Source organism: Thioalkalivibrio versutus (assembly GCF_001020955.1).
GTDB classification, from domain to species: domain Bacteria; phylum Pseudomonadota; class Gammaproteobacteria; order Ectothiorhodospirales; family Ectothiorhodospiraceae; genus Thioalkalivibrio; species Thioalkalivibrio versutus.
In genome coordinates this window covers 173,015-229,510 of record NZ_CP011367.1, presented here as the reverse complement: position 1 = coordinate 229,510, position 56,496 = coordinate 173,015, and the positions used below count along the sequence as shown (strand labels likewise).

Annotated in this window: 54 protein-coding genes and 1 pseudogene (2 of these 55 only partly in view); 26 read left to right on the top strand and 29 right to left on the bottom strand. The window is 67.2% G+C overall.

Features of this window, described 5'->3' with window-relative positions; translation table 11 throughout:
• The 7 genes and pseudogenes from TVD_RS01055 to TVD_RS01025 all read left to right on the top strand — a co-directional run.
• A protein-coding gene (locus TVD_RS01055; RefSeq protein ID WP_047250578.1) for a DUF302 domain-containing protein crosses the window boundary here: on the top strand, positions 1-381 show its 3' portion. It extends 72 nt beyond the left edge of the window; only the last 381 of its 453 coding nucleotides appear in the window; the start codon falls outside the window, past its left edge; the stop codon is at positions 379-381.
• Between the two features lie 45 nt (positions 382-426).
• Positions 427-1,041 (top strand): hypothetical protein, encoded by a 615-nt coding sequence (locus TVD_RS01050; RefSeq protein ID WP_047250577.1) that lies wholly within the window; start codon positions 427-429, stop codon positions 1,039-1,041.
• The gene (locus TVD_RS01045; protein WP_019572074.1) at positions 1,041-1,562 is read left to right on the top strand and encodes a TlpA family protein disulfide reductase; all 522 of its coding nucleotides are present in this window, start codon (positions 1,041-1,043) and stop codon (positions 1,560-1,562) included. Before TVD_RS01050 ends, TVD_RS01045 begins: the two co-directional genes overlap by 1 nt.
• Before the next feature lie 126 nt (positions 1,563-1,688).
• The gene (locus TVD_RS01040; protein ID WP_047250576.1) at positions 1,689-2,087 is read left to right on the top strand and encodes a hypothetical protein; all 399 of its coding nucleotides are present in this window, start codon (positions 1,689-1,691) and stop codon (positions 2,085-2,087) included.
• Positions 2,088-2,132: 45 nt separating this feature from the next.
• Positions 2,133-2,306 (top strand): annotated as a pseudogene (locus TVD_RS15020) (UDP-2,3-diacylglucosamine diphosphatase); the annotation flags it as partial.
• Positions 2,307-2,355: 49 nt separating this feature from the next.
• Positions 2,356-2,757, top strand: coding sequence for a hypothetical protein (locus TVD_RS01030; RefSeq protein WP_019563347.1), 402 nt, complete (start codon positions 2,356-2,358; stop codon positions 2,755-2,757).
• Between the two features lie 217 nt (positions 2,758-2,974).
• Positions 2,975-4,660: an alpha/beta hydrolase gene (locus tag TVD_RS01025; protein WP_019563386.1), complete on the top strand. Its 1,686-nt coding sequence runs from the start codon at positions 2,975-2,977 to the stop codon at positions 4,658-4,660.
• 12 nt (positions 4,661-4,672) lie between these two features.
• On the opposite strand, the gene TVD_RS01020 is transcribed toward TVD_RS01025, so the two are convergent.
• On the bottom strand, positions 4,673-5,089 hold the full coding sequence (locus TVD_RS01020) for an ABZJ_00895 family protein (protein WP_047250575.1): 417 nt from the start codon (positions 5,087-5,089) through the stop codon (positions 4,673-4,675).
• A 94-nt stretch (positions 5,090-5,183) separates the two neighbouring features.
• Positions 5,184-5,546, bottom strand: a complete 363-nt coding sequence (locus tag TVD_RS01015) for a hypothetical protein (protein WP_018938283.1) — start codon at positions 5,544-5,546, stop codon at positions 5,184-5,186.
• A gap of 252 nt (positions 5,547-5,798) precedes the next feature.
• Here TVD_RS01015 and TVD_RS01010 point away from each other — a divergent pair, with 252 nt between their 5' ends.
• Complete coding sequence (locus TVD_RS01010) at positions 5,799-6,446, top strand: outer membrane protein (protein ID WP_047250574.1); 648 nt, start codon at positions 5,799-5,801, stop codon at positions 6,444-6,446.
• Positions 6,447-6,489: 43 nt separating this feature from the next.
• Here TVD_RS01010 and TVD_RS01005 read toward each other — a convergent pair whose 3' ends face one another.
• The 3 genes from TVD_RS01005 to TVD_RS00995 form a co-directional block, all read right to left on the bottom strand.
• Positions 6,490-9,669 carry an efflux RND transporter permease subunit gene (locus TVD_RS01005; protein WP_047250573.1) on the bottom strand — a complete coding sequence of 1,060 codons (3,180 nt, stop codon included), beginning with the start codon at positions 9,667-9,669 and terminating at the stop codon, positions 6,490-6,492.
• A gap of 3 nt (positions 9,670-9,672) precedes the next feature.
• Positions 9,673-10,728: an efflux RND transporter periplasmic adaptor subunit gene (locus TVD_RS01000; RefSeq protein WP_047250572.1), complete on the bottom strand. Its 1,056-nt coding sequence runs from the start codon at positions 10,726-10,728 to the stop codon at positions 9,673-9,675.
• Positions 10,729-10,888: 160 nt separating this feature from the next.
• Positions 10,889-11,944 carry a penta-EF hand family protein gene (locus TVD_RS00995; protein ID WP_019563391.1) on the bottom strand — a complete coding sequence of 352 codons (1,056 nt, stop codon included), beginning with the start codon at positions 11,942-11,944 and terminating at the stop codon, positions 10,889-10,891.
• 124 nt (positions 11,945-12,068) lie between these two features.
• Here TVD_RS00995 and TVD_RS00990 point away from each other — a divergent pair, with 124 nt between their 5' ends.
• Positions 12,069-12,905 carry a M90 family metallopeptidase gene (locus tag TVD_RS00990; RefSeq protein WP_047250571.1) on the top strand — a complete coding sequence of 279 codons (837 nt, stop codon included), beginning with the start codon at positions 12,069-12,071 and terminating at the stop codon, positions 12,903-12,905.
• Complete coding sequence (locus tag TVD_RS00985) at positions 12,902-13,309, top strand: flagellar basal body-associated FliL family protein (protein ID WP_018938289.1); 408 nt, start codon at positions 12,902-12,904, stop codon at positions 13,307-13,309. Before TVD_RS00990 ends, TVD_RS00985 begins: the two co-directional genes overlap by 4 nt.
• 148 nt (positions 13,310-13,457) lie before the next feature.
• On the opposite strand, the gene TVD_RS00980 is transcribed toward TVD_RS00985, so the two are convergent.
• Both TVD_RS00980 and TVD_RS00975 read right to left on the bottom strand, forming a co-directional pair.
• Positions 13,458-13,754, bottom strand: coding sequence for a hypothetical protein (locus TVD_RS00980; protein WP_018144712.1), 297 nt, complete (start codon positions 13,752-13,754; stop codon positions 13,458-13,460).
• An 86-nt stretch (positions 13,755-13,840) separates the two neighbouring features.
• Positions 13,841-15,754 carry an ABC-F family ATP-binding cassette domain-containing protein gene (locus tag TVD_RS00975; RefSeq protein WP_047250570.1) on the bottom strand — a complete coding sequence of 638 codons (1,914 nt, stop codon included), beginning with the start codon at positions 15,752-15,754 and terminating at the stop codon, positions 13,841-13,843.
• Between the two features lie 265 nt (positions 15,755-16,019).
• Between TVD_RS00975 and TVD_RS00970 the strand changes: the two genes are divergently transcribed.
• Complete coding sequence (locus TVD_RS00970; protein ID WP_019563394.1) at positions 16,020-16,943, top strand: GGDEF domain-containing protein; 924 nt, start codon at positions 16,020-16,022, stop codon at positions 16,941-16,943.
• Between the two features lie 46 nt (positions 16,944-16,989).
• Here TVD_RS00970 and TVD_RS00965 read toward each other — a convergent pair whose 3' ends face one another.
• Complete coding sequence (locus TVD_RS00965; RefSeq protein WP_047250569.1) at positions 16,990-17,928, bottom strand: hydrogen peroxide-inducible genes activator; 939 nt, start codon at positions 17,926-17,928, stop codon at positions 16,990-16,992.
• Entirely contained in the window at positions 17,925-18,281 is a 357-nt protein-coding gene (locus TVD_RS00960) for a DUF3301 domain-containing protein (RefSeq protein ID WP_026289493.1), read from the bottom strand. Before TVD_RS00960 ends, TVD_RS00965 begins: the two co-directional genes overlap by 4 nt.
• A gap of 96 nt (positions 18,282-18,377) precedes the next feature.
• Between TVD_RS00960 and TVD_RS00955 the strand changes: the two genes are divergently transcribed.
• The 4 genes from TVD_RS00955 (at position 18,378) to TVD_RS00940 (ending at position 23,025) form a co-directional block, all read left to right on the top strand.
• Positions 18,378-19,208 (top strand): inositol monophosphatase family protein, encoded by an 831-nt coding sequence (locus tag TVD_RS00955; RefSeq protein ID WP_018176289.1) that lies wholly within the window; start codon positions 18,378-18,380, stop codon positions 19,206-19,208.
• A complete protein-coding gene (locus TVD_RS00950) occupies positions 19,205-20,608 on the top strand; it encodes an adenylate/guanylate cyclase domain-containing protein (protein WP_019568459.1) in 1,404 nt (467 codons plus the stop codon). Before TVD_RS00955 ends, TVD_RS00950 begins: the two co-directional genes overlap by 4 nt.
• Positions 20,605-21,726 (top strand): tetratricopeptide repeat protein, encoded by a 1,122-nt coding sequence (locus tag TVD_RS00945; protein WP_047250568.1) that lies wholly within the window; start codon positions 20,605-20,607, stop codon positions 21,724-21,726. Before TVD_RS00950 ends, TVD_RS00945 begins: the two co-directional genes overlap by 4 nt.
• Before the next feature lie 84 nt (positions 21,727-21,810).
• The gene (locus TVD_RS00940; RefSeq protein ID WP_047250567.1) at positions 21,811-23,025 is read left to right on the top strand and encodes a TraB/GumN family protein; all 1,215 of its coding nucleotides are present in this window, start codon (positions 21,811-21,813) and stop codon (positions 23,023-23,025) included.
• A gap of 345 nt (positions 23,026-23,370) precedes the next feature.
• On the opposite strand, the gene TVD_RS00935 is transcribed toward TVD_RS00940, so the two are convergent.
• Genes TVD_RS00935 through TVD_RS00920 form a run of 4 tightly spaced genes read right to left on the bottom strand, consistent with a single transcriptional unit; the run spans position 23,371 to position 26,447 of the window.
• Positions 23,371-24,369, bottom strand: a complete 999-nt coding sequence (locus TVD_RS00935; RefSeq protein ID WP_047250566.1) for a zinc-binding dehydrogenase — start codon at positions 24,367-24,369, stop codon at positions 23,371-23,373.
• A 58-nt stretch (positions 24,370-24,427) separates the two neighbouring features.
• Entirely contained in the window at positions 24,428-24,919 is a 492-nt protein-coding gene (locus TVD_RS00930; RefSeq protein WP_047250565.1) for a Slp family lipoprotein, read from the bottom strand.
• A gap of 2 nt (positions 24,920-24,921) precedes the next feature.
• The gene (locus TVD_RS00925) at positions 24,922-25,506 is read right to left on the bottom strand and encodes a Slp family lipoprotein (protein ID WP_047250564.1); all 585 of its coding nucleotides are present in this window, start codon (positions 25,504-25,506) and stop codon (positions 24,922-24,924) included.
• Positions 25,507-25,550: 44 nt separating this feature from the next.
• Entirely contained in the window at positions 25,551-26,447 is an 897-nt protein-coding gene (locus TVD_RS00920; protein ID WP_047250563.1) for an HDOD domain-containing protein, read from the bottom strand.
• A 194-nt stretch (positions 26,448-26,641) separates the two neighbouring features.
• Here TVD_RS00920 and TVD_RS00915 point away from each other — a divergent pair, with 194 nt between their 5' ends.
• Positions 26,642-27,436 carry a dienelactone hydrolase family protein gene (locus TVD_RS00915; RefSeq protein ID WP_047250562.1) on the top strand — a complete coding sequence of 265 codons (795 nt, stop codon included), beginning with the start codon at positions 26,642-26,644 and terminating at the stop codon, positions 27,434-27,436.
• A gap of 51 nt (positions 27,437-27,487) precedes the next feature.
• On the opposite strand, the gene TVD_RS00910 is transcribed toward TVD_RS00915, so the two are convergent.
• The 5 genes from TVD_RS00910 to metH all read right to left on the bottom strand — a co-directional run bounded on the left by TVD_RS00910 (position 27,488) and on the right by metH (position 35,326).
• Entirely contained in the window at positions 27,488-28,861 is a 1,374-nt protein-coding gene (locus TVD_RS00910) for a response regulator (RefSeq protein WP_047250561.1), read from the bottom strand.
• Positions 28,862-29,074: 213 nt separating this feature from the next.
• Complete coding sequence (locus TVD_RS00905; protein ID WP_018938302.1) at positions 29,075-30,628, bottom strand: bifunctional GNAT family N-acetyltransferase/carbon-nitrogen hydrolase family protein; 1,554 nt, start codon at positions 30,626-30,628, stop codon at positions 29,075-29,077.
• Between the two features lie 57 nt (positions 30,629-30,685).
• Positions 30,686-31,009 (bottom strand): hypothetical protein, encoded by a 324-nt coding sequence (locus TVD_RS00900; RefSeq protein WP_018144728.1) that lies wholly within the window; start codon positions 31,007-31,009, stop codon positions 30,686-30,688.
• The gene (locus TVD_RS00895; RefSeq protein ID WP_018938304.1) at positions 31,006-31,398 is read right to left on the bottom strand and encodes a PH domain-containing protein; all 393 of its coding nucleotides are present in this window, start codon (positions 31,396-31,398) and stop codon (positions 31,006-31,008) included. The genes TVD_RS00900 and TVD_RS00895 overlap by 4 nt, the downstream gene beginning before the upstream one ends.
• A gap of 136 nt (positions 31,399-31,534) precedes the next feature.
• On the bottom strand, positions 31,535-35,326 hold the full coding sequence (gene metH, locus TVD_RS00890) for a methionine synthase (protein ID WP_047250560.1): 3,792 nt from the start codon (positions 35,324-35,326) through the stop codon (positions 31,535-31,537).
• Between the two features lie 155 nt (positions 35,327-35,481).
• Here metH and TVD_RS00885 point away from each other — a divergent pair, with 155 nt between their 5' ends.
• Positions 35,482-36,216 (top strand): arginyltransferase, encoded by a 735-nt coding sequence (locus TVD_RS00885; protein WP_047250559.1) that lies wholly within the window; start codon positions 35,482-35,484, stop codon positions 36,214-36,216.
• 29 nt (positions 36,217-36,245) lie between these two features.
• On the opposite strand, the gene TVD_RS00880 is transcribed toward TVD_RS00885, so the two are convergent.
• Complete coding sequence (locus tag TVD_RS00880) at positions 36,246-37,094, bottom strand: methyltransferase domain-containing protein (protein ID WP_018938307.1); 849 nt, start codon at positions 37,092-37,094, stop codon at positions 36,246-36,248.
• Positions 37,091-37,909, bottom strand: a complete 819-nt coding sequence (locus TVD_RS00875; RefSeq protein ID WP_018169217.1) for a glycine/sarcosine N-methyltransferase — start codon at positions 37,907-37,909, stop codon at positions 37,091-37,093. Before TVD_RS00875 ends, TVD_RS00880 begins: the two co-directional genes overlap by 4 nt.
• 492 nt (positions 37,910-38,401) lie before the next feature.
• Between TVD_RS00875 and purH the strand changes: the two genes are divergently transcribed.
• The 3 genes from purH to TVD_RS00860 are packed head-to-tail and all read left to right on the top strand — an operon-like array spanning position 38,402 to position 43,794.
• On the top strand, positions 38,402-39,967 hold the full coding sequence (purH, locus tag TVD_RS00870; RefSeq protein ID WP_047250558.1) for a bifunctional phosphoribosylaminoimidazolecarboxamide formyltransferase/IMP cyclohydrolase: 1,566 nt from the start codon (positions 38,402-38,404) through the stop codon (positions 39,965-39,967).
• 7 nt (positions 39,968-39,974) lie between these two features.
• Positions 39,975-41,264 carry a phosphoribosylamine--glycine ligase gene (purD, locus tag TVD_RS00865; protein WP_024326872.1) on the top strand — a complete coding sequence of 430 codons (1,290 nt, stop codon included), beginning with the start codon at positions 39,975-39,977 and terminating at the stop codon, positions 41,262-41,264.
• Between the two features lie 43 nt (positions 41,265-41,307).
• Positions 41,308-43,794: a glycogen/starch/alpha-glucan phosphorylase gene (locus TVD_RS00860; protein WP_047250557.1), complete on the top strand. Its 2,487-nt coding sequence runs from the start codon at positions 41,308-41,310 to the stop codon at positions 43,792-43,794.
• Positions 43,795-43,811: 17 nt separating this feature from the next.
• Here the strand turns inward: TVD_RS00860 and cysQ are convergent, their stop codons facing one another.
• The 3 genes from cysQ to TVD_RS00845 are packed head-to-tail and all read right to left on the bottom strand — an operon-like array spanning position 43,812 to position 45,963.
• On the bottom strand, positions 43,812-44,645 hold the full coding sequence (gene cysQ / locus TVD_RS00855) for a 3'(2'),5'-bisphosphate nucleotidase CysQ (protein WP_024326870.1): 834 nt from the start codon (positions 44,643-44,645) through the stop codon (positions 43,812-43,814).
• 51 nt (positions 44,646-44,696) lie between these two features.
• The gene (nudE, locus tag TVD_RS00850) at positions 44,697-45,242 is read right to left on the bottom strand and encodes an ADP compounds hydrolase NudE (protein WP_024326869.1); all 546 of its coding nucleotides are present in this window, start codon (positions 45,240-45,242) and stop codon (positions 44,697-44,699) included.
• 16 nt (positions 45,243-45,258) lie between these two features.
• On the bottom strand, positions 45,259-45,963 hold the full coding sequence (locus TVD_RS00845; RefSeq protein ID WP_024326868.1) for a hypothetical protein: 705 nt from the start codon (positions 45,961-45,963) through the stop codon (positions 45,259-45,261).
• A 41-nt stretch (positions 45,964-46,004) separates the two neighbouring features.
• On the opposite strand from TVD_RS00845, the gene TVD_RS00840 reads away from it, so the two are divergent.
• A complete protein-coding gene (locus tag TVD_RS00840) occupies positions 46,005-46,748 on the top strand; it encodes an HAD family hydrolase (protein WP_047250556.1) in 744 nt (247 codons plus the stop codon).
• On the opposite strand, the gene TVD_RS00835 is transcribed toward TVD_RS00840, so the two are convergent.
• Entirely contained in the window at positions 46,741-46,980 is a 240-nt protein-coding gene (locus TVD_RS00835) for a hypothetical protein (protein WP_024326866.1), read from the bottom strand. The two genes, TVD_RS00840 and TVD_RS00835, sit on opposite strands and share 8 nt — an antisense overlap.
• Positions 46,977-47,618, bottom strand: coding sequence for a 7-cyano-7-deazaguanine synthase (locus TVD_RS00830; RefSeq protein ID WP_024326865.1), 642 nt, complete (start codon positions 47,616-47,618; stop codon positions 46,977-46,979). Before TVD_RS00830 ends, TVD_RS00835 begins: the two co-directional genes overlap by 4 nt.
• Before the next feature lie 52 nt (positions 47,619-47,670).
• On the opposite strand from TVD_RS00830, the gene TVD_RS00825 reads away from it, so the two are divergent.
• Positions 47,671-48,144, top strand: a complete 474-nt coding sequence (locus TVD_RS00825) for a tellurite resistance TerB family protein (protein ID WP_024326864.1) — start codon at positions 47,671-47,673, stop codon at positions 48,142-48,144.
• 26 nt (positions 48,145-48,170) lie between these two features.
• Positions 48,171-48,833: a sulfite exporter TauE/SafE family protein gene (locus TVD_RS00820; RefSeq protein WP_024326863.1), complete on the top strand. Its 663-nt coding sequence runs from the start codon at positions 48,171-48,173 to the stop codon at positions 48,831-48,833.
• A 49-nt stretch (positions 48,834-48,882) separates the two neighbouring features.
• Here the strand turns inward: TVD_RS00820 and TVD_RS00815 are convergent, their stop codons facing one another.
• From TVD_RS00815 to ppsA, 4 genes are all read right to left on the bottom strand, one after another.
• Positions 48,883-49,335 (bottom strand): DUF4426 domain-containing protein, encoded by a 453-nt coding sequence (locus TVD_RS00815; RefSeq protein ID WP_024326862.1) that lies wholly within the window; start codon positions 49,333-49,335, stop codon positions 48,883-48,885.
• A gap of 138 nt (positions 49,336-49,473) precedes the next feature.
• Positions 49,474-50,037, bottom strand: coding sequence for a YggT family protein (locus TVD_RS00810; RefSeq protein WP_024326861.1), 564 nt, complete (start codon positions 50,035-50,037; stop codon positions 49,474-49,476).
• 94 nt (positions 50,038-50,131) lie between these two features.
• Positions 50,132-50,962 carry a pyruvate, water dikinase regulatory protein gene (locus tag TVD_RS00805; protein WP_047250555.1) on the bottom strand — a complete coding sequence of 277 codons (831 nt, stop codon included), beginning with the start codon at positions 50,960-50,962 and terminating at the stop codon, positions 50,132-50,134.
• Complete coding sequence (gene ppsA / locus TVD_RS00800) at positions 50,955-53,327, bottom strand: phosphoenolpyruvate synthase (protein WP_047250554.1); 2,373 nt, start codon at positions 53,325-53,327, stop codon at positions 50,955-50,957. The genes TVD_RS00805 and ppsA overlap by 8 nt, the downstream gene beginning before the upstream one ends.
• Before the next feature lie 117 nt (positions 53,328-53,444).
• Between ppsA and TVD_RS00795 the strand changes: the two genes are divergently transcribed.
• The 3 genes in view from TVD_RS00795 to TVD_RS00785 are tightly spaced (each overlapping or abutting the next) and all read left to right on the top strand, a layout consistent with a single transcriptional unit that may run on beyond the window.
• Positions 53,445-53,993, top strand: coding sequence for an ATP-dependent zinc protease family protein (locus TVD_RS00795; protein WP_042799103.1), 549 nt, complete (start codon positions 53,445-53,447; stop codon positions 53,991-53,993).
• The gene (locus TVD_RS00790) at positions 53,990-55,525 is read left to right on the top strand and encodes an inactive transglutaminase family protein (RefSeq protein WP_047250552.1); all 1,536 of its coding nucleotides are present in this window, start codon (positions 53,990-53,992) and stop codon (positions 55,523-55,525) included. The genes TVD_RS00795 and TVD_RS00790 overlap by 4 nt, the downstream gene beginning before the upstream one ends.
• On the top strand, positions 55,525-56,496 hold the 5' portion of the coding sequence (locus TVD_RS00785; protein WP_047250551.1) for an alpha-L-glutamate ligase-like protein. The gene runs 57 nt beyond the window's last position; 972 of the gene's 1,029 nt are visible here — the first part of the coding sequence; its start codon is at positions 55,525-55,527; its stop codon lies off the right edge, out of view. The genes TVD_RS00790 and TVD_RS00785 overlap by 1 nt, the downstream gene beginning before the upstream one ends.

Below are 56,496 nucleotides of genomic sequence, written 5' to 3'. Positions count from 1 at the left end.
ACCGAGCCAGACGACCACTTCATCATCCGCGACTGCGAACAGTCGCGCGCGGACCTGGCGGGGGCGATTCGCGAATACGCCGAAAACGAGGAGGACTGGATCTTTCTGGCCGAGTTCGACCTGGCGGGCGGTGACATCACCGCGCTCAAGGTCTGCTACCTGCCGCTGGGACCGGACATCCTGGATGCCGGGCTGCATGTCGGGGCGATGATGCCCTGCGGCCACATCGGCCTGTACGAGGAGGACGGGGGCACGAAACTGTCCATGCTCCACCCGAAGTTCATGACGACGCTGCAGCCGCACCCGAGCCTTGAACGTGCCGTGGAAAACGCCGAGCCCGCCTTCGAGGCGCTGCTGGATCATGTCCTCGGTGGGTCGTAGGGACGCCGCGCCAGGCCACCCCGTCGGTTTGCCACGAGGCGCCCAATGCCCGGCCCAGGGTTGACGGTCGTCGCATGGACGCTTCTGGCTCTGGCGGGGCTGGCCCTTCCGGGCGGCACCGGGACGGCGGAGGAGATGCAGGTGCATACCGACCCCGACAGTGGGCTGATGACCTGGCACTGGCAGGGCGAGGGGCTTTCGCTGGACCTCGCACAGCGGCTCCCGGACCAGACCCGCGCGTTCTTCCTGGGCCGCGGGTTCGACACCGAGGATGCGACGTTCATCGCCGGCCACTGCGTGTTTCAGGGCGTCCTGCGCAATACCGACCGCAGCGCATCGGCCACCGTGGACCTCCGCCAATGGCGCAGCCAAACGCCAAACGGGGCCGCGCGACCGCTCCCCAACCGCGACTGGCAGGACGAGTGGGCGAGCCGGGAGGTTCCGGAGGTAGCCCGCATCGCCTTTCGCTGGGCCTTGTTCCCTGGCGAACACCGGTTCCAGCCCGGCGACTGGCTGATGGGCATGATCGTCTTCAAGCATCCGCCCAGCACGACATTTGATCTGACCGTGCACTGGCGGCAGCAGACGACCCCGCGGCAGTCCACCCTGCCCGATCTGCGCTGCGCCGGGGAACCGGAACGGGACGAGGCCGAACCATGATGAACCGGCGCCGCTTCCTGACTGCAATCCCCGGGGGCCTGCTCGGCCTTTCGCTGCGGCCCGTGTGGGCGGAAGCCACGCACCTGACCGCGCTGGAGCCACGCCCCAAGGGCCCGCCCCTGGCACTGGAGGACATCGATGGGCAGCACCATCGACTGGAGGACTATCGCGGACGTGTGGTGGTGGTGAACTTCTGGGCCACCTGGTGCCCACCCTGTCGCGACGAGCTGCCGTCGTTGCAACGACTCTGGGAGCAGTTGCGCGACGCGGGCCTGGTAGTGCTGGGCGTGAACGTGGGCGAAGACGCCGATCGCATCTTCTTCTTTACCGCCGACTACCCGGTCGATTTCCCTCTGCTGCTGGACCAGGATTCCGCCACCATCGACCGCTGGCCGGTTCGCGGCATCCCCACCACGTTCATCATCGATCCCGAGGGCCGCATCGCCTACCGCGCCATCGGCGCCCGCGACTTCGATCATCCACGCCTCCTCGAGCGCCTGCGCGCGCTCGGGCTCGACTGACAGCCCGCTGCAGCGCCCATGGCGCTTTCTGCGGGGCGGCGGCCTTCCCGGATATCGCGGCCGCCCGGTATCCCGATGCCGGCCGATCTTGTAGATTAGCAATCCCTAATAATCAAGGGATGAGACGTGGAGTCGTCCGGAGAACACCGCACCTGGGAGGACCGGGTCGTGGATGCGCTACGCGCGCCCGCGAGCTGGCTGTTCGTGCTGGGGCTCGTGCTCGGTGCCGCCGCCGTGCACTGGGGCGTCGAGCGCCCACCGGCCGAGGGGGCGTTGATGGTCACGGTGCACAATGACAGCGACGTGCTGATCCAGGCGATCCACTTCGACTTCGGCCACGACCTGTCGGAATCGAGCATCCGCGAGGGCCAGCTCCGGCCCGGGGAACACCGGCGGGTGGCGCTGAACCATGTCCCCGCAGCCGGCTTCAACATGGAAATCCGCTACGCCGACGGGCAGGTACAGGAGTTTTGCGCCAACCGCGGCGTGGAAGGCTGGGAACAGGAAGTCCGGGTCTACCGCTAAGGAGACACCTCCCCGGCCAGGTGTTCAGGTGCCGGCCCGCGCCGGGGCGACATCGGCGAATGCAAAGACTGGGTCGAGCACTGCACCGCATTGGTGGAGGACCGCGCCGGCAACCTCAGCCTGCTGCACTGGTCCGATCATGGCACTGTGCAACACGCGAAGACGGGCACCCCCGCGGTCAATACACTCGATCTTGATTCGCTCCTGGCCAAACGATAGGCGGGCACCTGTCACCCGGCTGTCATGGCCCTGTAGTACCGTGGCCACAATGAACGAATCGCGATCGCGTCACTGGGCGGGAGCCGGCGCCGACCTGCTCCTGCTGCTGCAATCCGTCGAGAACCACGAGCAGGCCCGGCGCCTGACGCGTGTGGCCGGCTGGGTGCTGGTGTTCGCCGGGGTTGTGGTGGTGATGCTGGGTGTCCTGGTGCAGCACACGCCCACCATGCTCGAGGGCACGCTGGTCGCCCTGCTGGCACTGGTGGGCGGCTGGCTGCGCAGCCGGGTCGCCGCCACACTGCTGATGCTGCTGATGGCACTGGGGCTCGCCACCGGCCTCGCGGTGGGCGCGGCAACCGGCGGACTCCTGCTGCAAGTCGCGTTGTTCGGTGTCGCCCTGCGCATGGTCGAGGGCAGCTTTCGCTTTCGCAAGTCCGTCACAATCCAATAGGCCGTATTACGAGGCAGCGAAGCACGAGGGGTCGAAGCACGTTAAGAGGCATTGGTGGCGCCGGACAGCGATTGCTTCGTCGCTGCGCTCCTCGCAATGACGGGGACACAACAAAACGCGATATCGGCGGGCCGCCCGCGGGCGCGGAAACTTGAACCCAGCCGGCGGGGCGGACAGGATGAGCGCCTCCATACCCCGCCAAGGAAGCGCGAACGCGATGTCCGTCGTCGGCCGCCTGCAAACCCGCCTGCGAGCCTTCATCTGGCCGGCCTGGGCCACCCGCATCCTCGGGACGCTGTCGATCCCGGGGCTGATCCTGGCCACGCTGTTCTTTGCCGCCTCGCTGACCCCCAGCCTGATCCCGCGTACCGACGACGTCCAGGGCATCCTGTCCGGGGTGTCGCTGGCGGCCGGCTACGGCCTGGGCGTGTTCTTCCACTGGCTGTGGTCGTACCTGGAACTGCCGGAGCTCGGCGAGCGCACCCACAACACCCTGGTCGTGATCGCCGGCGGCGGGGCCGTGCTGATCGTGCTGATCTTCCTGTGGCAAGCCACCGAGTGGCAGAACAGCATCCGCGCGCTCATGGAACAGGAGCCGGTGGACGGTGGATTCCCCATACGCCTGGGGCTGATCGCAGCGGCGGTGTTCATCGCCACGCTTGCGGTGGCACGGCTGTTCCAGTTGCTGGTGCGCTTCCTCGCGCGGCACCTGCGCCGCTTCATCCCGCGCCGGCTGTCCAACGTAATTGGCGTGCTGGTGGCGGCCGGGGTGTTCTGGGCGGTGATCGATGGGGTCATCCTGGAATACAGCCTGCGCGCCGCCGATCGCAGCTTCCAGCAGTTCGACGTACGCGAACACCCCGGGGCGGAGCAACCGGGCGCGACCTTCCGCACCGGCAGCCCTGCCTCGCTGATCAGCTGGGACGAGGGCCTGGGCCGCCAGGGCCAGCGCTTCATCGACCAGGCCCCGGACGCCGCCGCGATTAGCGACTTCACCGGTGACGGAGCGCTGGACCCGATCCGCGTGTATGTGGGGCTGAACGCCGCCGAGACCATCGAGGAACGCGCGCGACTGGCCCTGCAGGAGATGCTGCGGGTCAATGCCTTCGACCGTTCGGTGCTGGTGCTGGCCACGCCCACCGGACGCGGCTGGGTGGACAATCGTGCGATCCAGCCGGTCGAGTACCTGCACGGTGGCGATGTGTCCACCGTGGCCGTGCAGTACTCCTACCTGCCGAGCTGGTTGTCGCTGATGGCGGAATCGCAATACGGTCACGAGACTGCCCAGGCGGTGTTCGCGGAGATCTACGGCTACTGGAAACAGCTACCGCCGGACGCCCGCCCGGACCTGTACCTCTATGGCCTGAGCCTCGGGGCGCTGAACTCCGAGCGGGCGGCAGACCTGTACGACGTAATCGGCGACCCGTTCTCCGGCGCGCTGTGGGCCGGCCCTCCGTTTCGCAGCGAGACCTGGCGCGACATCAAACGCCAGCGCCAGCCGGACTCGCCGGCCTGGCTACCACGGTTTCGCGACAGCTCGGTGGTGCGCTTCACCAATCAGGGAAACCACCTGGATATCCCCGGCGCCGAATGGGGCCCGATGCGCATCGTCTACCTGCAGTACGCCAGCGACCCGGTCACCTTCTTCGAGCCCCAGGCGCTGTACCGCCAGCCAGAATGGATGCAGGCACCGCGCGGCCCGGACGTCTCTCCGGACCTGACCTGGTACCCGGTCATCACCATGCTGCAACTGGCGGTGGACGTAGCGATCGGCGATGCCGCCCCGCGCGGCTACGGCCACGTCTACGCCACCGAGCACTACATCGATGCCTGGCAGGCAGTGACCAACGCAGACCGGTCCGCGGACGAGATCGAGTGGCTCAAACGCCACCTGGCCGACTGACCGACAGGGTGCCTACCCCGCGCTTTCCCCGGCGACCAGGCCTCGCTTGCGCAGGTTGCGGCCCGTGAAGTTAACCATTGCCACCACGGTCCCGGCATACAACAACGCGACGCCCCCCACGATCCCGAGCATCACGGCGTCCAGTGCAATCCCCTCGGCCCACATCACCAGCAGGGTGAGCGGAATCTGTGTACCGAGGAGCACCGCGATCATGGCGGCGATCACGCGCCACTTCTCGGCGCGCGACAGATAGCGCCCATTCCTGCGCCCGAAGGACTCGCAGGGCCACACCACCGCCAGCGCCAGAATGCCCATCCCGATCGCCGTACCGGCTTGATCCAGGTCGAAATAGGCGCCCGCTACCATGGCAGCGATCGACAGCGCGCAATAAAGCAGTACAAACCGAAACAGCAGACCCTTGATGGACATCGTCTCCCCTCCCTGGGATATCTGAAAGCCGCACCACCCTGTGCGGCCTGGATGCATGTCGGAGTGCCCCGACATGCGCAATCATGACATGCGGCTACTGCTCGGTGAACTTGGCACCTTCGAGGATCACCGGATAGCTGTAACCAGCCCCGAAGTCGCGATCCAGGATCAGCGTTCCGGTCACCAAGACGCGGTCGCCCACCTCGGGCAACTCGGTGGAGGTGACGGTGATGTAGTCACCCTCGCTGCCGGTACCGTCGACGAAGTGGATGAAATTGCGCCCCATGATGTCCTCGTTCACCCGGCCCACAATGCCTTCGAGCCGGACCTCTTCCCCATCCAGCTCGGCCGGGGCCTGATTCAGTTCCTCCACCGTATGCATCGGTTCGGCGCTCGCCACGCCCCACCCGAGCAACCCCACCAATAGTCCCGCCAGAATTCCCGCTTGTCCGCGCATTGCTCGACTCCTGTTCTTTTTACTTTCTTGTGTGCGTGCGGGAGGCGCTGATCAGCGCCTCCCTGGGTGAACCGCCCCGGGATCGCAGGAACCCATGCCATAAATGGATGCGTGGGGGACACATGCGCCCGGCGGCTCGATCCGCCCCATTCTGGCACACAAGGACCGGCGCCCTGTCTGACCGCCTGTGCCAGAATGCGCCCGGACGGGGCACCCGTTCACTTCCGCAACCACACCGCAAAGGAAACCACCATGTCCAGCCCGTATCGCCTCGCCACCGCCGTGACCGGCGCCTGCATCCTCCTGGGCTCGGCCGGGGCAGTTCAGGCAAGCCCGTTCCACGGTTCCTACATCGGCGGCCAGCTCGGCTGGGTCGGTTATGACATCGACTACCGCGACCCCACCAGCGATGGTCGCATCTCCGGGCTCAGCGCCTCCGGCTTCACCGGGGGTGTCATGACGGGCTGGGGTACCGTCCTGGACAACGGCCTGTACCTGGGCTTGGAACTGGATGCGCAGAACGAGGACGCCGACCTGACGGTCACCATTGACGAGGAGGAACTGGGGGTGGATAGCAAGTACAGCTACGGCATCACCGGCCGGCTCGGCACCACGGTAAACGACAACGTCCTGTTCTACGGCCTGGCCGGCTACCAGCGCTCGCGCCTGGACTACCGCCTTACCGATACAGAAGAGGACATATCCATTCGCTTCAAGGACAGTATCAACGGTGCCCGGCTCGGTGTAGGCGTCGAATACCAGATGGACAACCGCCTGTTCATGCGTGCCGAGTACTCGTACACGCTCTTCGAAAGCGAGCGCTATCACATCGAGGGCGAAACCCTGCACTTCGATCCCGACGCCTCGCGCTTCATGGTCGGTCTCGGCTACCGCTTCTAGCATCCAGACAAGGCCCGCGAGCCACTCGGTAGCGGGCCTTTGTTCAGGCTGTGCGGGCAGCGGTGTCCCGCATGCCTCCGGTCAGGCGCCGCTTCACCCTCTCCGCGGCCCGGTTCACCACCAGGTACAGGCAGGGCACCACCAGTAGCGTCAGAATCATCCCGGCGATCAGACCACCCACCACCGTCAGCGCCAACGGGCGCATGATCTCCGCCCCCTCGCCGAGGCCGATGGCCAGCGGCAACATGCCCAGCACCGTCGTCAGCGTGGTCATCAGGATCGGGCGCAGGCGCAATGCCCCGGCCTCCACGACCGCCCGCGCCGGGCTCAGGCCACGGAGTCGACGGCCCTGCTCGATGTACTCCACCAGCAGGATCGCGTTGTTCACCACCACCCCGATCAACAGGATCGCCCCGATCATCACCGGGGCGGAGACCGGTGTGCCGGTCGCCCACAGGATCGCGACCACCCCGATCAGCGACAACGGCGCGGCCGCCACGATCACCAGCGGATTCGCCAGGCGCTCGTACTGCACCGCCAGCACCACCAGCACCAGGAAGATCGCGAGCGCCACCACTGTGGCCATCTCGCGCTGGGTCTCCTGGATGGTCTCCCACTCGCCACCGATCAGCAGGCTATAGTGCTCGGGCACATCCACCTCGGCCAGGCGCTGCTCGACCTCGGCCATCACCGAGCCGACATCGTTCACCTCGGTGTTGATGTCGCCGTTCACGCGCACCACCCGGCTCTGGTTCTCGCGCTCGATATGCGCGGGCCCCTCGCCGATCTCGAACTCGGCCACGTCCGCCAGGCGCACGGGATCCCCGTTGTCGCGGAACAGGATCATCCGCCCCAGGGTGGCCGTATCCTGCACATCCTCGCGCGGCAGGCGCACGCGCAGGTCGTACTCGCGATCGTCACGGACGTACTGCGTGGGCACTGATCCCTCCACCGCGTCGCGGATCGCCTGCCCCACCTGGCCCACCTGCAAACCCAGCGCAGCTGCCCGCTCGCGATCCACATGGACGCGCAGAATCGGGCTCTGGTCCTCGCGCCCGACCTCGACGCCCTCCAGGCCCCGGATGCCTTCGAGGCGCCCGGCGATCTCGCGGGCAATGCCGCGCATCTCGGTCAGATCCGCCCCGACCACCGCAATCGAGAGGTCATCCCCGGTGATACTGAACTGCAGCCCCTGGATACTCGGCGGTCGCACGGTAATCCGTGCCCCGGGGAGTTCCAGCGCATCCATTGCCTCCTGCGCCTCGGCCACCCACTGTCCCGCGCTCATCTCGCGCTGTCCGGCCGGGGTCAACTGGACGGTGATATTGGAGGTGCCCGGGCGCTCGTTGACCACGCCGCCACCGAGGTGCCCGCCGACCATCGCGAACACGCTCTCCACATGCGGCAGATCTTCCAGCGCGGCCTCGATATCGCGTGCGGCGGCATCGGTCTCGTGCGGCGGGGTTCCCGGCGGCAGGACCATGCGCACGCTGACCTGACCATCGTCCACCTGCGGCAGGAACTCGTTACCAAGCTCCCCGCCGACCTGCACCGCACCGGCCAGCAACACGACGGCCGCCCCCAGCACCGCCCAGCGCAGGCGCAGCACCTTCGGCAACAGGCGTCGATAGCGCCGGCGCAACCCCTGGACACCACGATCGAACCCGCGCAGCAGCCAGGTCCGGTCCAGCCCGCTCTCCCAGCGGATACGTGTCAGCAGGGCCGCGAGCATCGGCACCAGGGTGATGGCCGCGGCCAGGGTCGCGATGATCGCAAACGAAAGCGTCAGGATCAGCTCGCGGAAGATCAGCGCCCCGATCCCGGTGATCAGCAGGAACGGGAGCACCGCGGCCAGATTGGTCAGGGTACCCGCGATGACCGCCGAGACCACCTCGCCGGCCCCGTCATGGGCCGCCTGCTCCGGCGACTTTCCGAGCTTGTCGCGATGGCGGACGATGTTCTCCAGCATCACGATGGCGTTGTCGAGCAACAGCCCCACCCCCAGTGCAAGCCCGCCGAGGCTGATGATGTTCAGGGTGAGCCCGCCCAGGCCCATCATGGCGAAGGTCGCCATCAACGCGATCGGGATCGACAACCCGATAATGAAGCTCTTGCGCAGGCTGCCGAGAAACAGGAACACCGCCAGCATCGCCAGCACGCCGCCCAGGATCGCGGCGGTACCCACCGAACTGACCGCGCCACGAATGAACGGCGCGGAGTCGCTGACGACCTCCCACTGGATGTCCTCGGGGATGAACCCCGAGCGCTCGAGTCGTTCGAGCGTGGCGCGCACCGAGTCCACCGACTCGACTGTGTTGGCGTCCGGCAGCTTGAACACGGACACGCGCGCGGCCGGCGTGCCGTCCAGGCGGATGAACAGGCGCTGCTCGCGGTGGCCATCGCGCACCTCGGCCAGCTCGCCGAGGCGCACATGCGCGGACTGCGGCCCCGGCAGCGGGATCAGCACATTGCGCACGTCCGCCTCGGAGGTAAACAACCCCTCGGTCTTGGCCATCACGTCAAAGGTATCGGAGGTCACCCAGCCCCCGGCCACCTCGCGGTTCTCGTCCTCCAGCGTCGCGCTGATCGCCGCCAGCGAAAGGCCATAGCCGCGCACCCGCTCCTGGTCGAGGATCACCTCCAGCTCGCGCTCCTGCCCACCGGAGGCCTCCACCGAGGAGATGCCGTGGATCGCGATCAACTGCGGCGCCAGCTGGTGTTCCACCCAGTCGCGCACCGCGGTCTCGGTGCGCACGGTGGAGGAAAACCCCGCCTCCCAGATCGGGTCCTGCGAGGGGTCGTACTTGTACAGGCGCAGGGATTCGAAATCGTCCGGCAGCTGGGTGCGCGCCAGCTCCAGGTGGCGTGCTGCGTCCTGCAACGCCAGATCCAGGTTGGTGCCGTACTCGAACAACAGATTGACGTTGGTACGCCCCTCGGAGGCACGGCTGTAGATGCGGGTGAGGTTCTCGGTGGCCGCGAGGTTGCGTTCCAGCACGCGGGTCACCTGTTCCTCCATCACCTCCGGCGAGGTGCCGGGATGGTTCACGGTCACGCGGATATGCGGATACTCGACGTGCGGCAGCAGGTCCACCGGCAGACGATCGACAAAGAACATGCCGAGCACGATCACCACCGAGGCCAGCGCCATGATCGCCACCGGTCGGCGGATGGAGAAGCTGGTCACCCGCCCGCGCGGACGGTCCTCCGGCTCGGCGGCCATCTTCTAGCCCCGCCAGCCGACGATGCGCACGCGCTGGCCCTCGCGCATGTCGATCGGGTTGGTGGCCAGCACAATCTCGCCTTCCTCCAGGCCGTCCGTGATCTCGGTCCATGGGCCTCGGGTCACGCCGGTCTCGACCGTGCGTCGCTCCAGCTGCTCGTCCACCACCACGTAGACATAGCGTTGGTCGCCGTCCTCGCCGATGGCGGCGGCCGGGACCGCCAGCACATCCGGGCGTTCGTCGACCGTCATGCGGATGCGCCCGAGATTGCCGGGACGCACGCCGTTGTCGGCCGCCTCGGCCGGTAGGGCGATTTCGACCGTCACCTGCTGGGAGTCCGGCGAGGCCGCCGGAAAGATGCGGCGGATCTTCGCGACGTAATCGGCATCCGGAAACGCGTCCAGCTGAATGGGCACATCCTGGCCCACCACCAGATCGCGCACGTCCAGCTCGGACACCCCGGGGCGCAGGACCAGCGTAGTGGTATCGACCAGTTCCAGAAGCGTATCGCGCGCGGCGACCGCCTCGCCGGGCTCGACCATGCGCTCGGTGATCACGCCGTCACGGCTGGCGGCGAGCGTCCCGTAATCGACCCGAGCCTGCCACAACGACCGCTCGCTCTCGGCCGAGCGCAACGCGGCACGTGCCCGTTCGTAGCTGGCTCGGCTGGCAATCCCCTCGTCACGCAACTCGGCACTGCGCGCGTACTCGAGCCGGGCCTCCTCGACATGCGCCTCGGCCCGCGCCAGCTCCGCGCGCTCCTCGGCCACGTCCAGTTCGACCAGGGTCTCGCCCTGCTCCACGCGATCGCCTTCCTCGACATGCACCGCCTCGACCACACCATCGGTGCGCGCCGCCAGGCGTACCCACGCCCGCGGCTCGACCCGCGCAGACACCATCAGCTCGCGCGACAGATCCCGCGGCTGAAGCTCCACCGCCGCGATCGGCGTCGCGGCCTCGGCGGCCGGCTCGTCACCCGCCTGCGAGGGCTCGCCCCCGCAGCCTCCCAGCCCCAGGGCAAGCACCACCAGCAACAGACCACCCAGCCAGCGCGGCAATGGCACAGCTCGCGGGGAGCGCGGCAGAAAAGGCCGGGCCGACCGCCGCCGAAGGAACAGGGTATCGAGTCGCATGCGCCGGATCGCTCGTGGGGAGTGGACGAAAGCACAGGGTAGCCGCTATGTACCCCTCGACGCAGGAATGGCCCTGCGGGTTCCGTCAGGCGCTCAGGTCGATCTGCTGCACACTGCCGCTGCGGCCATCCTCGCCCACCCAGACGCCGGTCGACTGCACCTGCCCCAGAAGGCTGTTGTCGCCGCCGCGACGGAGATCAAAAGGCGTGCTGACATGCCCGAGGTAGATCGCCCCGACGCCCACCTCGCCCAGCGCCAGCAACTGATCGCGGCCCTGGGCGTCGCGGGTCCACACGCGCAGGCGGTCGTAAACCGGATCCGCCGCATCAATCCAGCCATTGCCGTCATGATCGAACCGTCGCAGTTCGGCGAAGCCATCACCGGTCAGCGGGCCAAAGAGCTCGGAGCCGTCATCCACCTGGCCGCTGCCAGACCGGTCGATCGCGAGAAAACCACTGCCGGGTTGCAGAAAGGCCACCTGTTGCGGCGAACCGTCGGCGTCCAGGTCGAATTCGAAGCGGGTGTCCGTAAGAGCGGCCGCCGGGGCGTCGAAATTGATCACCAGCGGATCGTGCAGCTCCGCATCCATGCCACCCTGCAGACGGCTATGCTCGATGAACTCGCGGCTCATGGTCAGCGCAATATCCAGGTCGATGGTCTTGCCGTCGGCCGTGTGCACGCGCCCCTGAGCCTGGAACGATGTCCTCTCGACCTCGACCCGGGTCTGCTCCACGGACCAGGCGACACTGAGCCCTGCCGCCGGACGAGGGGGGCGCGCCACGGGTCGCTCGAGGGGTTCCGGCGGGGTGTCGGCCGGCTTGAGGTCGGCGGGATCGATCACCCGGATCTCGCGCCCGGTAAAGCGCTCCAGGATCAGTCGCAGGAGCTCGGTACGCAGCTGGTCCACCGAGGTCAACTCGCTGTCCGCCGGGGCTACCCCCACGAACGGGGCGCGTGCGGCCACGCCGGGGGCGGAATTCTGCAAGGCACGCGCTGCCGGGGCCGGATTCGCGGGCGGCTCCGGCACCTGTCGGGGACGCACCGCACTTCCCTCGACCACGGTCATGCGAGCCTCGCGCCGCGTCGCCTCCAACGCAAAACGCTGGCTCGATAACTGCATGGAATAATCGGCAATCTGCATGATGCCCCCGTCAATTTTCCCGGTTGCAGGGCATAACGGCCGCGGAGCGGCAATCATTAGCCGCCCCGTGGCAATCGCCTGCCGCAGGCGGACGCATGCCAGCCAAACGTGCGACGATTGACGGATGGATTCGACGCCGAATTTTCCCTTGCGCGGCCTGTTCCGGCGCATCCTCGGGCCCTTTGCCGGCCTGGAACCCGAGGCCGTGCAACTGGACAACGACGAGTGGGAGGCCCTGCGTCGACGGGTCCCCTTCATCGCCCGCCTCACACCGGAAGAGCGCTCCCGGCTGCGCGAACTGGTCGGCCAGATCCTGGCGCAAAAGGAATTCATCGGCATCGCCGCGGAACCGGAACCCTGGCAGTGCCAGGTGATCGCTGCCTACGCCGCGCTGCCGGTGCTGGAACTGGGCCTCGAACCGTACCGCGACTGGCGCACGCTGATCCTGTATCCCGACACCTTCGTGCCCGAACACGAGTGGGTGGACGAGGCTGGCGTCGTCCACCAGGGGGCGATACCCCAGTCCGGCGAGGCCTGGGAACGCGGCCCGGTCATCCTGTCGTGGAACGATGTCGAGCGCGACGGCGCTGTGGTCGTGCACGAGATGACCCACGTACTGGACGCCGGCAACGGCGAGGTGAACGGGTTCCCGCCACTACGCCGCGGGCAGTCGGCCGGTGCCTGGACGGAGGATTTCTCGCGGGCCTTCGAGGCTTTCGTTGAGGCCGTGGAGTCCGGCGAGATCGACGAAGCGGAGCTGCCGCTGGACCCCTATGCGGCCACCGCCCCGGAGGAGTTCCTGGCCGTCGCGACAGAGTCCTTTTTCTTCGAGCCAGCGCGCCTGCGCGAGGCCATGCCCGAAATCTATGAACATCTGGTGGCATACTTTGATCAGGAGCCCCATCGACGCGGCGACCTGATCGCCTCCAGCACGCAACCCGCCCCGGAGCACACACCATGATCCGCAGCCCCTTTCGTTCCCTGCACCTTGCTCTTCTGGGGATTGTCCTGATGCTGACCGCACCCCTCGCGCTCGCCGTGGACGACCTGGACAGCCATTACGTGACCCTGGAGCCGGTGGTGGTGAACATGGCGTCCTCCGACCGCGGACGCTACCTGCAGGCCTCCATCCAGCTGGAAGGCAACGATCTGGAAGACGCCCGCGCGATCCGCGAGCACATTCCCGCAGTGCGCGACCGACTGATCCGCATCCTTGGCGGGCGCAGTCCGGACAGCCTGACCGGCGGTGGCGCGCGCGAGGATCTGCGCAACGAGGCCACGGAGGAGCTGAACGAGTTGCTCGAGGAGATTACCGGAGCCCCCCGGATCGCAGCCCTCTACTTCTCGGATTTCATCCGCCAGTAACGCTCGCTCTCCAGCGAACCGCTCACCGGCAAGGAAAAGCCCCCGGCAGCACAGGCTACCGGGGGCCGATGCTCCCGCCAGTACATGACGGGATCGAGCCCCGCTGGGGGCTCACTCCATAATCGATCATCGCTCCTTGATGGAACGATCAGTGCGGCCGATGCAGCAGCGGCATCTCGCCACGCTCCATCATGTGCCGGATCAATGCAGCCCGACCGGGCTCTTCCTGCTCCAGCTCGTCGGCGCACTGCGAAGGCTCGTGCGCGGCCTCCGATAGCATGACCTCCAGCTCGCGCAGGTCGACCTTGGGTTCCTGCAGGTCTTCCGGCTTCGGGTTCTCCAGCATGTTGGTTTTCCAGAACATGCGCGGGTGCCAGCAATGCAGTTTCGCATCCGGGTTGTGAAAGAGCTCGACACAGCGACGATTCAGTTCCTGTGCATTCATGGGGATCACTCCTCGCTCCAATGCATTCACCCTTACGTATAGACCCCGCAATACCCGAGTTCAAGGGTTGGTCTTTGAAGAGGGCCTCACTCCGCAGTCTCACCCTGGGCGGATTCCAGCGCCTCCAGCGCCTCCATCCACTCGGCCTCCGCCGTCTCCAGCCGACTGCGCAAATCGCCCTGTTCGCGGGTCAATTGGGCCAGACGATCCGACGCCTCATCGGCGTACAGCGCCGGATCGGTCAGCTCGGTCTCCAGCGCATCCAGTCGTTCCTGAACACGGACACATTCCTGCTCGGCTCGGTCCGCACTCTTTTTCAGTGGCTTGAGTGCGGCACGCGCCTGCGCCGCCTGCTGCCGCCGTTCCTTCTGTGACAGTGCCGGACCACTCGGGGACGTCGTGGCGGGCGTTCCAGGGTCTTTCGCGGCGACACTTTCCCGCTCGCGGGCCTTGAGCTCGCGGGCGTAGTCATCCAGGTCCCCCTCGAAGTCGCTCAGGTGGCCGCCTTCCACCTTCCAGAAACGGTCGCAGACGCGAGCCAGCAGTTCACGGTCATGCGCCACCACCACCAGGCCACCGGCATAGTTCTCCAGCGCCTCGGCCAGCGCCTCGCGCATGTCCAGATCCAGGTGGTTGGTGGGTTCATCCAGCAGCAGTAACGAGGGCGCCTGCCAGATCAGCAGCGCCAGTACCAGGCGCACCCGCTCCCCGCCGGAACACTGACCCACCGGAGCGTCCGCTTTCTCGCCGGGAAAACCCATGCCACCGAGAAAGTTGCGCAGGCGCTGCTCCTCGGCGCGCGGGTCCTGACGTTGCAGGTGCACCAGGGGCGAGGCCTTCAGGTCCAGCTGCTCGCTCTGGTGCTGGGCAAAATAGCCGACCTTCAGGTTCGGCTCCACGCGGCGCTCGCCCGCGGTCGGGGCCAGCTCGCCGGCCAGCAGCGTCAAGAGTGTCGATTTCCCGGCACCGTTCGGGCCCAGCACGCCGATCCGGTCCTCGGGGCGCAGACGTAAAGTCGTCGGATGCAGGCGGACACGATCCCCGGATCGGACCTCGGCATGATCCAGCGCCAGCAGGGGGTCGGGCAGACGCTCCGGGGTCGGAATCTCCAGGTGAATCGGCCGGGCCGCTCGGATCACCGCAACCTCGTCGAGCTTCTCCAGACGTTTCAGTCGGCTCTGGGCCTGGCGGGCCTTGCTCGCCTTGGCACGGAAGCGGCGCACAAAGTCCTCCAGGTGGGCGCGCTCGGCCGCCACCTTTGCGGCCGACGCCTCGCTCTGGGCCATGGCCTCGGCGCGCTTGGCCTCGGCGTGGGTGTAGCTGCCGGCGTATAGCGCGATACCACCGCGCTCGATGTGCGCGATATGGGTGCAGACCGAATCAAGAAACCGACGGTCATGCGCAATCACGATCACCGTCCCCGGATAACGCGCCAGCCAGTCCTCCAGCCACAGGATGGTCTCGACATCCAGGTGGTTGGTGGGCTCGTCCAGCAACAAGAGATCCGAGCGCGTCATCAGCGTGCGCGCCAGGCCCAGGCGCATGCGCCAGCCGCCGGAGAAATCGCTCATGGGCCGATCCGCATCCGCCGCAGCGAATCCGAGGCCTGCCAGCAGTCGGCGCGCACGGGCATCGGCCGTCCAGCCGTCAATCGCCTCCAGCGCCCCAAACAGGCGGGCCTGCTCGGCGCCATCGGACACCTGCTCCAGGCGCTGCTGCAGGTCGCGCAGTTCGGTATCCCCATCCAGCACGTAGTCCACGGCCGAGCGCTCGCTCCCCGGGACCTCCTGTGGAAGGTGCGCCACCACCCATTCCGCGGGCTGGTCGATTTCGCCGGCATCCAGGCTCAATTCGCCCTGCAAAGCCGCCAGCAGGCTGGATTTTCCGGACCCGTTGGCGCCGGTCAGGCCGACGCGCCAGCCCGCATGCACGGTGAGGCTGGCGTGCTGCAGCAGGATCTGGCGGCCGCGACGCAGCTCGATATCTTGTATTCGAATCATGCGGCGCAGTGTAGGGCAAGCGCGCGCCCGGCTCATGTAGGCCGGCCGTTCCTCGGGAAACGCCGCCCCGGCGCAGGGTGTCAGAATCCTGCCACCCCTTGCCGCCTGCAGCGGTGAGGACCTGCCGGGGGCGGCGAAAAATCGCCGATTTTCCGTCAAGGGCTCCGTTATCCGTGACACAAGTCTCTGTTTTCACTAAATATACGATAAGTGGCATGGATCTGGCTTTACTCTCGATCCAACGATCGATGCAAGCGAGACGGCCATGAACCGCGATGGGAACGCCCACAACCTGCGACTGGTATCCGCCAAGGGCAAGACGACTGGCGATGCCGGGACGCCCTTTGATGCCCTTGCCTTCGTGCAGGCCCTGTCCTCCAGCCTCGAGCTCGGGACCGTCCTCGCCCGCCTGCAGGAACACCTGCACGCCCAGGTCCACCACAGCGGCTGGTTCTTCATCCTGCAGGAGAGTGACGAGACCTGGTCCGGCGGCGACGAGGATCGCCATCGCATCGAGTACGGCATGAGCTTCAACAACGAGACCATGGGCTCGCTGATCCTGATGCGCGGACGCCGCTTCAGCGACGACGAACAGCAGTTGATCGAGGCTTTGCTGGGGCTGGCCGCCCCGGCACTGGCCAACGCCCTGCGTTTCCAGCGCCTGAACGAAAGTCTGGAGACCGATGAACTGACCGGTCTCGGCAACCGCCGCGCCTTCGAGAAACAGGGCGCCCAGTGGCTGGCCGACTGCCGCCGCCAGGATCGCCCAATGTCGGTGCTGGCGATCGATCTCGATCACTTCAAGCAGATCAACGATGAATACGGCCACAGCGTGGGCGACGACATCCTGCGCCTGGTGGCGCAGACCCTGCGCAGCACCACCCGCGAATCCGACCTGTGTGTGCGCATGGGCGGCGAGGAGTTCCTGGCGGTGCTGCCCGGCGCGGATCTCAGCCGTGCCATGGAATGCGGCGAGCGCATCCGCCTGGCTATTGCCGCCCTGCGCGCCTGCGCCAAGGCCACCGACAAGTCCGCGCTGGAGAGCGACGGCGCGGTCAAGGTGACCGCGAGCGTTGGCGTGGCCGGCGTCGGGCGCGGCGCCACCCTGCAGTCCGCCTACCAGGCGGCGGACGAGGCCCTGTATGCGGCCAAGCAGGCCGGGCGCAATCGCGTCCTTGCCGGCAACTGAGCCGCGGCAGCCCATCCCGCGCGAATCCGCATTGCCTTGAAGCCGCCTACCCCGCGCCGGGCTGGATAAAATCGACGCAGGTCAGCGGGGTCGAGAGCACCGCGCGCCGCAGCGCCTCGATGGCCTCCGGACGCGGGAAGCTGGCGCGCCATGCCAGGGCCACACGGCGGCTGGGCGCCGGATCCTGAAACCGCCGGACGGCCAGCAGTCGCTGGGCATAACGATCCGCCCCCACCGCTGTGCACGGGAGGATCGTTACCCCCATCCCCGAGGCCACCATGTGGCGGATTGTCTCCAGCGACGACCCCTCCAGATTGCGCGGCGTACTGCCATCCGCAGTTACCGTACGCTGACAGTCCGGGCAGCGCTCCAGCACCTGGTCGCGAAAACAGTGTCCGGCGCCCAGCATCAGCAGGGTCGCATCGGCCATGTCCTCCAGGCGCAGGGGTTCCTTGTCCTTCAGCGGGTGCGCCGCCGGCAGCACGGCCATGAACGGTTCGTCGTACAAGGGAAGCGTGACCACGCCCGGCTCCTCGAACGGCAACGAAATGAGGATCGCGTCGAGCTCACCCTGCTTGAGCCGCTCGCGCAACCGCCCGGTGTAGTTCTCATCGATCACCAGCGGCATGTTCGGCGCGCGCTCGTGCAGCGCGGGGATCAGCTCCGGCAGCAGGTACGGACCGATGGTGTAGATCGCACCCAGGCGCAGCGGGCCGGAGAGTTGATCCTGACTCTGCACGGCAACCGAGCGCAGCTGTTCGACCTCGGCCAGCACGCGCCGCGCCTGCGCGATAATCTGCTCACCTGCCGGCGTCACGTTGACCTCGCCGCGGCCGCGCTCGAACAGGGTCACGCCCAGTTCTTCCTCGAACTTGCGCACCGCCACCGACAGCGATGGCTGACTGACGTGGCTGGCCGCGGCCGCCCGTCCAAAGTGACGGGCATCGGCGACGGCGACCACATACCGCAGCTCGCTCAGGGTCACCGGGGCGCCCCTCCGCTGTTGTCATCGCTGTCCAGCCCCTGAAACTCGCGGCCGCCGTCCGGCCAGTCCAGGGTCACGCGCTTCAACTGTCGGCCTTCCAGCGAGATCTCGCCGGGATGTCGCCCCGCCCCATCGGCGGAAAACTCGAAGCGGTAGCGGCGTTGCAGGGCCAGGCCGCGGTCGCCCCAGACCAGGCGCTGGCCGGTACGCACGACGGTGGCATCGAGCAACTGCACCCCTGCCCGCTCGCAGGCCTGCCGCCCCACCCGACGGGCACGCTCGTTGGCACGCCAGGTGTCATTAACGTAAAACCCTATCAAGGCAATGGATATGATTATGATCAAGCCGGTCATGGACCGGTATGATAAGCGCAATCGAACCCGAGTTTTTCCGGGCATGCCCGGCCGTCTCCGGTTCGTTTACCTTGCCACCAGCGTTTCCGGGTCTGCATGACTACCACTGCCATCCCCTTCTCCGATCTCGCGCAGGGCCTGCGCGAGATCGGGCAGCAAGAACTGCTGCCCCGCTTCGAGGCCGATATCGCCGTTGATTACAAGGCAGACGGCAGCGTAATCACCGAGGCCGACCACGCGGTGGATGCGCGTGTACGCACCCTGCTGGGCGCATACGGACAGGACACGCCGGTACTGAGCGAGGAACAGGCACGCGGCGAACAGGCACGCGTACTGGAGACCGCCCCCGCCTTCTGGCTGGTGGACCCGCTGGACGGCACCTCCAATTTCGCCGGTGGCATGCCCTTCTTCGCCATCTCCATCGCCCGCATCGAGGGTGACCGGGTCACCCATGGCGCGACCTACGATCCGGTACGCGAAGAACTCTTTACCGCCACCGAAGACAGCGCGCTGGAGCTCAACGGGGTCACCCCGCCGGCGACCACTCGCCCTCCCGTCACGGAGCTGGGCCGCGCCATCGCCCTGGTGGACTACAAGCGCCTGGATGCCCCCCTGGCGGGTGAACTGGCCTGCAACGCGCCGTTTCGCTCGCAACGCAACCTCGGCGCCTGCGCCCTGGAGTGGGCCTGGCTGGCCGCCGGCCGCGCCGATCTGTACCTGCACGGTGGCCAGGCCCCATGGGACAGCGCGGCCGGTGGGCTGATGCTCGCCCGCGCCGGCGGTGCCATGTGCAACCTCGCGGGCGAGCCCGTATTCGGACGATCGCTGACCAAGCGCTCCGCGGTGGCGGCGCGCTCCGACACCCTGCTCGCCGACTGGCGGGCGTGGCTGGCCCCTTGGCTTGCCGCCCCGGAGACCCCCTCGTGATCCGCCGCCGCAAGTCCGGCGGTGGCGCACGCCTGGGCGTCGGCAGCGCCGACTTCACCCCACGCTACCTGCCGATCGCATGGAAGATCGTCGCGGCGATCGCCGGGCTGACACTGGCCGGGATCGTGACCCTGTCGGCTGTGGTGCTGAACCAGGTCAGCAACGTGCTGGACAACCAGATTCGCGCCCAGGCCGAGAGCACCGTGGCGCCGGTCGCGCGGACCTCGGCGGAACTGATGCTGGCCGAGGACTACCTGACCCTGGAGACCCTGCTGAACTCACTGGTGGAGGAGGGGCGCGTCGAGTCCATCGCCGCCTACGCGATCGACCGCGGTCAGGTTGCCCGCGCCGGGACACCGCCGGAGCAATCCCTCACCGACGGGGTGTGGCCATTGGCACCGACGATGGAACCCTACCGACGCAACGTGCGCTTTCAGGACGTACAGGTGGGCTACATCGAGGCCTACATCGACACCTCGCCAATGCAGGAGCTAATCCGCAACACCCTGAACGCCGGGATCGCCACGGCCGTCGGGGTGTTTCTGCTGAGCCTGATCCTGGCAATCGACATCAGCAAGCGCCTGGTGCGCCCACTGGAACGCCTGGCCGAGAGCATGCGTTCGCGCGCCCGCCCCATGGATGACCAGGGCAACACGCTGCCGATGGTGCGCCAGGACGAGATCGCCCAGCTGACCGACGCCTTCAACGATATGGCGCGCGACCTGCTGCGCAAGGACCAGGTCGAGGCCGCCCTGCGCCGCTACGTGTCGGACGCCATCGCCCAGGACATCCTGGAGAATCTGGACCGGGTGGAGCTGGGCGGACGCGCACTGGAGGGATCGGTACTGTTTGCCGACATCCAGGGCTACACCGCGCTTTCGGAGCGCTGCAGCCCGGAGGCCCTGGGCCGCATGCTCAACGAATTCTTCGGTCCGATGTCGGAATGCATTGCCCGTCACGGCGGCACGGTGGACAAGTACATGGGCGACTGTACCATGGCGGTGTTCGGCCTCGGGGCGGATGCCGGGAACCATCGCCTGACCGCTGTGCAGACCGGCCTGGCCCTGCTGGACACCGTCGCCTCGATCAACGCCGAGCGTGAACGCCGCGGCGATACCCGGGTGGAGTTCCGTATCGGCCTGAATGCCGGCGAGATGCTGGCCGGCAACATGGGGGCCGAAGACCGCATGCAGTTCACCGTGGTCGGCGACACCGTCAACCTCGCAGCCCGCCTGGTCACAGTCGCGCCCCCCGGCGGGCTGGTCACGACTGCCGCATTCATGGAGCACGAGCAGGTGAAGGGACAGTTCCGCACCGAAGACTGGGGCACCCACGAGCTGCACGGGGTCAGCGAAGCCGTGCCCACCACCCGGGTACTGAACGCTACGGATCGCACATGACTGCAGCCCGCGGCCTGCTCCCGCTCGCGAGTATCCTGCTGGCCCTTCTGCTGGTCCAGGGCTGCGCCGCTCTGGACCCCTTCGCCCCGCCCGAGCAGCGCATCGAACGCGCCCTGGAGACGGGTAACTACCAGCATGCCCTCGAGCTGATCGACGAGAACGACCCGGAACCGCGAGCCCGATGGGCCGAGCGCCGGGCAGCCATCGAGGACGAGGCCGCGACCGCCGCGGCCGAGGCGATGCACGAGGCGCGCGCCGCCTCGGCCGAAGGCGCGGTCGCTCAGGCCCTGGAGATCCTCGAGACGGCCGAGGCACAACTGCCGCCGGACAGCGAACGTCGGGAATTCATCAGCCAACTGGAACGCCAGCGACAGGTTGGATTGCAGACCCTGCAGCAGCGCCACGACATCCTCGAGGCGCGCGCCCTGGTCCAGCGGCTGCGCCTGCTCGAGGTGATGCGTCCGTTGGTGCGCCACAGCGAACGGCTGCCGGACGATCCCGACCGCCTTGCCAATCGTCGCGAGCCTCTGGCGCGGGCGCTGGATGGCTACGCCGCCGGCACCGATGGCGAGGAACGCCTGGAGCTACTGCACCTGGCCCAGGGCCTGGCCTCCGACTCCGAACGCGCAGAACGCATCGCGCGCCTGGAGCGGGAACTGCGCCAGGCCGAAGCCCCCGAGATCGAGGAAGAGGTCCCGCGTTCCACCATCAATGCACGCCTGCGTCAGGCCCTGGAGGCGGGCGAATTGTCCACGGCGGCGCGCTGGTGCCGCAACGAGATCACCCCCGACACCGACGCCTCCGGCCCGGACCAGGCCGCCCAGCGAGCCCATCGCGCGCTGTGCGAGGAATGGCGCGAGCGCCGAGACGCGCGCGCCGAGACGCTGCTGGAGGAGGGCCGCAGCCATTACTCCGCCGGTGACATCGAAGAGGCCCTGAGACACTGGGAAGAGGGGCTCGAACTGGCGCCCGACCATGCCGGACTCCTCTCGGCCCACGAGCGTGCGCTGCGCGTGGTCGAACGCCTGGAGAGCCTGCGCGTGCCGGAACCGCTCCCCGAAGCGGAGGCAGACAGCCCGCCCGACGACGTCCCACAGGCCGAGCCCGATGCTCCGTAGCGCGCGATCCGGCGGCCGGCGCTGCGGGCCGCGCGTATTCGCCGTAGAATACGGCCCGCCCACCGGAGCAAGAGCCCGCCACGCATGAATCCCGCCGTCCAGGAACTGATCGCCGACGAACCCCACCGCGTCCTGCAACTGGGCGACACCGAAGTCGTGGTGCTGGGCACCGCGCACGTGTCGCGCGCCAGCGCCGACAAGGTCCGAGCCCTGATCGACACGGGGGCCTTTGACAGCGTGGCGGTCGAGCTGTGCGAAAGCCGTCAGCGCGCGATGCTGGACCCCGACGCAGTCGGGCGCATGGATCTGTTCAGCGTGATGCGCAAGGGCCAGGCCCCGATGATCGCCGCCAGCCTGGCGCTCGGGGCCTACCAGCAACGCCTGGCCGACCAGTACGGCATCGAACCCGGCGCCGAGATGCGCGCGGCCATGGACGGCGCCCTGGACAATGGCCTCCCCCTGGCCCTGATCGACCGGGATATCGGCCTGACCCTGCGCCGCACCTACCGCGCAGTGCGCTGGTGGGAACGCATGGGGCTGATCGGCGGACTGTTCAGCTCCGTACTCTCGCGCGAGAAGATCGACGAATCCGAGATCGAGCGCCTGAAGGAAGGCGACATGCTGGAGTCCACCTTCAGCGAGTTCGCCGAGCAGTCCGAGGACCTCTACCGCACCCTGATCGAAGAGCGCGACCACTACATGGCCGCCCACCTGCGCCGCCTCGCGGCCAACCCGGAGACGCACTGCACCCTGGCGGTGGTGGGGGCTGGCCACCTGCCCGGGATTGCCGAACAGGCCGAGGATCACCTGACCCCGCCGGACGCGATCCTCGACGCCCTGGACCAGGCCCCGCCCAAGGCGCGCTGGCCCAAGGTCGTCCCGTGGGTGGTGATCGGGATCATCCTCGCCGGCTTTGCCATCGGGTTCTCGCGCAACCCGGATATCGGCCTGCAGATGGTGATCGACTGGGTACTGATCAACGGCGGGCTGGCGGCCCTCGGCGCGATCATCGCCCTGGCCCATCCGCTAACCGTGCTCACCGCGGCCCTGGCGGCCCCGCTGACCTCGCTGAATCCCACCATCGGGGTCGGCTTTGTGGCGGCCGCGGCCGAGCTGTTCCTGCGCAAGCCGCGGGTCTCCGACTTTGCCAGTCTGCGTCAGGACACCACCACGCCACGCGGCTGGTGGCGCAACCGCGTCTCGCGCGTGTTGCTGGTGTTCCTGCTGACCACGCTGGGCTCGGCCGCCGGCACCTACATCGGCGGCGCCCGCATCTTCAGCCATCTCTTCGGCAGCTAATCTCCTCCCCCGCGCGCTTCAGGAGTCCACCCCGAAGCGCGCGAAGGGCGATTTCACCACAGAGGGGACCGAGAGGACGGGTGTGTTGGCAGCACGACCTAGTCGAAGCCGTGGCCCTCGCAATGCTGGAAGTTCTGAGGCCGCAGTGCCCGTCGTCATCGCAAGCCGCGAAGCGGCGTGGCGATCTGCGTGCGCGAACTGGCGCGGGGTGTGGGTAGTGCCTCGATCGCTAAACAACGCCCCGACGGATCCGCCACCTCGCCTTTCTTCGTGGCCTCCGTGGTGAATCGCCCTGGACCTTTCCCTTCTGCGTGTCTTCGGGCGCTTCGTGGTTGCAAGACCCGCTTATTCGGGGATGCGCAGCACGAGCTTGCCGCGGCGGCCGCCGGCTTCGATGCGCCGGTGGGCCTCGGCGGCCTCGGCCAGCGGGAGGGTATCCTCGACGTTGACCTGCAAGCGACCGCTGGCCAGCCGGGCCAGACCCTCGGCCACCAGGGTGGCCTGGTGCTTCAGACGGCGGCGATCATTCTCCAGCATCGGGGTCAGCATCAGCTCCAGGCTGATGCTCGGGTTGCGCAGCCGCGCCGAGTTCCAGTCGGTATCCTCCGGGGGGGCCAGAAGGGTCACCAGATCCCCGCCATAGGCCACCTGCGTCAGGCCCTCGCGGAAGACCTCGCCACCAACGGTGTCCAGCACGATGTCGAAGCCACGCCCATCGGTGTACTGCATGATCGCGTCCGCGGCATCCGGCTTGCGCAGGTCGACGACATCGCCCCCAAGTGCGGTGACAATCGTGCCCGCCTCGTCGCGCCGCACCAGCCCCAGTACCCGGCCGCCGGCAGCGCGTGCGATCTGTACGGCCATCTGCCCGACCCCGCCGGCCGCCGCGTGAACCAGCACGCTCTGGCCGCGCTGCAGGTCGGCCCGCTCGAACAGGGCCTCCCAGGCGGTCAGCCAGGTAAGCGGCAGGGCGGCGGCCTGGGCATCGGATACCGCCGCCGGCACCGGGACCACCGCGGCCTCGGGCACCACGACCTGTTCGGCGTAGGTCCCCGGATCGGCCCCGACCCCACCAAAACAGAAGGCAACCCGCTGCCCCGGCCGCGCGTGATGCACGGCGCTGCCACATTCCTCGATGATGCCCACCCCATCGCAGCCCGGCGTGTTGCGCGGCGCACCGGGGACGATCATGCCCCCGGCGCGCACCTTCGTATCCACCGGATTGACACCGGCCGCCAGCATCCGGATGCGGACCTGGTCGGGGGCCGTGAGCGCCGGCGCCGCTACTTCGTCCAGACGCAGGGCCTCGGCGGCTCCGGGTTCGTCGAACACGACTGCTCGCATGAATACTCCTCGTTGCATGGGGATTCGTGGAAACGCGCGCCGACCGCCCCGGGACAGCCTACAGGCCGATCCCGATGCCTATGCCAAAGCGCACACCACCGGAAGATCGTGCCGGCTCGGGCTCCGGCCACAGGTGCACCGAGTGGGCCTCCAGCACCGGGAAGACGTAGTCCAGCTCGCCGATCCGGCCGTCCTCGACCCCGGTCACCGTGCCGACACCGGTAATCCGGCGCCCGGCACGATAGTCCACCGGGTCGGCGAAGCCCTCCACACGCAGGCGGAAACGTCCGGTGGTGGACTGCCGCGTCTGTGGCTCCTGACGACTGAGCGGGTACCCGACCACCTCGATGAAGGTCGCCTCGGCGCGATTGTCCACGCGCGCGATCACCCCGCCCCATACCTGCTCGTCGGGCGGCAGGCTGTCGGCGGTGACTGCACGCGGCTCGACCTGCACGGCCGGGTCATCCGGGGCCTCCAGCGGGCCGGAGGCGCAGGCGACCAGGAACACGGGCAGCAGCAATGCCAGAAAAGGACGCAAGAATCGGGTCATGCTCACCAGTACCAGGGATGCGGGTGATAACGCCCATAGAGGCCGTAACGCGGGCCCCAGGGGCTATAGAACGGGTCATAAAACGGGTCGTAGAACGGATCGCGATAGCCGCGCTCCGCCGGTGGCGGGCGCCGCGACCACAGGTAGACCGCATCCGCCTGCAGCGTAACGAAGGTATAGGCGTAGTCACCGATGCGGCCCTCCTCGATCCCGTGGATGACACCCCGCACGGTCACCTCGCGGCCTTCCTTGTAAATCTGCGGGTCGAGGAAACCGCTGCTGACCACGCGGAAGCGCCCGGGTGAGCGATCCGCCTCCTGTGGTCGCCCCTGGCGATCAAGTTCGCGGGCCACCACCTCCAGCCGGGTACCGCCCGAGGTGTTCTCGATGTCCGCAATCACTCCGCCCCAGACCACGGTCTCGCCCTTCACGGCCTCGGGATCCGCCAGCACCTGATCGCGATCGGGGGCGGCAGCAGGCAACGGGGAAAGGGCCGCCGGAACCCCGGCACACCCTGTCAGCAGGAGCAGCAGCCCCGCCAGGACCAGCGCGCGCAATCGTACAAGTGGCAATGCCCGACTCTGCATAGCCGATGGGACTCGCACCGCATCCCCAAGTTCACGGCGAGCGGTCATGGCCGCGGCTCCCCCTCGTGCGCCGGATCGCAAAGGTCCTGCACCGCCAGCACCTCGTGCTGGGCCTCCTCCACCGCAGAGAGCAAGACCTCGGGGGCCAGGTGCAGGGCGTCCCACACCGCCGGATCTACCGGGGGCGCATCCGCCCAGTCGCGTGAATCGATCTCGGCGAGATGGGCACCGGTGTTGGCCAGATGCACCAGCATCACGGCGGTGCGATTGCGCTCCGGCGCCTGCAGCGGCTGATGGTGACCGGCGAGGCAGTCGACCAGGAGTTCCGGCAGACCCCAGTGCGCGGCCAGGGCCCCACCCAGCTGCGCATGATCGAAGCCCAGTTGCGCGCGCTCCGCGCCCTGCGGGCTCAGGCCGTCGCCAACATCCAGACTGGAGAGGAAGGCCCGGTGGGCCGATTCCGGCGACTGCGAGAACAACAACAGCTTGCCAAGATCATGCAGCAGGCCGGCCAGGAAGATCCCGCTGGCCTGGCGCGGCAGCACGCGCATCGCTAGTTGCCGCGCGATCACCGCGCAGTAGGCCGAATGGCGCCAGAACACCTCCAGCGGCAGGCGCTCCTGATCCGGGATGCTGGCCGTGGCGCGGGTGATCGCGCTCGCCACCACCAGACGCTGCAGGGCATCGCGACCCAGCATGGCAATCGCGCGGTCCACCGAGTCAACCGGACGCGCCGGGGCATAGGCAGGGCTGTTGGCGATGCGCAGGACCAGGGCCACCAGGCCGGGATCGCGTCCCAGGCTGCTGGCGATCCTGGCAGCCGTGGCATCGTCGTCCTCCAGCAGGCGCGCAACCTCGAACACCACCTGTGGCATGGCCAGAAGCTTGTCAGCCGACTGGACGCGGGCCTCAAGGGAATCGTTGGCGGATCGGTCGGACATGGATGGATCCTCTTGCCGAGGCGGAACGGGGATCGCTGCGCCTCACTCGTCCTGTTTCGAGGCCACCTCGCGCACGTGGCCCCGACCTCTCTACTGTAGCCGCTGTCCCCTTCGTTGTAACCCGGCCGGGCCCGAACCATACTCGCAGGCCCGGGTCGAAAATACGACGCTTCGTCCACCAAGGAGGTGCCCATATGTTTAGCAAGTCCGCATTTGCGCCGCTGGCCGTTTTGCTCGCCGGCCTGCTCCCCGGCATGGCCCTGGCCGGCATCCAGACCGAAGAGATCGCCTACGACCATGACGGCGACGAGATGACCGGCTATCTGGCCCACCCCGAAGGCGACGGGCCACACCCGGCGGTCCTGGTCATTCACGAATGGTGGGGCCACAACGACTACGCCCGCGACCGTGCCGAGCAGCTGGCCCGCGAGGGCTACACCGCCTTCGCCCTGGATATGTACGGCAGCGGCAAGCTGGCCGATCACCCGTCTACCGCCGGCGAGTTCGCCGGGGAAATCCGCGAGAATCGCGACCTGATGCTGGGCCGCTTCCAGGCCGCCTACGACTGGCTGCGCGCGCATGATGCCAGCGCGGATACGGCGCCCTCCGCAGTCGGCTACTGCTTCGGCGGCACCGTGGCCCTCGAGGCCGCGCGCGCAGGGATGGACCTGAACGTGGCGGCGAGCTTCCACGGCGGCCTGGCAACCGAGCACCCGGCCGAGGTCGGCAAGGTGTCGGCCGAACTGCTGTCCTTCACCGGTACCGCAGACCCGATGATCCCGCCGGAGCAGGTCGCCGGTTTCCAGAAGGAGATGCAGGAGGCCGAAGTACGCTACACCGTGGTGGAATTCTCCGGTGTGAAGCACAGCTTCACTAATCCGGGGGCCGATGCCATTGCCGAGGAGTTCGGCATGCCGGTCGGCTATGACGCGCGCGCCGACCACGATTCCTGGAACCACCTGCTGGGTGTCCTCCGCGATCGGCACTAAACCCGATGTACGGCGGGCACTGCCAGGTGCCCGCCCCTTTCACGCGGAGCCTCAGGTCCCGCGCAGGTAGATCGCCACCCCCAGGACCACGATCACCGCCAGCACCCCGACAAACGCCAGCCGGAACCAGCGACGCCCCGCCAGACGTGCGGGTCGCGCGTGTTTCGCATCGAACAGGGGCGCCCGCAGGCTGTCCTCCGGCTCGGCCTTGACCGTTTCGCCCCGACTTGGCTCGCTCGCCGGCTCCGCCGCAGCAGTGGTGCTGTGGCCGGTCAGGGCATGTTCCAGATCACGGATCCGGCCACGCAGGTCCTGGTTGCGTTGCTGGGCCTCCGCGAGTTCCCGCTCGCGGGCCACCAGGCGGTCACCCAGATCCGAAGCCGAATCCTGGCTATCCGAACAGCGCTGCTCGGCCTCGGCCTGGGCCTTCTCGGCCGCCGCGGCGCGCTCGCACTGCTGGTTGCGCTCGCGGCGCAGGCGTTCGGCCTCGCCCCGCGCCACCTTCAGCTCCGTCTGCTGCTCCTCGCGCTGACGCTCCAGGTCGACGAGCTCGTGGTCCAGGCGGACATTCTCGCTCTCGAGCTCGCGCACCCGGCTACGCAGTTGTTCGGTCTCGTGGTCGGGCTCGGTCGACTCCGGGGGACCCTCAGCCTCGAGTTCTTCCACGCGCACACGCAAGGCCGCAAGCTCCTCCTCGCGGGCTGCGGCCTGTTCCGCTGCTGCCACGACCTCGTCGTCCCGCGCCCGCGCCTCGGCCAGCGCCGTCTCGGCCTCCTCCAGACGCCCCTGCAGAGTCTCGATCTCGCGATCCCGCTCTTCCGCGCGCTGGAATGCCGCCGTGGACTCGTCACGGGCCTCGCCCAGGGCGTTGCGCAGACGCTCCAGCTCTTTCTGCGCCTCGCGCTCATTGGAGGATTGTTGCCGCAGCATCAACTCGCGGCGCAGGCGCTCGACCTCGTCGCGCAACGCCTGGTTCTCGGCGGAGTCGGGGGCCCCTCCGGGGGCCGCCGGCTCGGGGACCGGCGGCGGTGGCAGGAGTTCGGCCACGACCTCGCGCACGCGGGTGGGAACAAACGGCTTCATCAGGACGGCATTGGCCCCCAGTGAGCGCCATTCGTCGCTGGCCGCCTCGTCGCTCTCCTGACCGGTCACGATCACCACCGGGAGGTCCGTGGGGAGGTCATCGACGCCATCACGAATACGCAGCAGGAGATCCTGCCCGTCGATGCCCGGCATCGAGAGATCGGTCAGCACCAGCCCGATATCGGGATACTGCTGAAGCAGTTCCAGTGCCTGTTCGCCGTCGGCCGCCTCGTAGACGGTGTTCTGACCCTGCAGGATACGTTGCAACGCAACCCGGATGACCTTGGAGTCATCCACCACGAGGATCGCGGCGCGTTTTGGGTCCGGTATCTGATCGCTCATGCTTCCCCCTGACTGACATCCGCCCGCCTGACAGCGGCACGGCCGCCGACCACGCTGTACCCCCAGTGGCCGAACATCCCTAGACTCGCAAGACTACGGGCCCCCGCGTCCGGATGCCAGTGGGGTCGCCGGGGCAACCGGACGCGGTTCACACTTTCTCGCTCCGGGCGATCGGCCCGCGGAGCGTCATGCGCGATCACCGCTCCGTGTTTGCTACACGGGCTTCGACTTCCACTTGACCGAATAGAGGTCGCGCCGACGATCACGCAGGTTGCGCACCGAGCCGTGATTGCGCAGCTCCTTCAGGTTGTCGAGGTCGAGATCCACGATCAGGGTCATCTCGGTGTTGGGGGTCGCCTCCGCGGCCACCGCGTCGTGCGGGAAGGCAAAGTCGGACGGGGTGAACACCGCAGCCTGGGAGTACTGCATGTCCATGTTCTCGACCTTGGGCAGGTTGCCCACCGAGCCGGACATGACCACGTAGCACTCGTTCTCGATCGCGCGGGCCTGGGCGCAGCGCCGTACCCGGAGATAGGCATTCTTGGTGTCGGTCCAGTAGGGCACGAACAGGATCTGCAGGCCGTGATCGGCCATCACCCGCGGCAGTTCGGGGAACTCCACGTCGTAGCAGATCAGGATCCCGATCTTGCCGAAGTCGGTGTCGAAGACATGCACCTCGTCGCCGCCCTGCAGTCCCCAGTAGGACACCTCGTCCGGGGTCACGTGGATCTTGTACTGGCGGTCCCAGGTGCCATCGCGACGGCACAGATAGGAGACATTGCGCAGGACATCATCCGTGTACTCGGGCATCGAGCCGGCCACGATGTTGATGTTGTAGGCGAGCGCCAGGCGCACCATCTCCTCGCGGACCGCCTCGGTGTACTCGGCCAGGCGGCGCACGGCCTCGGCCGGGTAGTCCTGGTTGAAGGCCCCCATCAACGGGCCGTTGAAGAATTCCGGGAACAGCACGCAGTCCGAGCGATAGCCGGAAACCGCATCGACGAAATACTCCACCTGCTGGAACAGGGAGTCCAGGTCCACCGTCGGGCGCATCTGCCACTGGACGACGCCGATGCGCACGTCCGAGCGGCTGCCGCCGATCAGCTTTTCCTTCTCCTCGTAGTAGATGTTCAGCCACTCGATCAGCGTCGCGTAGGCCCCGGACTTCTCGTCGTCCGGCAGGTAGTTGGTGATGATCTTGCGGACGTGAAAGTCGTTCGCCAGTTGGAATGTCAGGATCGGGTCGATGATCTCGTGGTTCTTCACCCGGCGCACATACTGCTGCGGCGTCAGCTCGTCGCGGTACTGTTCGTAGCCGGGGATACGCCCACCGGCGACGATGGCCCGCAGGTTCAGCTTCTCGCACAACTCCTTGCGCGCGTCGTACAGGCGCCGGCCCAGACGCAGCCCGCGATAGTCCGGATGCACGAAGATGTCCACGCCATAGAGCGTGTCGCCGTCCGGGTCGTGGGTAGTCAGGAAGCCATTCCCGGTGATCTGCCAGTAATTGTGCTGATCGCCGAAGCGCTTGTATTCGACGATCAGGCTGATCGCCGCGGCAACCACCTTGCCGTTGTCCTCGATACAGATCTGCCCCTCGGGGAAGCGCATCACCTGGGAGCGGAACTGCGCCTCGCTCCAGGCACCGTCGAGGTCGTGATAGACCCGCTCCATGATCTCGCGGATGTCCTCGTAGTCCTCGACCCGCGTCGGACGCAGGGTCAGATGGTGCTGGGGGTTCGACTCGTTGTCCGCGTCAGTGGTCACGCTTGGGGGCTCCGGGGTTGAGACAGAGTGGCAGGATGCACGGGGAGCGGGCGTGGATCAAAAGATCCAGGCCAGCATCAACCAGAAAAACACAAAGAACAGAAAAAAACCGGGGATCATGAACTGCAGTTCCCCGATCAGGCCCTCGCCGGCGGCCAGGGCGAATACGATCGACACCAGCACCGAGACGATGGCCGCGACCAGGGCCGCGTTCTTCAGGCCCATACCATCATCAAAGGTGAGCGCGACCCAGTCCGACAGCCCCGGCAGGGACACCGCTGCCGCCAGCACCAGCAAAGCCACCAGCAACGCGACCAGCGCCGAGGTGCCGAGCAGGATGCGCAGCGCCAGACGGCTGTCCCGCCGGTCCGCACGGCTCATGCCACGCCCTCCCGACGGCCTCGCACATATTCGCGCACCCGATTGGGGTCCGGGATGCCGTTAACCCGGAATTCCGGATTGTCCCCGGTGGTGTACACCGCGATGCGGCCCACGCGGAAGATGCGGTCGAAGAAACTCTGATCCACCTTCACCGTGCGGATCTGACCGATGTCGAGGTCCACATGCGACTTCGACAGCAGGCCCCGTTCCAGATGCACCTGATCGGCGTCGATGCGCAACCGTACCGAGCGCGTCTGGAGGTACCACCACAACAGGATCAGCAAGCCGAGGCCGAAGGCCGGGATCAGTAACACGCTAAGGATGAAGCCGAACGGATGATTGCGGAACATCGCCGGTCGAGCGTCGATCGCGGGTTCACGAGCAGACATGCGCGGACTCCAGTTGGGGACAAGCCCGTCCAGTTTGGCGCGGTACCCCAAACAAAGCGAGCCCCGCACGGGGCGGGGCTCGCAGTTTTCCGGGCAAGGGCCAGTCGGCCAGCCCACCCGGGGCAGGATCGCGAAGTTACGCGGTCCGGGCGTCGCGCTCGGCCTTGGCTTCCGCCTTGGCCTCGTCGCTGTCGTCGTAGCCGAGGTTCGGCGCGAGCCACCGCTCGGCCTCCTCGAACGACATGCCCTTGCGCTTGGCGTAGTCCTCGACCTGGTCGCGGTTGACCTTGCCGAGACCGAAGTAGCGCGATTCCGGATGCGCGAAGTACCAGCCGGAGACGGCCGAGACCGGCAGCATGGCGAAGCTCTCGGTGAGCGTCATGTCAGCATGCTCTTCCGGCTGCAGCATCTCCCACAAGGTCGCCTTCTCGGTGTGCTCCGGGCAGGCCGGGTAGCCGGGCGCCGGACGAATACCCTGGTACTTCTCCTCGATCAGGTCCTCGTTCTCCAGCGACTCGTCGGGGACATAGCCCCAGTATTCGCGGCGCACATGGTAGTGCATGCACTCGGCAAAGGCCTCGGCCAGACGGTCCGCCAGGCTCTTCACGAGGATGGCGTGATAGTCGTCGTTGGCCTTTTCGTATTCCTTGGCCTTGGCGTCGACATCACCACCGGCGCTGACCGCGAAGGCCCCGATGTAGTCCGGACCACCGGCTTCCTTGGGCATCACGAAATCGGCCAGCGAATGGCTCGGCTGCCCGCGACGCTTCTCGGTCTGCTGACGCAGATGGTGCAGCTTCTTCAGGACCTTGGAGCGGCTGTCGTCGGTGTACACCTCGATGTCGTCGTCATCAACGGTGTTCGCCGGGAAGAAGCCGACCACGCCACGGCAGGTGACCCACTTTTCGTCGATCATCCGCTTCAGCATGTCCTTGCCATCCTTGAACAGCTTGCGCGCCTCTTCGCCGACCTTCTCGTCATCCAGGATGCGCGGGTAGGCGGCGTGCAGCTGCCAGGAGTGGAAGAACGGCGTCCAGTCGATGTACTTGGCGACCTCGTTGAGATCGTAATCATCGAAGCGCAGCAGTACGGTGCCGTCGCCATGCGGGTGCAGCACCTTCGGCTGCCCCGGCAGTTCGTCGGTTTCCAGCGCCTTCGGTTTCGGCGGCGTGTAGTCGGACCAGTCGATTTTCGGCTTGTTGGCGCGCGCCTTGTCGAGCGTGACCCACTGGACCTTCTTCTTGCGCCCGGCGTTCTGCACGCGCAGCTTCTCGTACTCCTCGCGGACGTCGGCGGCGTACTTCTCGCGCAGCTCGGGGCTGATCAGACTCTGGGCCACGCCCACGGCACGCGAGGCGTCCTTCACCCAGACCACCGGGCCGGAGTAGTTCGGCTCGATCTTCACCGCGGTGTGGGCGCGCGAGGTCGTCGCGCCGCCGATCATCAGCGGGGTCTTCATGCCTTCACGTTCGAGGTCGGCGGCGAAGTTGGCCATCTCCTCCAGCGAGGGGGTAATCAGACCGGACAGGCCGATGACGTCGACGTCGTGTTCCTTGGCGGCCTTCAGGATCGAGGCCCCCGGCTGCATCACACCGATGTCGATGACCTCGAAGTTGTTGCACTGCAGCACCACGCCCACGATGTTCTTGCCGATGTCGTGGACGTCGCCCTTCACCGTGGCCATCAGGATCCGGCCGTTGTTCTCGGTGCCGGTCTTCTCGGCCTCGATGTACGGGATCAGGTGGGCCACGGCCTTCTTCATCACGCGGGCGGACTTGACCACCTGCGGCAGGAACATCTTGCCCTCGCCGAACAGGTCGCCGACCACGTTCATGCCGTCCATCAGGGGGCCTTCGATCACCTGGATCGGGCGGTCATACGCCTGGCGTGCCTCTTCGGTGTCGTCGACCACGTAGGTGTCGATACCCTTGACCAGGGAGTGCTCGAGACGCTTGGAGACTTCCCATTCGCGCCACTCGAGGTTCTCTTCCTTCTTGCCGCCGCCCTGGCCCTTGTACTCCTCGGACAGTTCGAGCAAACGGTCAGTGGCGTCGTCGCGGCGGTTCAGGACCACGTCCTCGACCGCTTCCTTCAGCTTCGCGTCGATATCGTCGTAGACCGCCAGCTGGCCGGCGTTGACGATACCCATGTCCATGCCCGCCTTGATGGCGTGATACAGGAAGACGGCGTGGATCGCCTCGCGCACCGGCTCGTTGCCGCGGAAGGAGAACGATACGTTGGACACGCCACCGGAGATCAGCGCGTGCGGCAGGTCGTTCTTGATGCGGCGGGTGGCCTCGATGAAGTCCACGCCGTAGTTGTTGTGCTCTTCGATGCCGGTGGCAACCGCGAAGATGTTCGGGTCGAAGATAATGTCCTCGGCCGGGAAGCCAACCTTCTCGGTCAGCAGCTTGTAGGCCCGGGTGCAGATCTCGACGCGACGCTGCTCGTTATCCGCCTGGCCGTCCTCGTCGAAGGCCATGACCACGATCGCGGCGCCATAGCGGCGGCACAGCTGGGCCTGCTTGATGAAGTTTTCCTCGCCCTCCTTCATGGAGATCGAGTTGACCACCGGCTTGCCCTGCACGCACTTCAGGCCCGCTTCGATGATCTCGAACTTGGAGGAGTCGATCATCACCGGGACGCGGGCGATATCGGGCTCGCCGGCCAGCAGATTCAGGAAGCGGACCATTGCCTCCTGCGACTCCAGCATGCCCTCGTCCATGTTGATGTCGATGATCTGGGCGCCGCCCTCGACCTGATTCAGCGCGACTTCCAGCGCGACGTCGAATTCCTCGTTCTGGATCAGGCGCAGGAACTTGCGCGACCCGGTCACGTTGGTGCGCTCGCCGACGTTCACGAACAGCGAATCATCGGTGATGTTGCACGGCTCGAGACCCGACAGGCGGCAGGCCGGGGCGATCTCCGGCAGCTTGCGCGGCGCGTGCTTCTCGACCGCCTCGCGCATGGCCCGGATGTGCTCCGGCAGCGTGCCACAGCAACCGCCGATAATGTTCAGCAGGCCCTGCTCGGCCCACGGGCCGACATCCGCGGCCATCTGCTCCGGGCTCTCGTCATAGTCGCCGAACTCGTTCGGCAGGCCGGCGTTCGGGTGCGCGGACACAAAGGTATCGGCGATGCGCGAAAGCTCTTCCACGTACTGGCGCATTTCCTTGGCACCCAGCGCGCAGTTCAGGCCGATCGAGACCGGATTGGCGTGACGCACGGAGTTCCAGAAGGCCTCGGTGGTCTGGCCGGACAGGGTACGGCCGGAGGCGTCGGTGATCGTGCCGGAGATCATGATCGGGAGGTCCTTCCCGAGCTCGTCTTCCAGCGTCTTCACCGCGAAGATCGCGGCCTTGGCGTTCAGGGTGTCGAACACCGTCTCGATCAGCAGCAGATCGACGCCACCCTCGACCAGGGCCTCGGCCGCTTCCTTGTAGGACTCGACCAGGGTGTCGAAATCGACGTTACGCGCGCCGGGGTCATTCACGTCCGGGGAGATCGACGCGGTGCGGTTGGTCGGGCCAAGGATGCCGGCGACGTAGCGCGGCTTGTCCGGGGTCTTTTCGGTCCAGGCGTCGGCCGCCTTGCGCGCGAGCTTCGCGGATTCGCGGTTCAGCTCGGGGACCAGGTCCTCCATGTGGTAGTCCGCCATCGCGATGCGGGTACCGTTGAAGGTGTTGGCCTCGATGATGTCGGCACCGGCCTCGAGATAGTCGTTGTGGATCTGCTCGATGATATCCGGGCGGGTCAGCGACAGCAGGTCGTTGTTGCCCTTCAGGTCGGATTCCCAGTCCTTGAACCGCTCGCCGCGGTAATCGGCCTCGTCCAGCTTGTACAGCTGGATGGTGGTACCCATACCGCCGTCCAGGATCAGGATGCGCTCTTTCAGCGCGTTCTCGATGTCTTTGCGTGTTGCCGTCATGTGCCGTACACCATTGGTTTCGAATGGGATAAGTGTACACGCCGGGGTTCCATCCCGTGCGTGGAGCCCACCCTGGTGGCAGGCTCTTTCAAATTGCGTCGCAGCCCCGGATGCGGCCTGGTTGCGCCCGTGAACAGAGCTGTCACGATAGCGCCATGCAGGAACATCCGATCCGCTGGTTCATTACTGCCCCGCAGGCCTGCCCCTATCTGGACGACCGCGAGATGCAGAGTTTGCTGGTCGACCCCGCGGTCAGCCTGGGCGGCGCGCGCTTCGGCCAGCTACTGGCCGAGGGCTTTCGCCGCAGCGGTCAGTTTGTTTATCGGCATCACTGCCCCGAGTGCGCGGCCTGCGTGCCCGTACGCATCCCGGTTGCAGCCTTCCGCCCGAACCGGAGCCAGCGCCGCTGCCTGGATCGCAACCGCGATCTCGCGGTGACGATCCGCCGGCCGCCGGAACAGCCCGGGACATCGCCCGCCGCCGATCTCGACGGGCACATGCCACTGTTCTCGCGCTACCAGACCGCCCGTCACACGGGCGGTGGCATGGAACAGATGGGACGCGAGGAATACGCGGGAATGCTCGCCCACCGCAACGGCCCAGTGGATCTGATCGAATTCCGCCAGGCCGACACGCTGGTCGCGGTGGCCGTCACCGACCGCACCCCACAGGGGTTGTCGGCGATGTACAGCTTCTTCGATCCGGATCAGCCGCGCCGCGGCCTGGGCACCCTCGCAATCCTGACCCAGGTGGCGCATGCGCACCGCCTGGGTCTGCCCCATGTCTACCTCGGCTACTGGATCGACCAGGCGCCGAAGATGGAATACAAGACCCGGTTCCAGCCGCTCGAAGGCCGCATGGACGGGGTCTGGAGGCGGCTGCCCGCCTGACGGCGGGCCAGCCACCCCTCGCGCGCGGCCTAGCGGGCCGGCTTGCGGAAGCGGAAGATGCCCCAGGTCAGGTAGCCCGAGTTGCCGCCATCGACCCAGTGCTGCAGGCCCTGCTTCATGCGGTCGATGTAGTCCTGCGAGATGTAGTTCTTCAACTCGTCCTCGCGGGACTCGAGCTCCTGCTTCACGCGACCGTAATGGGTCGAGATCTGGCTGGAGTGTTCCTCGAAGCTGACCTCTTCCAGGCCGGCCGCCTTGGCCGCCTCGCGGTACAGCGCCGGGCTCGCCAGCGAATCCAGGTGGATACGGGCCAGAATCGGGTCCAGCACGCCATCCGGGCAATCGTCGGTCTGCATCGGATCGGTGAAGATCAGCCAGCCACCCGGCTTCAGGACGCGCGCGGCCTCCTGGATCACCTTTTTCTTTGCCTCGTTCTGGCTGTGCAGGAAGGAGTCCTCGGACCAGACAACGTCATAGGACGCGTCCGGCTCGTCGACCTTCTCGAAGGAGCCATCGACCACGGTGATCTTGTCGTCGAGGTGGCGCGCCTTGTTGATCTCGCGATCGCGCTCGTTTTCCTTCTCGGACAGGTTCAGCGCGGTGACATCGCAACCGTAGTTTTCCACCAGGTAGCGGGCGACACCGCCGTAGCCGGCGCCCATGTCGAGCACGCGCCATTCCGGCTGCGGCTCGCCCAGGAGGTCGGACATGTGCGCGACCGTGCGACGGCTGGCGTCGCCGATCGGCTCGTCCTTGTACTCGTACAGCCCGATATGGAGGTCTTCACCGCCCCACACCATCTTGTAGAAGGTGTCGGCGTCCTCGCTGTTGTAGTAGTCGCGAGCGGTTTCGACTACGTCGGAGTAGTTCTCGCTCATCGTTCCTCGCCCTCGATATAACGCTTGTCGGCCACGTGGATGAAGAAGTCCGGATCACTCTCGCGATAGGTCTCCTGGAAGTCCCCGTAGGTCTCGATCTTCTGGAAACCGACCTCGCGCATCAGGCGGCGGACATAGGCCTTGCGCAGCGGGAACATGTTCAGGAAGTACTCGGAACCATCCGGGAACTTGTACTGGAAGCGCGCCAGGCCTTCGTCAACGTGGGCCGGCTGCACCTGGACGTTGTCGCCGCAGTAGTAGTAGGTGTGCTTGGACGAGTAACCGTGGTCCATGATGGTGTCGTAGTTGCGCTGGTCGAGGATCAGCACGCCATCGTGGTTCAGGGCGGAGTAGAACTCGGCCAGGGCCTTGCGGCGGTCGTGTTCATTGAACAGGTGGGTAAACGAGTTGCCCAGGCAGACGACGGCGTCGTAGCGGCCGTAGATGTCGCGATTCAGCATGCGCCAGTCGGCCTGCACGGTGCGCAGGATGTGACCCCGCTTGCGACCATTCTCGAAGGCCTTGACGAGCATCTCGGGGGCGCCGTCGGCGGTCACCACGTCAAAGCCCGCTTCACGCAACTGCACGGAATGGAAGCCGGTGCCGGCGGCGACGTCGAGCACGCGCTTGGCGCCGCGCTTCTTCAGTTCTTCGATGAAGAAGGTGCCTTCGCTCTTGGCGCGGTTGTCCCAGTCGATCAGGTCATCCCACTTGTCGACGAAGCCGGTGGTGTACTCGTTGAGATAGTTCTCGGTATCGCGACGTTCGGTCGGCTTTTCGCCGAAGTCCTGATCATTCTTGATATTCGCTGCCATGCTGGTTCCTCTTGGCTTTGCTGCTGTTGTAAGCGTGACCGGGCCGGCCTCTGGGCCGATCCGTCGGCACAACACCCCGCAAACGCAGTAAACCGCGACCTCCGCATCACACGGCGGTCTCGCCAGCAGCCCGATCGAGCCAGGCGGGTGCCGCCCGGTGTTCGGGTATCAATGCGCCGGGTGCGTTGTTCGCAGCACCCGACACCGGCCTGGCCGGTTCTTCCTGCACATCCGGAGGGCAATCGGTACCCGGATGCCGAGCCGTGGTCTGGCGGGCCCATCCCGCCTGGCTCGGGGATCGTTTACGGCGCCGCGCGATGCGTCTGAACGCGGGCGTTGTGTCCGAAATCGTTTTTATACCCTGAAGGTTTTGCGCAAAAATTACAAGCTGAGGGCCCGTCTGGCGACCTCGGCTTCGCGACGCCGAATGCCGATCCATCCGGGCCGCGCGTTCGATATAATGGTCGTTTTGCAGCGATCCCGAGGTCCCGCATGACCCCCAGCCGCCCTATCCAGCGCGCCCTTTTGTCGGTCTCCGAGAAGACCGGCGTCGTGGAGCTCGCCCGCGCCCTGCATGAACGCGGCGTCGAGCTTCTGTCCACCGGCGGGACCGCCCGCCTGCTGGCCGAAAACAACCTTCCGGTCATCGAGGTTTCCGCGCACACGGGCTTCCCCGAGATCATGGATGGCCGGGTCAAGACCCTGCACCCGCGCATCCACGGCGGGCTGCTGGGCCGGCGCGACATCGACTCCGCGGTGATGGCCGAGCAGGACATCCCGCCGATCGACCTGCTGGTCGTCAATCTCTACCCGTTCGAGGCAGCAGTGGCCCGTCCCGGCTGCAGCCTTGAGGACGCCATCGAAAACATCGACATCGGCGGCCCGGCCATGCTGCGCGCGGCGGCCAAAAACTACCGCGACGTGGCCGTGGCCACCAGCCCCGACCAGTACAGCGAGATCGCCGCGGCCATCGGCGACCAGGGCGAGGTCCCGCCGTCGCTGCGCTTCCGTCTGGCGGTGGCGGCCTTCGATCACGTGGCACGCTACGATGCCGCGATCAGCAACTACCTGTCGGGCCTGGACGAGGATGGCGAGACGGCGCCCTTCCCCGGGCAACTGAACGCCACCTTCGAGCGGGTGGAGACCCTGCGCTACGGCGAGAACCCGCACCAGCGCGCCGCGTTCTACCGCGACCCGCAGCCCACCCCCGGCACCCTGGCCAGCTACCACCAGCATCAGGGCAAATCGCTGTCCTACAACAACCTGGCGGATGCCGATGCCGCCTGGGAGTGCGTGCGCCAGTTCGAGTCCGGGGCCTGCGTGATCGTCAAGCACGCCAACCCCTGCGGCGTGGCCGTTGCCCCGACCCAGCTGATGGCCTACGAACGCGCCTTCCAGACCGACCCGACCTCCGCCTTCGGCGGCATCATTGCCTTCAACCGCCCGCTGGACGGCGACACCGCGCACGCGATCGTCAGCCGCCAGTTCGTCGAGGTGGTCATCGCCCCCGAGATCACGCCGGGCGCCCTGCGCGCGCTGGCCACCAAGAAGAATGTTCGCGTGCTGGAGATCCCGCCGGCGGGTGTCGGTCCCGGCCTCGACTACAAGCGCATCGGCGGCGGGCTCCTGGTACAGGATGCCGATCACGGCAGCCTGGCCGATGTGGAGCTGAAGACCGTGACCGCGCGCGCGCCCTCCGAACAGGAGATGAAGGACCTCTGCTTCGCCTGGCAGGTGGGCAAGTACGTGAAGTCCAACGCGATCGTCTACGCCCGCGACGAACAGACCATCGGGGTCGGGGCCGGGCAGATGAGCCGCGTGTACTCCGCCCGCATCGCCGGCATCAAGGCCGCCGACGAGGGCCTGCAGGTGGCCGGCTCGGTGATGGCCTCGGATGCCTTCTTCCCGTTCCGTGACGGCATCGATGCCGCCGCCGAGGCCGGCATCACCGCGGTGATCCAGCCGGGCGGCTCGATGCGCGACCAGGAGGTCATCGACGCGGCCAACGAGCACGACATCGCCATGCTGTTCACCGGCATGCGCCACTTCCGTCACTGAGGTCCTGATGAACGTACTGGTAATCGGCAACGGCGGACGCGAGCACGCGCTGGCCTGGAAGCTGGCGCAGTCCCCGCGCATCGAACGCGTGCTGGTGGCGCCGGGCAACGCAGGCACCGCGCGCGAGGCCAAGTGCGAGAACGTCGAGGTCGGCGTGACCGACATCGACGCGCTGCTGGCGCTGGCGGAGCGCGAGGCCGTCGACTTTACCGTGGTCGGGCCCGAGGCCCCGCTGGTGGCCGGCGTGGTGGATGCGTTCCGCGCCGCGGGCCGGCGCTGCTTCGGCCCCTCTGCCCGGGCCGCACAGCTGGAGGGCTCGAAGTCCTTCGCCAAGGACTTCATGCAGCGCCACGGCATCCCGACCGCCGCCTACGGCAGCTTCGAGGACGAAACGGCGGCGCTGGAGTTCATCGCCGCCCACGGCGCGCCCATCGTGGTCAAGGCCGACGGCCTCGCCGCCGGCAAGGGCGTGATCCTCGCGCAGACGGAGGACGAGGCGCGCGCCGCGGTGCACGACATGCTGGCCGGTAACGCGTTTGGCGCGGCCGGCAACCGGGTCGTGATCGAGGAATTCCTGACCGGGGAAGAGGCCAGCTTCATCTGCATGGTGGACGGCGAGCACGTACTGCCCCTGGCCTCCTCGCAGGACCACAAGGCGCGTGACAACGGTGATCAGGGCCCCAACACCGGCGGCATGGGCGCCTACTCCCCGGCCCCGGTGGTGACCGACCACCTCCACGAGCGCATCCTGCGCGAGGTCATCGAGCCGACCGTGCGGGGCATGGCCTTGGACGGCGAGCGCTATACCGGCTTTCTCTATGCCGGCGTGATGATCGACGCCGCGGGCCATCCGAAGGTACTGGAGTTCAACTGCCGCTTCGGCGACCCGGAGACCCAGCCGATCCTGAGCCGCCTGGACTCCGACCTCACCGAACTGGTGGAGGCCGCGCTCGACGGCCGCCTCGACAAGGCCCGGGCAGAGTGGGACCCTCGGGTCGCCCTGGGCGTGGTCCTGGCCGCCGGTGGCTACCCCGGCGAGTACCGCAAGGGCGACGTGATCAACGGCCTGGAAGCCGTCGAGGCCGACCCCGACGCCCATGTGTTCCACGCCGGAACCGCCATCGACAGCGAGGGCCGGGTCGTGACCGCCGGCGGCCGCGTGCTCTGCGTAGTCGGTCTCGGGGCGGACGTCAGGAGCGCGCAGGCAAAGGCCTACGCGGCCGTGCAACGAATCCACTTCAACGATATATACTGCCGGACAGATATCGGCTATCGCGCCGTCGCTCGCGAGGGATAAACCCGAAGCGGCGGCCCCTCACCTCTTTTCTGGAGACGCCTTGATGGCCGCCCCCGAAGTGACTCACCTGCCCAATCTCCCCAACGACGTGGAGGGCCTGCGGCAATCCATCCGCGATGCCGTGGTCCGCGTGGTCGGCGAGGACCCGCGCCAGGCCACCGAACGCGACTGGATGGAGGCGCTGGCCTTTGCCATCCGCGAGCGCATGGTGGAGCGTCGTCTACTGACCCGCCGGCAGTTCGCCGACGAGGACGTCAAGCGCGTCTACTACCTGTCGATGGAATACCTGATCGGGCGCATGCTCGAGGCGAACCTGCGCAACATGGGCATCCTCGAGCCGGCCCGCCAGGCGATGGCCGATCTCGGCGTCAACCTGGACACCATCCTCGATCTCGAGGACGACGCGGCCCTGGGCAACGGCGGCCTGGGACGCCTGGCCGCCTGCATCCTGGAATCGCTGGCGACCCAGGGCTACCCCGGCTACGGCTACGGCATCCGCTACGAATTCGGCATGTTCCGGCAGGAATTCGAGCCCTACCACCAGGTCGAGCACCCGGACAACTGGCTGCGCTACGGCAACCCGTGGGAGTTCCCGCGCTCGGACCGCAAGTACCCGATCCATTTCTACGGCCACGTGGTCGAGCACCACCATCCCAGAGGCGAGACCCGCTACACCTGGGAAAATGGCGAAGAAGTCCTGGCCATGGCCTACGACTACCCGACGGCGGGCTACGGCCGGCGCAACGTGAACAATCTGCGCCTGTGGGCGGCCAAGGCCACCCGCGACTTCGACCTGCGTTACTTCAACGAGGGTGACTACATCCGCGCGGTGGCGGACAAGGCCGAGTCGGAGACCATCTCGATGGTCCTGTACCCGAACGACGCCACCGCGATCGGCAAGGAACTGCGGCTGAAACAGGAGTACTTCTTCGTCTCCGCCTCGCTGCAGGACATCCTGGATCGCCACCTGGCGCTGGGTTACAACCTGGATGCCCTGCCCGACAAGGTCGCGATCCAGCTGAACGACACCCACCCGGCCATCGCGGTGGCGGAACTGATGCGCCTGCTGGTGGACTGCCACGAACTGTCCTGGGACCGCGCCTGGGACCTCGCCCGGCGCACCTTTGCCTACACCAACCACACCCTGATGCCCGAGGCCCTGGAGACCTGGCCGGTGGAGCTGATGGAGCGCGTGCTGCCCCGCCATATGGGCATCATCTATCAGATCAACCACGACTTCCTGGAACAGGTACGCCACCGCTATCCGGGCGACAACGACCGTCTGGCGCGGCTGTCCATTATCGACGAGCAAAACGGCCGGCGCGTGCGCATGGCCCATCTGGCGGTGGTCGGGTCACACCGCGTCAACGGCGTGGCGGCGCTGCACACCCAGTTGCTGCAGGAGACCCTGTTCGAGGACTTCTACAACCTGTGGCCGGAACGCTTCGTCAACGTCACCAACGGCGTGACCCCGCGCCTGTGGATGATCCAGGCCAACCCGGCACTCACCGAGCTCCTGGGCCAGCGCATCGGCAACGACTGGCAGTACGACCTCGACCGCCTGCGCGCCCTTGAGCCCTATGCCCATGACGCCGACCTGCAGAAGGCCTTCCTGGACGTGAAGCGCGCCAACAAGGTGCGCCTGGCGAACCTGGTGCGCGAACGCACCGGCGTGGAACTGAACCCGGACGTGATGTTCGACGTGCAGATCAAGCGCATCCACGAGTACAAGCGCCAGCTGCTGAAGCTCCTGCACGTGGTGGATCTCTACCGCCGCATCCGCGCCGGCGAGGACGTCGCGCCGCGCGTGGTCCTGTTCGGCGGCAAGGCGGCGCCGGGGTATGCCCGGGCGAAGGGCATCATCCAGGTGATCAACGAGGTGGCCGACATCGTGAACCACGACCCGGCCGTGGGCGACCGCCTGAAGTGCGTGTTCTTCCCCAACTACGAGGTCAGCTCGGCCAGCATCATCATCCCGGCCGCGGATGTCTCCGAACAGATCTCGACCGCCGGGTTCGAGGCCTCCGGCACCGGCAACATGAAGCTCGCGCTGAACGGCGCGCTGACCATCGGCACCCTGGACGGCGCCAACATCGAGATCCGCGATGCGGTCGGCGAGGAGTCCATCTTCATCTTCGGCATGACCGCCGACGAGGTGGTCGAACATCGCCGTAACGGCCCGAACCCCGAGGCGATTCTGGCGCAGCAGCCCAACCTGGCCGCCGCCGTGGAGATGATCGAATCGGGGTTCTTTACCTGCGACGACCCGGGAACCCATGGCGACCTCGGCCGGTACCTGCGCCACGAGGATCCCTTCTTCGTGATCGCCGACTATGCGGCCTACACCGAGGCCTGCGAACGCGCGGACACCCTGTACGCCGACCGCACCGCGTGGGCCGAGGCGGCTATCCTGAACGTCGCGCGCATGGGGTACTTCTCCATCGACCGCACGGTGCGCGATTACGCCAACCAGATCTGGGACATCATCCCGGAACCGGTGGCACCCTCGCGCACCAACGGCGCCGCCTGACGCGCGCGGGCCGGGCTTCAGGTGTCCGGAAGCCCCAGGCGCCGGAGCCAGGCGTCGGGGTTGCCCGCGCACACCAGGAACTCCGGGTTCAGCAGGCTCTCGCGCGTGTTGTAGCGCAGATCCTCGCCGTTGAGGTCGACCACCCGTCCGCCCGCGGCCTTTACCACGGCATGGGCCGCGGCGGTGTCCCATTCGCTGGTGGGGCCCAGACGCGGATAGATGTCGGCCGCCCCCTCGGCCACCAGGCACAGCTTCATGGAGCTGCCCATGCTGACCAGGTCGTGGGGCCCCAGCCGCTCCAGCACGACCTTGAGCCGCTCCGCGCCGTGCGAACGACTGCCGGCCACCAGCGGGTGCTCCGTCCCGATGCGCTCGCGCGCCACCGCGATATCCCGCGGGGGCTGATCCTCGTCACGCCGGATCGCCACGCCGTCGCGATGACCGGCGTACAGGCGCTTGAGCACCGGGCACCAGACGACGCCCAGCACCGGCTCGTGGTTGTGGATCAAGGCCACGTTCACGGTAAATTCGCCGCTGCGTTTGACGAACTCGCGGGTGCCGTCGAGGGGATCGATCAACCAGTAGGTCTGCCACTGGCGACGGCGCTCGAAGGGCACGTCCTGCCCCTCCTCCGACAACACGGGCCAATCGGGGTCGATGTCGGCCAGCCCATTGGCAAGGATTCGGTGGGCAGCCAGGTCGGCCTCGGTGAGCGGCGAATGATCGGCCTTTTCGGTGACCGCAAAGCGCGTCTCGTAGAGCTCGAGGATCGCATGGCCGGCCAGGTCGGCCAGCGCAGCCACCTCGTGCATCAGGGCAGTAAGAGCCGAATCCTTCGGCGGAGCATGCATGGGGAACTCCCGTTTTCCCGGAACGTTCCGTCTAGCTTGGCAGGGTTGCGCTCAAGCGTCGAGGTAATCGCGCACCATGTACAGCGCGGCGATGGAGCGCGCCTCGGTCAGGTCCTCGCGGGCGACCAGCTCGGTGAGGCGATCCAGCGACCAGGGTACCACCTCGAGCGCCTCCGGCTCGTCACCTTCCGCGGTCCGCGGATACAGGTCCTCGGCCAGCACCAGGTGGGTCTGGTGAGCCATGTAGCCGGGTGCGACGGTCAGCGCGCCCAGATGGGTCAGGCGATGCCCGGCGTGGCCGACCTCCTCCATGATCTCGCGATTGGCGGCGGCGAGGATGTCCTCGCCCGCCTCCATGCGTCCCTTGGGCAGGCCCAGCTCGTAGCGGTGGGTGCCGGCGGCGTATTCACGGATCAACAGGACGGTCCGGTCGGTCTGCACCGGAGCGATGATCACCGCCCCGTGGCCGCGACTGACCAGGCGCTCGAAGCAGGTGCGCGCGCCGTTGCTGAATTCGAGGTCCAGTTCCTCCACCTCGAACAGGCGGCTGGTGGCGACCGTGCGCCGCCCCTGGACATCCGGTTTGTCTCGGCTCATGCGCCCTCCCGGGCGGTCAGTGGCTGTTGCGTAGCCGCACCAGAGTACGCAGTTCGCCCTCGAACAGGGTGTCGAACATGAAGCCATGATCGGAGGTGACCACCTCGAACCCCTCCTGGTCGGCCGGATCGGTCTCCGCCAGACGCAGGTCAAGATCGCCCCAGCTCACGGCCATGGTGACGCGCATCGGGAAGTAGCCATCCAGGAAGCGGCGCACGAACGGCCCGTTCTCCAGGCGATAGACGCCGTCCCCCTCGTCTTCGACGATCTTCATGCGCGCCGTCACGCAGACTTCGGCGTCCTCTTGCACCCCGCGCAGGTCCACGCGATCGCCTTCGGCGCGCGCGGATTCGATGTTGCGGGTGGACTCGACCTGAAGCTCGTCGATGACGGCTTCATTGTACACAATGACCATGCGCCGAATGGCCGCCACGTCGTTGTGGCACTGGCGCAGATCGGCCCAGCCATCCTCCAGCGAGGACTGCGTGATGCGGATCTGGTTCTGGTGGTGATGCGGGGTCCGGTCCGGTTCCTCCAGCAGGAAGGTCAGCTCCGGACTGGTGGTCTGGGTCTGGTCCGGGGAGACCGTCTCGCCCCACAGGGAATCATCCTCCAGCGGATCGTAGTCCGGGTCGCCAGGGTCCATCCCCTGCGCCGCCAGTGGCAGGGTCAGGAGCGCGAGGAACAAGGGCGCGGGCAGAAACCGCGATTGGGGTACCATGGGGGTCATCGTCATCACCCTCTTTCATGTTGCCGTCAGCTGTGGACCTGCAAGATCCCGAAAAAAATCCGCACACCCCCGCACTCGCGGTGGACTGGGCCCGAATCGACACCGTTCTGTTCGACATGGACGGTACGCTGCTGGACCTGCACTTCGACAACCGCTTCTGGCGCGAGCTGATCCCGCAGGAGTACATCCGCTGCCACCCGGACGACCCGGAATGCGCGCGCCGCCGGCTGGAGGACGAGATGCAGCGGGTACGCGGCAAGCTGGAATGGTACTGCGTGGACCACTGGACCCGCTTCACCGGCCTCGACATCCTCGGACTGAAGCGCGAACTGGCCCATCACATCGCTCTGAAACCGCATGCCGATCAGGTCCTCGATGCCTTGCAAATGGCGGGCCGGCGGCGGGTGCTGGTCACCAACGCCCACCCGCAGGTCTACGCCTTCAAGCACCAGCTCACCCGTATCGGTGACCGCCTGGACACCATCGTCTCCGCCCACGACCTCGACTGCGCCAAGGAAGATGCCGCGTTCTGGGAACGTTTGCAGCGGGTCGCGCCGTACGATCCCGCGCGGACCCTGCTGGTGGACGACAACCTGCTGGCGCTGGCCAGCGCCGCCACGGCGGGGATCACCGAGTTGCGCGGTATGCGCTACCCGGACGAGCGCGGCGAACCCGTGCGTTCCGAGGAATTCCTGCTGCTGGAGTCGCTCGCGAACCTGCTGCCCAGCCTGCCCGCGACGAGCGGCACGGCGGGAGGGGGTCCGGCGGCTACTTGACCGGGGTCGGCAGGTTGCGGATCAGATCCAGACGGATCTGCACCGGCCGCCCCTCGCACTCGCCGTCTAGCCAGTGATACCCGTCCGCCTCGCGCAGCTCGCGCGGGGTCACCTTGCCCCACCATGCCTGGCTGGAAGCCGGCTCGGCCCAATTGAGTTGCAGGGTCTCGCCAGTGAGGATGGCGATCTCCAGGCGTTCGGACACATGACGGGGAATGGCGGAATCGGTCATCGGGGCGCTTCGCGGTAGTCGGTCGGGTCGGGGATGCCGGCCGCGGCGAACGCGGCCCGCCGGGCCTTGCACTGCGGACAGCGCCCGCACTGGCGGGATTGTGCCAGAAGGCAGCTCCAGGTGCGGCCCCAGTCGATCCCCAGCGGATCCGTCGCCGCGATGATCTCCGCCTTGGACTGCCCGATCAGCGGCGCCTCGACCCGCAGCCCCGGCACCAGGGTCGTCGCCAGCGTCGAGACCTGCTGCACGAACCCGGGCTGCGAGCCCGGACCGTGCCCCTGGTCCTCGCGATTCAAGGCCAGCAGGATGCGTCCGGCCCGGTGATGCGCGGCCAGGTTGACCGCCAGCGCCAGCACCAGCAGATTGCGCTGGGGCAGCGGCACGTGCCCGACCCAGTCGTTGCGGCGGGTGAAGGCCGTGCGCAGGGACTGGAGATCCAGCGCGATGGGGGCACAACCGTAGACCGCCGACAGGTGCTCCACCGCGGTCCATTCGCGCGCGGCATTGCGCTGCCCGTAGTCGACCCAGACGGCGCGCATGGACTGGCCGGCGGCATGCCGCTGCGCCAGCAAGGCGCTGCTTTCGATGCCGCCGGAGAGCAGGAGCAGATCGGGGGATTCGGGCCGGACAGGTTCCATTCGGGCACCATACGCAATGCCCCGCGCAGCGCAACACCACGGAGACCAAGACGTGATCGAACAACTACGCAGCCACTGGCAGCGCCTGCTCGGCGCCGAACGCAGCGACCGCGCCGAGGGCGACCCCGGGGAGCGCCTGCAGCGCGCCGCCGCGGCGCTGATCATGGAGGTCTGCCGGGCCGACTTCCAGCTGCACGCGGAGGAACTCGAGTCGGTACGCGCCAGCCTGGTCGACCTGTTCCGGCTGGATGCCGACACCGCCAATGCGATGCTGGAGATCGCCCGGGAGGAAAGCGACGAACTGATCTCCATCCACCCGATGGTGCGCGAAGTGAACGCCGCCTTCGACGCCGCGCAGAAGGCCGACATCATGCGCGCCCTGTGGCGCGCCGCGTGGGCCAATCGTGACCTGCACAAGCGCCAGGAGGCCGTGATCCGGCATCTGGCGGATCTGCTCTACGTGCCCCATTCCACCTTCATCCGAACCAAGCACGAGGTCCTGGGCGATGCGGCCGACCCCAGCTAGGCACGGCGGCCTGAAGGGCACCACGGATGGGTGACCCGGGCACCCTGCTGGCCGCCCTCGCCGTGGGTATCCTCGGCGGGGTTCACTGCCTGGGGATGTGTGGCGGCATCGTCGGTGCGATTTCCATGGGCCACGACCGGCGCGGGCCGGGCCTGGATCTGCTGCTGGCCTACAACCTCGGGCGCATGGCGAGCTACGTCATCGCCGGGGCGCTGGCCGGCTGGCTGGGGGCGAGTCTCCTCGGCGGATTGCCGGCCGGCCAGGCGATCCTTCAGGGCTTTGCCGCGATATTCCTGATCCTGCTGGGGTTCTATCTTGCCGGCTGGTGGCCGGTCCTGGCCCGCCTGGAACAGGCCGGCGGGGTGCTTTGGCGCCGCATCGAGCCACTGGGGCGTCGCTTTCTGCCGGTGCGTCACGCGGGCCAGGCGCTGATGGTCGGCGGCCTGTGGGGCTGGCTGCCCTGCGGACTGGTCTACAGCGTGCTGGCCTGGTCCCTCGGCGCCGGCGGAGCGCTGGAAGGCGCCGCCCTGATGGGCGCCTTCGCCCTGGGCACACTGCCGAACCTGCTGCTGATGGGGGTCTTCGCCGCGCGGCTGGCGGCCTTCGTGCGCCGCCCCTGGGTCCGCCGGGTCGCCGGCGGCGGGGTCGCCATGTATGGCGCGTGGATGCTGCTGAGCGTGTTCATGTGATGCCCCGCCCGCTCGGACGGGGCTTCCGTTACAGGGATTCGAAGCGCGCTCAGTCCACGAAAAAGTCGCGCGAGAAGCGTACCGGCAGCACGCGTTCACTGCCCGCCGGGGCGACATCGATCGCAAATTCGAGGGTCTCTCCGCTGCGCACCGTCACCTCGGAGAGGAAGTAGATCGCATCACCGTCCTGGATCTCGCGGAAACGCAGGTTGCGCATCTGGTCGTTCAGGTTGGTGGCCGACCCCGTCACCTCGGCGGACACCGCCTGCAGGCCGTTGTCACCACGCTCCATGACGCTGACGTTGACCATCGCCCGGTTGGAACTGCGCCGCACGTCGTAGGCCCGCGCGACCTCCGGGGACAGGAAGGTGGTATTGATCACGTTGTAGTGGACGACGTAATTGTCGAACTCCGCCTCGTTGGCGGATGCAATCGAGCTGCCGAGAGCGACCGCCGCCAACGCGACGAGAAAGCCGGAAATGACCCGATGCACTCTTGCCATGGATGACTCCTTTGCCTGGTTGGGAAAGCGGGGCCCTGCGGCGGCACACACCCAGGCACCCCTGTCTTCGAGTCTAGCCGCTTTTGCGTCCGATGAAACGGGGGAAACGACCGGCCGCGCCGGCGGCGCGGACGGGGCTCAGAAAGAGCGCACGATAATCAGCAGGATATAAAGCCCGACCAGGGCGATCATTGGCGAAAAATCGATCGCACCGGTGTTGGGCAGGGCCCGGCGCAGCGGGCCAAGGATGGGGCGGTTCACCGCCCCGGCCAGACGCATGATGGGGTTGTTGGCGGCGCCGCCACCCCCAGCCTGGATCCAGCTCATCACCACCTCCACGATCAACGCGATGATGAACACCCAGATCACCGTGGTCAGTAGTTCGCGGATCGTCACGGCGAGGATAAGCCCGACCCCGACATCCACGCCCACGATGAGCACGCGCAGCCAGATCTCGATGAACTTGAGCACGATCATCAGCACAATCGCGGCCAGGTCGACGCGCCCGACCGACGGGATCACGGGCCGCAGCACCCTCAACGGCGGGTCGGTGAGCATCACGATGGTCTGCGAGATCGGGTTGTAGTAGTCGGCCCGCACCAGGCCGAAGATCGTGCGCAGGATCAGCAGGATGATGTAGATCCCGAAGACAACGCTGACGAGAAAGATGGCGATCTCTTGTCCGGTTCCGGCGGCGGGCATGCGGGCTCCTTGGAGTGCGGCGGGTCAGCCGCCCATTCTCCGGCAAGCCCGGCGGGATGCCAAGCCGCGACGCGGCCGGCCGCGTCCCGTGCCCTCAGGCGCCGGGGCGGGCGTCCATGCAGTCGCGCACCCGGGTAGCGATCTCCTCGATCGACAGCTCGGTCACATCCAGATGCGGGATACGCCAGATGTCGAAGAACTCCTGGATCGCCACGCACTCGGCCCGGCACTGGGCCAGACTGGCGTAGCGGCTGTCCGGCCGCCGGCCCTCGCGGATCTGCGCCAGGCGCTGGGGCGTGATCGTGAGTCCCACCAGGCGCCCGCCCAGGCCGCGCAGCCCCTCGGGCATGTGCGGGATGTCGCCCTGGCGCAGGTCCTCCGGTACCAGCGGGTAGTTCGCCGCGAACAACCCGTAGTTCATGGCCAGGTAGAGGCTGGTGGGCGTCTTGCCGGAACGCGAGGCCCCCAGCAACACCACGTCGGCCACCGACAGATCCTGGATCGCCAGGCCATCGTCATGGGCGAGGGTGTAGTTCAGGGCCTCGATGCGCCGGTCGTAGCGGGTGACGTCGCCCATGCCGTGGGCGCGCCCGGACACCGACTGCGCCGTCACCCCCAGGAGGTTCTCCAGCCGTTCCACCTGCTCGCCGAACACATCGATCACCGGCACCGGGCTGTGCCGCAGATCGGCCCGCAGATCGGCGTTGGCCAGGGTCGCCACGACCAGAGCGGGCTGGGGACCGGCTGCGGCCCGGGCGAACACGCCGGCCAGGCGGCCGGGGGTCTGCACGAAGGGCAGGCGGTGCCACGCGGGGTCGACCCCCGTAAACTGGGTAAACAGCGAACGCGCCAGCGTCTCCGCGGTGATCCCGGTCCCGTCCGAGACCAGGTAGACCTGCGGGCACGTGACGACGGCCTCAGTCATCGCCGGAATCCCGCACCCGAGCGAGCTGCTCCCAGGTGGACAGCAGCGAATCGGGGTTCAGTGAAAGCGACTCGATGCCCTCGTTCATCAGCCAGACCGCCAGCTCCGGATAGTCGGAGGGGGCCTGACCACAGATCCCGACGTACTTGCCGGCCCGCCGGGCCGCCCGGATCGCCATGCTCAGCAGCGCCTTGACGGCATCGTTGCGCTCGTCGAAGGAATCCGCCACCAGGCCCGAATCGCGGTCGACCCCCAGGGTCAGCTGGGTCAGGTCGTTGGAGCCGATGGAGAACCCGTCGAAGTGCTCGAGAAAGCGCGCGGCCAGCAGCGCATTGGACGGGATCTCGCACATCATTACGACCTTCAGACCGTTCTCGCCGCGCCGCAGGCCTTCCTCGCCCAGCACCCGGATCACGTCCTCGGCCTCGGCGAGGGTGCGCACGAACGGGACCATGACCTGCACGTTGTCCAGCCCCATGTCGTCGCGCACCCGGCGCAATGCCTCGCACTCCATCGCGAACGCCGGGCGGAAGGTCTCCGAGCGATAGCGCGAGGCCCCGCGAAAGCCCAGCATCGGGTTCTCTTCCTGCGGTTCGTACCCGACGCCGCCGAGCAGGTGGGCGTACTCGTTGGACTTGAAGTCCGACAGGCGCACGATCACCGGCTCCGGCGCGAAGGCCGCAGCCAGCGTCGCGATGCCCTCGGACAGCTTGCGTACGAAGAACTCGCGCGGGCCGTCGTCAAAGCCGCGCAGGCGTTCGGCAATCTGCTCCTGCACCTCGGGCTCGAGGCGGTTCGGGTCCTCGGCATAATCCAGCAGCGCCAGCGGGTGCACGCCGATGGTGCCGTTAATGATGAACTCCAGCCGGGCCAGACCGATCCCCGCGTGTGGCAGTTGCGAAAAGGCGTAGGCCCGCCCGGGGTTGGCCACATTCAGCATCAGCTTGACCGGCAGCTCCGGCAATTCGCCGATATCGGTCTTTTTGACCGTGTACTCCAGCGTGCCGGGGTACACGTGGCCGTCATCCCCCTCGGCGCAGGAGACAGTCGCCTCCATGCCATCGGAGAGCACCTCGGTGGCATCGCCACAACCCACCACCGCCGGGATGCCCATCTCGCGGGCGATGATCGCCGCGTGGCAGGTGCGTCCTCCACGATTGGTCACGATCGCGGCCGAGCGCTTCATCACCGGCTCCCAGTCGGGGTCGGTCATGTCCGCGACCAGAATGTCGCCTTCCTTCATGGTGTGCATCGCATCCGGCGAATCCAGCACGCGCACGATACCGGCCCCCACCTTCGAGCCGATCGCCCGGCCGGTGACCAGCGGCTCGGCTTTGTGCGGCGCCAGTTCGTAGCGCGCGCCCGCGCCCAGCTCGACCCGGCTCTCTACGGTCTCCGGGCGGGCCTGGACAATGAACAACTCGCCGGTCTCGCCATCCTGCGCCCACTCGATGTCCATCGGCCGGTCGTAGTGCTGCTCGATGGCCACCGCGTAGCGCCCGAGCTGCTCGGCATCGGCATCCGACAGGCAGAAGCGCTGGCGCAGGTCCTCGGGGGTGTCCTCGGTGTGGGTGCCATCCTCGGTGAGCACCATGCGCACGGCCTTGGTGCCCAGCGTACGACCGATAATGGCGCGCTTGCCGGCTGCCAGCGCGGGCTTGTAGACCTGGTATTCATCGGGATTCACCGCGCCCTGCACCACCGTCTCGCCGAGGCCCCAGGCCCCGGTAATGAACACCGCGTCGCGGAAGCCGCTCTCGGTATCCAGGGTAAAGATTACGCCGCTGGCGCCGACATCCGAGCGCACCATGCGCTGGATACCGGCCGACAGCGCGACCTCGTCGTGCGCAAAGCCGTTGTGCACGCGGTAGGCAATGGCGCGGTCGTTGTAGAGGCTGGCGAAACACTCGCGCAAGCGCTGCAACAGGGGGTCGATGCCGCGCACGTTGAGGAAGGTCTCCTGCTGCCCGGCGAACGAGGCCTCGGGCAGGTCCTCGGCGGTGGCCGACGAACGCACGGCGACCGGCACGTCATCGCCCAGCTGCGCGTAATGCTCGCGTACCGCCTGTTCCAGCTCGCCCGGCAGTTCGGCCTGCTCGATCCAGCCGCGCACCTCGCGACCGGCCGCCCGCAGGGCCTCGATGTCGTCGATATCGAGATCCGTCAGGCGCGCCTTGATCTGTTCGTCCAGACCATCCTTCGCCAGCAACGCGCGATAGGCATCCGCGGTGGTGGCGAACCCGCCCGGCACACGCACCCCCGCCGCGCCCAGCTGCCCCAGCAGCTCGCCCAGGGAGGCATTCTTGCCGCCCACCTTCGCGACATCGTTCATGGTCAGATCGGCGAGATCGACTACCCAGCGCATGGCAACTCCCGGACTCCACGGGAATCCTGAACATTCCCGAAGTTTGTGAACCCCTTAACGGGGGCTGGCAAGTGTGATCAGCTAACATTCCGTGTTTTGTAAACTTCAGGAGACTGCGTGACTGCCCCAGCCGCCCGTCGCCCCAGCTTAACCCAATCCCTTCTGCCGACCATGCTGCTTGGATTCGTGTTCCTCGCGCAATCCGCCATGGCGCACGAGTCGAGTCCCTCCATGGCCATTCTGGGCGCGGTGGAGAACGTGAAGATCGTCGAGGAGGACGTTGTGCTGGAGGCACGCATGGATACCGGCGCCACCTCCTCGTCCCTGAATGCGCTGAACAAGGAACGCTTCGAGAAGGACGGCGAGGACTGGATCCGCTTCGAGATCATCGATCCGGACGACGAGGACGCGCGCATCACCCTGGAACGCCCGATCGAACGCATCGTGCGCATCCGCCGCCACAGCGGCGAGTCGCAGGAACGCCCGGTGGTGCGCATGGAATTCTGCATCGGCGACCGGCTGCTGACCGCTGACACCAGCCTGATCGACCGCACGGCCCTCACCTACCAGACCCTGATCGGGCGCAGCCACATGGCCGGACACATCCTGGTGGACTCCGGGGAGGAACATCTGCGCGCCCCGGACTGTCCGGCGGATGACCAGTGAGGCGCTTCCACCTGCCGATCCTCATCGTGCTGCTGAGCGCGATCGGGCTCGGGGTCTTCGCCTACAAGGTCAGCGCGCTGGGGATGCCCCTGCAGCCGGACGCCACCGCCGAAACCTGGCTGGTGGAGGCGCGCGTGCGCTACCAGCCCACCGGCGGCGCGGCCTCGGTGGAACTGCGCATCCCGCACCGCCTGCCCAACTTTTCGATCCTGGACGAGGGCTTCGTCTCGCGCGGCTACGGGCTGAACACCCTCGCCCAGGCGGAAGACCGCCTGGCACACTGGACCACGCGCCAACCGCGGGGCGAACAGGTGCTGTACTACCGCGCCACGCTCTACCGCGACGGCAATGACCGCTCGGAGTCGGACTACCCCGGGCCGGTGGCCGTACCCGACTGGACCGAGCCCTATCGCTCGGCCGCCGACGCCCTGATTGACGACGTTCGGAGCCGTTCGTCCAATATCCAGAGCTTCGCATCGGTGCTGGTCAACGACCTCGCCAACGCCGCGCCGTCGTCGAACGCCGCGGTGTTCATCGAGAGCGACGACGACCGCGCAAGCCGCACCGAGACCCTGATCGAACTCCTCGCCACCGCCCGCATCCCGGCCCGACAGGTGACCGCCCTGAGACTGATTGACGGGCGCAGGGATATCGAGCCGCAGACCTGGCTGGAGGTCCACAATACCCGGCGCTGGGTGCCCATCGACCCGGAGACGGGCGAAATCGAATATCCGTCCGACGTGGTCGTCTGGGCCCATGGCGACGCCCCGCTGCTGGAGATCACCAACGGCGAGAATGCCGAGGTGCGGTTTGCGGTATCGCGCGGAGTCCAGGACGCCCTCGCGACCATCCAGCGCTTCGGCGACACCCTCGACACCCGCATCCTCGACTTCTCCACCCTGAACCTGCCGCTGGGCACACAGAACACCTACCGGGTACTGCTAATGGTGCCGTTGGGCGCGATGATCATCGTGTTCCTGCGCAACGTGATCGGGATACAGACCTTCGGCACCTTCATGCCAGTGCTGATCGCACTGTCCTTCCGCGAGACCCTGCTGCTGGCCGGGATCATCCTGTTCACGCTGATCGTGTCGCTGGGTCTCGTGGTGCGCTTCTACCTCGAGCACCTCAGACTGCTACTGGTCCCGCGCCTGGCGGCAGTGGTCAGCGTGGTGATCATGCTCATGCTCGGGATCAGCATCCTGTCGCACCAGCTCGGCTTCGAGCGCGCCCTGGCGCTGTCACTGTTCCCGATGGTCATCCTCGCCATGACCATCGAGCGCATGTCGGTGGTCTGGGAGGAACACGGCCCCGCCGATGCCATCACCCAGGGCATTGGCAGCCTGGTGGTCGCGGCCGCCGCTTACGGCCTGATGGCCAACCGCCAGCTGGAGCATCTCCTGTTTGTGTTCCCGGAACTGCTGCTGGTGCTGCTGGCCGTGACCCTGCTGCTGGGGCGCTACACCGGCTACCGCCTGACCGAACTGTTCCGCTTCGGACGTATCCAGGACGCGATGCGGAGGACCGACTGATGCCCGCCTGGCTGCCGCGCTTCGTACGCCCCAAGCTGCTGAAGGAGCAGGGCATCGTGGGTATGAACGCCCGCAATGCCCGTTATATCGCCGCCTGGAACGCCCGGCGCTTCTACCCGCGGGTGGACGACAAGCTGCAGACCAAGCAACTGGCGCTGGACGCCGGCCTGTCCGTACCCGACCTCTACGGGGTCGTGCGCACCCACCGCCAGATCCGCGACGTGCGGCGCCAGCTGCGGGAGTATGAAGACGGCTTCGTGATCAAGCCGGCGCATGGCGCCGCCGGCGACGGCATCCTGGTGATCGAAGGCTGGCGCGGCGACCGCCCGCGGCGCGCCGGCGGCCGCGCCATGGAGCTGAGCGAGCTGGACGACCACATCTCGAACGTCCTCTCCGGCATGTACAGCCTGGGCGGGCGCCCGGATGTCGCGATGATCGAACAGCGAGTCCGTTTTTCCTCGGTCTTCGATGCCGTCGCGCATCGCGGCGTGCCCGACATTCGCACGGTGGTCTACCGGGGCTACCCGGTGATGGCGATGATGCGCCTGCCGACCCAGGACTCGGACGGCAAGGCCAACCTGCACCAGGGCGCGGTCGGCACGGGCATCGACCTCGGTTCCGGCCGCACCATCGGCGGGGTGCGCTACAACAACCCCTGCCGCGAACACCCCGACAGCGAGCAGAGCATCGTCGGGTTGCAGATTCCCGGCTGGGATGAGCTGATGGAACTGGCCGCCGGCTGCTTTGAACTGAGTCAGCTCGGCTACCTGGGGGTGGACGTGGTCATCGACGCCGACCGCGGGCCGCTGATCCTGGAGCTCAACGCCCGGCCCGGGCTCGCCATCCAGATCGCCAACGGCGAAGGCCTGGACCACCGCATCCTCGCGGTGGATGCACACATGGTGGCCCGCGACATCGAGCCGGCCGCCGAACGCGCCCGGTGGTCCGCCGAGGTCTTCGCGCGCCCCGAG

Bases quoted from the DNA above. Each gene is read 5' to 3' on its own strand.
- TVD_RS00915 (WP_047250562.1), top strand. From the start codon at position 26,642: ATGTTTAGCAAGTCCGCATTTGCGCCGCTGGCCGTTTTGCTCGCCGGC.
- TVD_RS01030 (WP_019563347.1), top strand. From the start codon at position 2,356: ATGAACGAATCGCGATCGCGTCACTGGGCGGGAGCCGGCGCCGACCTG.
- TVD_RS01050 (WP_047250577.1), top strand. From the start codon at position 427: ATGCCCGGCCCAGGGTTGACGGTCGTCGCATGGACGCTTCTGGCTCTG.
- TVD_RS00900 (WP_018144728.1), bottom strand. From the start codon at position 31,009: ATGAGCCGTGCGGACCGGCGGGACAGCCGTCTGGCGCTGCGCATCCTG.
- TVD_RS00895 (WP_018938304.1), bottom strand. From the start codon at position 31,398: ATGTCTGCTCGTGAACCCGCGATCGACGCTCGACCGGCGATGTTCCGC.
- TVD_RS00930 (WP_047250565.1), bottom strand. From the start codon at position 24,919: ATGACCCGATTCTTGCGTCCTTTTCTGGCATTGCTGCTGCCCGTGTTC.
- purH (WP_047250558.1), top strand. From the start codon at position 38,402: ATGACCCCCAGCCGCCCTATCCAGCGCGCCCTTTTGTCGGTCTCCGAG.
- TVD_RS01015 (WP_018938283.1), bottom strand. From the start codon at position 5,546: ATGCGCGGACAAGCGGGAATTCTGGCGGGACTATTGGTGGGGTTGCTC.
- TVD_RS00845 (WP_024326868.1), bottom strand. From the start codon at position 45,963: ATGGTACCCCAATCGCGGTTTCTGCCCGCGCCCTTGTTCCTCGCGCTC.
- TVD_RS00995 (WP_019563391.1), bottom strand. From the start codon at position 11,944: ATGCAGATTGCCGATTATTCCATGCAGTTATCGAGCCAGCGTTTTGCG.
- metH (WP_047250560.1), bottom strand. From the start codon at position 35,326: ATGACGGCAACACGCAAAGACATCGAGAACGCGCTGAAAGAGCGCATC.
- TVD_RS01005 (WP_047250573.1), bottom strand. From the start codon at position 9,669: ATGGCCGCCGAGCCGGAGGACCGTCCGCGCGGGCGGGTGACCAGCTTC.
- TVD_RS00940 (WP_047250567.1), top strand. From the start codon at position 21,811: ATGAATCCCGCCGTCCAGGAACTGATCGCCGACGAACCCCACCGCGTC.
- TVD_RS00925 (WP_047250564.1), bottom strand. From the start codon at position 25,506: ATGCAGAGTCGGGCATTGCCACTTGTACGATTGCGCGCGCTGGTCCTG.
- TVD_RS00985 (WP_018938289.1), top strand. From the start codon at position 12,902: ATGATCCGCAGCCCCTTTCGTTCCCTGCACCTTGCTCTTCTGGGGATT.
- purD (WP_024326872.1), top strand. From the start codon at position 39,975: ATGAACGTACTGGTAATCGGCAACGGCGGACGCGAGCACGCGCTGGCC.
- TVD_RS00860 (WP_047250557.1), top strand. From the start codon at position 41,308: ATGGCCGCCCCCGAAGTGACTCACCTGCCCAATCTCCCCAACGACGTG.
- TVD_RS00920 (WP_047250563.1), bottom strand. From the start codon at position 26,447: ATGTCCGACCGATCCGCCAACGATTCCCTTGAGGCCCGCGTCCAGTCG.
- TVD_RS00910 (WP_047250561.1), bottom strand. From the start codon at position 28,861: ATGAGCGATCAGATACCGGACCCAAAACGCGCCGCGATCCTCGTGGTG.
- TVD_RS01025 (WP_019563386.1), top strand. From the start codon at position 2,975: ATGTCCGTCGTCGGCCGCCTGCAAACCCGCCTGCGAGCCTTCATCTGG.
- TVD_RS00935 (WP_047250566.1), bottom strand. From the start codon at position 24,369: ATGCGAGCAGTCGTGTTCGACGAACCCGGAGCCGCCGAGGCCCTGCGT.
- TVD_RS00820 (WP_024326863.1), top strand. From the start codon at position 48,171: ATGGGTGACCCGGGCACCCTGCTGGCCGCCCTCGCCGTGGGTATCCTC.
- TVD_RS00885 (WP_047250559.1), top strand. From the start codon at position 35,482: ATGCAGGAACATCCGATCCGCTGGTTCATTACTGCCCCGCAGGCCTGC.
- TVD_RS00815 (WP_024326862.1), bottom strand. From the start codon at position 49,335: ATGGCAAGAGTGCATCGGGTCATTTCCGGCTTTCTCGTCGCGTTGGCG.
- TVD_RS00980 (WP_018144712.1), bottom strand. From the start codon at position 13,754: ATGAATGCACAGGAACTGAATCGTCGCTGTGTCGAGCTCTTTCACAAC.
- TVD_RS00975 (WP_047250570.1), bottom strand. From the start codon at position 15,754: ATGATTCGAATACAAGATATCGAGCTGCGTCGCGGCCGCCAGATCCTG.
- TVD_RS00970 (WP_019563394.1), top strand. From the start codon at position 16,020: ATGAACCGCGATGGGAACGCCCACAACCTGCGACTGGTATCCGCCAAG.
- nudE (WP_024326869.1), bottom strand. From the start codon at position 45,242: ATGAGCCGAGACAAACCGGATGTCCAGGGGCGGCGCACGGTCGCCACC.
- TVD_RS00955 (WP_018176289.1), top strand. From the start codon at position 18,378: ATGACTACCACTGCCATCCCCTTCTCCGATCTCGCGCAGGGCCTGCGC.
- TVD_RS00830 (WP_024326865.1), bottom strand. From the start codon at position 47,618: ATGGAACCTGTCCGGCCCGAATCCCCCGATCTGCTCCTGCTCTCCGGC.
- TVD_RS00810 (WP_024326861.1), bottom strand. From the start codon at position 50,037: ATGCCCGCCGCCGGAACCGGACAAGAGATCGCCATCTTTCTCGTCAGC.
- TVD_RS01020 (WP_047250575.1), bottom strand. From the start codon at position 5,089: ATGTCCATCAAGGGTCTGCTGTTTCGGTTTGTACTGCTTTATTGCGCG.
- TVD_RS00805 (WP_047250555.1), bottom strand. From the start codon at position 50,962: ATGACTGAGGCCGTCGTCACGTGCCCGCAGGTCTACCTGGTCTCGGAC.
- TVD_RS01010 (WP_047250574.1), top strand. From the start codon at position 5,799: ATGTCCAGCCCGTATCGCCTCGCCACCGCCGTGACCGGCGCCTGCATC.
- TVD_RS00875 (WP_018169217.1), bottom strand. From the start codon at position 37,909: ATGGCAGCGAATATCAAGAATGATCAGGACTTCGGCGAAAAGCCGACC.
- TVD_RS01045 (WP_019572074.1), top strand. From the start codon at position 1,041: ATGAACCGGCGCCGCTTCCTGACTGCAATCCCCGGGGGCCTGCTCGGC.
- TVD_RS00835 (WP_024326866.1), bottom strand. From the start codon at position 46,980: ATGACCGATTCCGCCATTCCCCGTCATGTGTCCGAACGCCTGGAGATC.
- TVD_RS00960 (WP_026289493.1), bottom strand. From the start codon at position 18,281: ATGACCGGCTTGATCATAATCATATCCATTGCCTTGATAGGGTTTTAC.
- cysQ (WP_024326870.1), bottom strand. From the start codon at position 44,645: ATGCATGCTCCGCCGAAGGATTCGGCTCTTACTGCCCTGATGCACGAG.
- TVD_RS00945 (WP_047250568.1), top strand. From the start codon at position 20,605: ATGACTGCAGCCCGCGGCCTGCTCCCGCTCGCGAGTATCCTGCTGGCC.
- TVD_RS00990 (WP_047250571.1), top strand. From the start codon at position 12,069: ATGGATTCGACGCCGAATTTTCCCTTGCGCGGCCTGTTCCGGCGCATC.
- TVD_RS00880 (WP_018938307.1), bottom strand. From the start codon at position 37,094: ATGAGCGAGAACTACTCCGACGTAGTCGAAACCGCTCGCGACTACTAC.
- ppsA (WP_047250554.1), bottom strand. From the start codon at position 53,327: ATGCGCTGGGTAGTCGATCTCGCCGATCTGACCATGAACGATGTCGCG.